This window comes from Saccharothrix sp. NRRL B-16348, from assembly GCF_001280085.1.
Classification (GTDB): domain Bacteria; phylum Actinomycetota; class Actinomycetes; order Mycobacteriales; family Pseudonocardiaceae; genus Actinosynnema.
The window spans coordinates 1-46262 of the sequence record NZ_LGED01000234.1; the positions used below are offsets into that span (position 1 = coordinate 1).

24 protein-coding genes and 5 pseudogenes are annotated in these 46262 nt (G+C 68.3%); 7 read left to right on the plus strand and 22 right to left on the minus strand.

Annotated elements, in window-relative coordinates; all coding sequences use genetic code 11:
* Positions 1-247: 247 nt before the first annotated feature.
* The 4 genes and pseudogenes from ADK67_RS36655 to ADK67_RS52925 all read left to right on the plus strand — a co-directional run bounded on the left by ADK67_RS36655 (position 248) and on the right by ADK67_RS52925 (position 2811).
* Positions 248-1234: an NAD-dependent epimerase/dehydratase family protein gene (locus tag ADK67_RS36655; RefSeq protein WP_053721165.1), complete on the plus strand. Its 987-nt coding sequence runs from the start codon at positions 248-250 to the stop codon at positions 1232-1234.
* 82 nt (positions 1235-1316) lie between these two features.
* A pseudogene (locus tag ADK67_RS55485) lies at positions 1317-1469 on the plus strand (transposase family protein); the annotation flags it as partial.
* Between the two features lie 203 nt (positions 1470-1672).
* Positions 1673-2494 (plus strand): transposase, encoded by an 822-nt coding sequence (locus tag ADK67_RS49745; protein ID WP_269436120.1) that lies wholly within the window; start codon positions 1673-1675, stop codon positions 2492-2494.
* 8 nt (positions 2495-2502) lie between these two features.
* Entirely contained in the window at positions 2503-2811 is a 309-nt protein-coding gene (locus ADK67_RS52925) for a transposase (protein WP_231648535.1), read from the plus strand.
* 174 nt (positions 2812-2985) lie between these two features.
* On the opposite strand, the gene ADK67_RS52930 is transcribed toward ADK67_RS52925, so the two are convergent.
* The 8 genes from ADK67_RS52930 to ADK67_RS36700 all read right to left on the minus strand — a co-directional run bounded on the left by ADK67_RS52930 (position 2986) and on the right by ADK67_RS36700 (position 20642).
* Positions 2986-3486 (minus strand): DUF2637 domain-containing protein, encoded by a 501-nt coding sequence (locus tag ADK67_RS52930; protein ID WP_053721167.1) that lies wholly within the window; start codon positions 3484-3486, stop codon positions 2986-2988.
* Between the two features lie 647 nt (positions 3487-4133).
* Positions 4134-4874, minus strand: coding sequence for a tyrosine-type recombinase/integrase (locus tag ADK67_RS48385; protein WP_082404359.1), 741 nt, complete (start codon positions 4872-4874; stop codon positions 4134-4136).
* A gap of 15 nt (positions 4875-4889) precedes the next feature.
* On the minus strand, positions 4890-5297 hold the full coding sequence (locus ADK67_RS48390; RefSeq protein WP_157621225.1) for an integrase: 408 nt from the start codon (positions 5295-5297) through the stop codon (positions 4890-4892).
* Positions 5284-5895, minus strand: a complete 612-nt coding sequence (locus tag ADK67_RS36680) for a hypothetical protein (protein ID WP_157621228.1) — start codon at positions 5893-5895, stop codon at positions 5284-5286. Before ADK67_RS36680 ends, ADK67_RS48390 begins: the two co-directional genes overlap by 14 nt.
* A gap of 568 nt (positions 5896-6463) precedes the next feature.
* On the minus strand, positions 6464-9727 hold the full coding sequence (locus tag ADK67_RS36685; protein ID WP_053721169.1) for an AAA family ATPase: 3264 nt from the start codon (positions 9725-9727) through the stop codon (positions 6464-6466).
* Positions 9728-9807: 80 nt separating this feature from the next.
* Positions 9808-12432 carry a hypothetical protein gene (locus ADK67_RS36690; RefSeq protein WP_053721170.1) on the minus strand — a complete coding sequence of 875 codons (2625 nt, stop codon included), beginning with the start codon at positions 12430-12432 and terminating at the stop codon, positions 9808-9810.
* A 9-nt stretch (positions 12433-12441) separates the two neighbouring features.
* Positions 12442-14892, minus strand: coding sequence for a hypothetical protein (locus ADK67_RS36695; RefSeq protein ID WP_157621231.1), 2451 nt, complete (start codon positions 14890-14892; stop codon positions 12442-12444).
* Positions 14889-20642: a DEAD/DEAH box helicase gene (locus ADK67_RS36700; RefSeq protein WP_053721172.1), complete on the minus strand. Its 5754-nt coding sequence runs from the start codon at positions 20640-20642 to the stop codon at positions 14889-14891. The genes ADK67_RS36695 and ADK67_RS36700 overlap by 4 nt, the downstream gene beginning before the upstream one ends.
* Before the next feature lie 692 nt (positions 20643-21334).
* Between ADK67_RS36700 and ADK67_RS49760 the strand changes: the two are divergent.
* A pseudogene (locus ADK67_RS49760) lies at positions 21335-21597 on the plus strand (transposase); the annotation flags it as partial.
* A 135-nt stretch (positions 21598-21732) separates the two neighbouring features.
* On the opposite strand, the pseudogene ADK67_RS55490 reads toward ADK67_RS49760, so the two are convergent.
* The 10 genes and pseudogenes from ADK67_RS55490 to ADK67_RS36745 all read right to left on the minus strand — a co-directional run.
* A pseudogene (locus ADK67_RS55490) lies at positions 21733-21890 on the minus strand (IS701 family transposase); the annotation flags it as partial.
* Positions 21891-22376 carry a DUF2399 domain-containing protein gene (locus tag ADK67_RS49765; RefSeq protein ID WP_053721173.1) on the minus strand — a complete coding sequence of 162 codons (486 nt, stop codon included), beginning with the start codon at positions 22374-22376 and terminating at the stop codon, positions 21891-21893.
* Between the two features lie 61 nt (positions 22377-22437).
* Positions 22438-23181: pseudogene (locus ADK67_RS55495) on the minus strand (TIGR02679 domain-containing protein); the annotation flags it as partial.
* A gap of 3 nt (positions 23182-23184) precedes the next feature.
* Positions 23185-26415: an SbcC/MukB-like Walker B domain-containing protein gene (locus tag ADK67_RS36710; protein ID WP_053721174.1), complete on the minus strand. Its 3231-nt coding sequence runs from the start codon at positions 26413-26415 to the stop codon at positions 23185-23187.
* 986 nt (positions 26416-27401) lie between these two features.
* Positions 27402-28637 (minus strand): TIGR02678 family protein, encoded by a 1236-nt coding sequence (locus tag ADK67_RS36715; protein WP_053721175.1) that lies wholly within the window; start codon positions 28635-28637, stop codon positions 27402-27404.
* A complete protein-coding gene (locus ADK67_RS36720) occupies positions 28634-30256 on the minus strand; it encodes a TIGR02677 family protein (RefSeq protein ID WP_157621240.1) in 1623 nt (540 codons plus the stop codon). The genes ADK67_RS36715 and ADK67_RS36720 overlap by 4 nt, the downstream gene beginning before the upstream one ends.
* A gap of 132 nt (positions 30257-30388) precedes the next feature.
* Positions 30389-31096: a hypothetical protein gene (locus tag ADK67_RS36725; protein ID WP_197289793.1), complete on the minus strand. Its 708-nt coding sequence runs from the start codon at positions 31094-31096 to the stop codon at positions 30389-30391.
* A gap of 60 nt (positions 31097-31156) precedes the next feature.
* The gene (locus ADK67_RS36730; RefSeq protein ID WP_063797858.1) at positions 31157-33331 is read right to left on the minus strand and encodes a hypothetical protein; all 2175 of its coding nucleotides are present in this window, start codon (positions 33329-33331) and stop codon (positions 31157-31159) included.
* Positions 33332-33448: 117 nt separating this feature from the next.
* The gene (locus tag ADK67_RS36740; RefSeq protein ID WP_231648533.1) at positions 33449-34321 is read right to left on the minus strand and encodes a hypothetical protein; all 873 of its coding nucleotides are present in this window, start codon (positions 34319-34321) and stop codon (positions 33449-33451) included.
* Positions 34318-35073, minus strand: coding sequence for a Crp/Fnr family transcriptional regulator (locus tag ADK67_RS36745; RefSeq protein WP_082404355.1), 756 nt, complete (start codon positions 35071-35073; stop codon positions 34318-34320). Before ADK67_RS36745 ends, ADK67_RS36740 begins: the two co-directional genes overlap by 4 nt.
* 307 nt (positions 35074-35380) lie before the next feature.
* Here ADK67_RS36745 and ADK67_RS54120 point away from each other — a divergent pair, with 307 nt between their 5' ends.
* Positions 35381-36634, plus strand: coding sequence for an integrase core domain-containing protein (locus tag ADK67_RS54120; RefSeq protein WP_231648534.1), 1254 nt, complete (start codon positions 35381-35383; stop codon positions 36632-36634).
* 243 nt (positions 36635-36877) lie between these two features.
* Here the strand turns inward: ADK67_RS54120 and ADK67_RS36755 are convergent, their stop codons facing one another.
* The 3 genes from ADK67_RS36755 to ADK67_RS36765 form a co-directional block, all read right to left on the minus strand.
* Positions 36878-39175 carry a tetratricopeptide repeat protein gene (locus tag ADK67_RS36755; RefSeq protein WP_053721179.1) on the minus strand — a complete coding sequence of 766 codons (2298 nt, stop codon included), beginning with the start codon at positions 39173-39175 and terminating at the stop codon, positions 36878-36880.
* A gap of 40 nt (positions 39176-39215) precedes the next feature.
* A complete protein-coding gene (locus ADK67_RS36760; protein WP_053721180.1) occupies positions 39216-39404 on the minus strand; it encodes a hypothetical protein in 189 nt (62 codons plus the stop codon).
* Positions 39405-39755: 351 nt separating this feature from the next.
* The gene (locus tag ADK67_RS36765) at positions 39756-43577 is read right to left on the minus strand and encodes a tetratricopeptide repeat protein (RefSeq protein ID WP_053721181.1); all 3822 of its coding nucleotides are present in this window, start codon (positions 43575-43577) and stop codon (positions 39756-39758) included.
* Positions 43578-44730: 1153 nt separating this feature from the next.
* Here ADK67_RS36765 and ADK67_RS51570 point away from each other — a divergent pair.
* Positions 44731-44928 carry a hypothetical protein gene (locus tag ADK67_RS51570; protein ID WP_157621243.1) on the plus strand — a complete coding sequence of 66 codons (198 nt, stop codon included), beginning with the start codon at positions 44731-44733 and terminating at the stop codon, positions 44926-44928.
* Between the two features lie 645 nt (positions 44929-45573).
* On the opposite strand, the pseudogene ADK67_RS36775 reads toward ADK67_RS51570, so the two are convergent.
* A pseudogene (locus ADK67_RS36775) lies at positions 45574-46262 on the minus strand (IS630 family transposase); the annotation flags it as partial.

A 46262-nucleotide genomic window follows, 5' to 3' on the forward strand; every position in this document is an offset into this window, starting at 1 on the left:
GCGCAACGCCCGAGCCCAGCCCAAGACCGGCTTCGCCACCGACTCACCCATCCGCACCTGGACCCATTACCCGGCCAAGGTTGCATGACATAGCACTAGCCCTAGTACTCCAGTGCGACTTCGTGATCGGGTGTTTGGATGCCTCGGCGAGTGGACGTAATTGCCCGAGGTTGAGATTCGATCTGATGACCATCTGCTGTCAGCGGATCCGCCTGGCCGGGCGGTGATCCGGTGCTTGGGTGTCGGTATGGAGATCCTGGTTCTGGGCGGAACGGCATGGGTGGCTCGGGAGCTGTCGCGGCAGGCGATCGAACGCGGCCATCGGGTGACCTGCCTCGCGCGTGGCGAGAGCGGAGAAGTCGCGGACGGGGCGACACTGGTCGCCGCCGACCGGCGCGATCCGTCGGCGTACGAGCCCCTGCTCGACCGGGTATGGGATGCGGTCGTCGAGGTGTCGTGGCAGCCGGGTTTCGTTCGTGGAGCGCTCGACGTGCTGGGCGGCAAGGCCGGGCACTGGGTTTATGTCTCGTCCGGCAACGTCTACGCGTCCCACGCCACGCTGGGGGCGGACGAGTCCGCGGCCCTGCTCGCCCCGACTGACCGGAGCGAGGTCGACCACGAGTTGTACGGCGAGGCGAAGGTCGCCTGCGAGCAGGCGTCGACGGCCGCTGTGGGCGACCGCCTCCTCATCGCACGAGCCGGGCTCATCGGCGGCCCGGGCGATCACAGCGGGCGCTCCGGCTACTGGGTCGCCCGCGCTGCACGCGATCCGCGGGGGCCGATGCTGGTCCCCGACACACCGGCCGTGCCCACCCAGGTGGTCGACGTGCGGGACCTCACCTCCTGGCTGCTCGACTCCGCGGAGACGGGAACCACCGGCACATACAACGCTGTCGGCCCGGTCGTTCCGTTCGAAGAGTGGATCGAGCTGTCCCGTGCCGCCGGCGGGCACACCGGTCCGGTGGTCACCGCCGAATCGGCGTGGCTGCTCGCCAACGGCGTGGCCCAGTACATGGGGTCCGAATCGCTGGCGATGTGGCTGGTCGAGCCGGGCTGGGAAGGGTGGTCGGCCCGGGACGGGTCCTCGGCGCGCGCCGCGGGGCTGCGTCACCGCCCCTGGGCGGAGATGCTGGCCGACACGCTGCGCTGGGAACGCGAGCAGGGGCTGGACCGGGAAAGGCGCGCAGGCCTCAGCGCGCAGCGCGAGCGCGAGTTGCTCGACGCTCTCGGCTGACGGCGCTGGACCGGTCTCGCACCCGAGCGTCTGTACATGCTTGCTGGTGCGCGGCCTCGACCAGGCCGGCTTTGCGGCGGGCGTGCGGATCCACGCCGATGTCACAGCATCCCGCGCTGCATGTCTGGCCTGTGGCACCTCGTCCAGGCGGGTCCACAGTCGCTACGAGCGCTGCTTATCCGACCCCGCGATCGGCGGACAGGAGACGCTGATCTGCTTACGGGTGCGGCGATTCTTCTGTGACAACAACGAATGCACGCGCAAGACGTTCGCCGAGCAAGTCCCTGACCTGACCGTCGCCTACGCTCGCCGGACTCCACTGCTCCGGCGCCTGCTGGAGACGATCGCGCTCGCGTTAGGAGGCCGCCCAGGCGCCCGAATGACCCGCCACCTGGCCATCGGGGTGTCACGCACGACGTTGCCGCACTTGATCCGGACATTGCCGGTGCCCGAACCGGGCACGCTACCGGTGCTCGGGGTCGACGACACTTCGCGTTCCGCAAAGGCCACAATTACGGCAGCATCCTGGTCGACATGCACACCCGCCGACCCGTGGACCTGTTGCCAGACCGGCTATCCGACACCTTCGCCGACTGGCTACGCGCCCACCCCGGCGCCGAGGTGATCTGCCGTGACCGTGGCGGCTCCTACGCCGAAGGAGCCCGACTCGGGGCTCCCGAGGCCATCCAAGTCGCCGACCGGTTTCACCTGCTCTACAACCTGACCCACGCCGTGGACAAAGTGGTGCGCGCCCACCGCAAATGCCTGCGGGATCAGCCCGAACAGGACGCCGTCACACAGCCGGCGCCACCGACCGCCGTCACCGAAGGACGCAGAGCCGACCTGACCCGGCAGCGGTGGGCGGAAGTCCACGCCCTGTACGACCGAGGTGTCGGGGCCACCGCGATCGGCAAGGCACTGAACCTGGACGGCAAGACCGTACGCCGCTACGCCCAGGCCGCGACCGCCTCGGAACTGCTCACCCAAGTCGCCCGGCGAGGCAGCGAACTGGACGCCCACACCGACTACCTCACCCAGCGCTGGCAGGAAGGCTGCACCAACGCCGCCTGGCTGGCCAAGAACTGCGAGCCCGCGGTTACCGCGGCGCCGAACGGACCGTACGTCGGCTACTACAGAGCTGGCGCTCCGGCGCGATCCCGCCGACCGCCACCCCGATCTCGACACCCAAGCCCCGGCAGGTCACCGGGTGGATCATCCGCCCGGCCGCCGAACGCACCGAACAGGAGCAGACCGACCTGACACGGATTCTGGACCGCTGCCAGACACTGCGCAGGATCGACGAGTTGGTCAGCGACTTCGCCGGGATGCTCCGCCAACGCCAAGGAAGGCATCTCGATACCTGGATCGCACATGCGCAGGCCAGCGACATTCAGCAGATGCAAGGGTTCGCGGCCGGCCTGCTCAAGGACTACGACGCGGTGCGCAACGGACTCACCCTCGCCTGGAGCAGCGGCGCGGTCGAAGGTGCAGTCGGACGACTCAAATCGATCAAGAGGCAGATGTACGGCAGAGCCAACTTCGACCTCCTCCGGCGTCGAGTACTGCTGAATTCCTGACCAGTTCCCTGGCGAATCACGGACTTCATGCCAGAGCCACTTTTTCATGTCCGCCAGCAGGCCGCCGGCGGAGCACGCTGGCGGACCGGCTGAGGCAGGGCCGCCAGCGGCCGGTGCCGTGCATCGGGGTGGTGGTGATCGAGTCACCACCACCCCGACGTCGGTGCTGGCGACTCAGCCACGTGCCGCCGACGCGTGCCGCCGACTGGCGCCCCTGTCGTCGCCCGGCCTGTCGCCGGCGGCATCGTCGGTTTCACCAGCCACACCAGTGGTGGTGTCGCTGCTGGCGGTGTGACTCATCGCCAGCAGGGCGAAGCCGGACACCACCATGAGGCCGTCCAGGGCCAGCGGTCCGACGTGGGCGGCGAGGGTGCCGTAGCCCCAGGCGATCAGGACGTCGCGCACGTGGCCGTAGCTGATCACCGCCGCGCCGAGCGCCACGGTGCCGGTGCCGCCGAAACGGGCCAGCGCCCACTGGCGGCCCGGTTTCCACGGCACGCGGCTGAGTACCTCGACGCTGAGCAGCAGCGCGATCGGCCACACCGCCGACCCGACCTGGGAGGCCAGCGACGGAGACCAGCCCTCGGGCATGTGCTCGGCGGGAAGCCAGGTGTGCAGCACGTTGGCCGCCACCGACATCACCGACCCGAACACGAACCCCGTCCACGCCGCCACCAGCGCCCCCAACGCCGGCCGCAGCCCTGGCGACGGATGCCCTGGCGGCGCCTGCTCTGGCGACAGGTGGCCTGGCGTTGTCGGGCCTGGCGACAGCCCGGGGCCTGGCGACGACCGGCGGCCGCTCGCCGGCACCGCTCGTGACACGCCCCGCCGCGCCACCGTTGGGGCCCGCGCCACTGTCCCGGCAGCACCAGCACCGCCGCCACCGCCGGCGCCGCTCGGCATGCCACCACCCGAGGTGTCGCCAGTCGAAGCGCCGGCTGTCGACCCGACCGCCGACGCGTCGTCCGCCGGCGAGTCGCCAGGCCGGCGCTGTGGCGGGGAGGCCTCGCCAGCGACCGCAGCCGGATCGCCGGCGAGGCCGTCCGTCCCACCGCGGCCGAGGCCACCATCAGAATCACGGCCGGTCGCCGCCGGTGTCGGGGCGGGCGTCGGTGACGGCACCCGGAACGGCGGACGACCGTCCGGGGAGTCGTCATCGTCGATCACCGCCAACGCCTGGCGGACCCGATAGTCGGTGGCGCCGGTCTCCCGCACCAGCGTCGGTCGACCGGGCCGCGGCTGCCCGGCCAGGTCCGCACGCCGCAGCAGGTCCCGGACACGATCGACCAGTTCGACCTCGGCACGCTCCGCCGTGGAGGCGCTCATCCCGTCCTCCGCCCACCCGCGGCCGGACCGGGCCCGGAACCACCGGACCCCGGGTCGTCCGGTTCCTGCCCAGGGGTGTGCAACGGGTGGGTCCCCGCAGGCGCGGCCGGAGGCAGCGGTTCCAGCGCCAGCGGATGCGGCTCCCACGTCAACGCCTGCAACGCGGTGGCGACCTCACCCATCGACGCCTTGACGTACACGTGCGTCACACCCTGCCGGTTCGACGACGGCTCGGCATGTCCCGCGAACGCCCGCGCCACAGCGATACCGAAGTTACGCTCCACCCACGTCAACGTGGTGTGCCGCAACCAGTGCGCACTCACCCCCAACGTCCGCACGCTGTCCACCTGCCGACCGATGCGCCCCCACAGCGTCTCGTACCGCTTCTTCGTCAACGGCGACCCGTCGCGATCCCGCAGCACCCGGCTGGACTCCTCCCTCGCGCCGCGCGCGTGCGCATGCGCCTGCAGGGCCCGCATCAACCTCGGCGACACGGGCTGCCACCGCTGGGTGGACGCCTTCTCCCGCAACAGCACCAGACACTGCTGCGGATCCAGATCGCCCAGCCGCAACGCCAACGCCCCACCGGTGCGCGCCGCGGTCTCCAGGTGGAACCGCAGCAGCAACGCGTCCAACGCCCGGTCGTCACCGCTTCCGGTCGCCGCCCGCCGGATCTCCTCATACAGCTCCGGGCTCAACGCATGCCGCCGCGACCGGCCCTTGACCGGTCTGGGCACCCGCTTCACCGGGTTCTACCGATCCGACAGAAGTCCCTCCGCCACCGCGAACCGGTAGACCGCGCCCAACGCGTAGTAGGTGTGCAGCGCCGAACCCAACCCGCCGTTGCTCGACCGCCGCACCACCGCGGTCTCCCTGGCCCGCTCGAACAACCGCGACACCTCCTCCGGCGTCGGCTCGTCCAGCCGCCGCGGCCCCCACTCCCGCACCAACCGGTCCCAGTAAGTGCCGTAGACCCGCCGCGACGGCGGCCGCGACACCTCTACCACCCGCGGCACGAAATCCGCGAACGTGGGCACTACACGCGAACCCTCCCTCGCCCGCAGCAGGTCCTGCGGCCGCAGGTTCATCCGCTCCAGCCACTGCAACGCCATCTCCACGTCACGCGGATCGGCCGGCGGACCGTGCTCACCGCCCGTCACGCGAACCTCCCCGAACCGCGCCACGCCGGCCGTCCGCCGACCCCGGCAGCGCGGCACCGCGCCGCGACACCCGATCCTCCGGCGGCCCGCCGGCTAGCCGCCGATCACCCGACGACACGTCGGGTGGCGACTGGCCGGGCGAAGGACGGAAGGATGGTGACCGGTCGGGCGAAGAGCGGGGCGGCGACGGCGCACCGGCGTCGCGCGACCCGAAGCCGGACATCCCGGAGGGAGACCGGTCGGGCACCGCGTACTCGCCGACCGCGTGCATCCGGTCCACCAGGGACCGGGGATCGGGCAGTACGGGATCCAGCCGCTCCAACCCGTGCACCACCAGCGCCGACAGCAACGGCACCGCCACCAGCAGCACCCGCTCGCCCGCGGTGAACCCGCACCACTGCCGCACCGCCGCCGGCACCAGCAGCATCCCGCGCCCGGTCAACCGCGACCCGCCCGAGGCCGAACGCCGCGCCACCAGGGCGTGCCCGTCGGTCACACCCACAGCCACCCGCGTGCCCGACTCCCAGCCCAGCACGCCGAACAGCCACGCGTCGCGCAGCCGCCCGTCGGAGTCGAACGGCGCCACCCCGTAGCGCAACAGGTGACGATCCCGCGTCGCCGGCAACGGACCCGGCTCCGGCGCCGGGGTCCGCCGCCGATCCAGCGACCGCCGCGGCCGCAGGCCCGCAGACGAGGACGACACAGGGGAAGGCGACGCGGGGGAGGACGGCGGCGTCTGCCCGGGGAAGGGCGCGAGACCGGGCGGGATGAGAGGGGAACGGGTGAACGTGACGTCCGGGATGATCGGTTCACTCACAGTGACCACCACCCGTGGCCACACCCGGGAGAACAGACGAAACCCTGTGACGCGTGTCGCATCGCAGGGCCGTCTGGTACTTCGTATTCGTACGGGAGATTTCCCGCTCTACAGTGTCCGAGAGGTTTGCCCGAACACGCATCTGTGGGGAATCTCCCACTCCCTTAGAGGGGGAGTGGCTCATAAGTCCAGCTTAGCAGCGGCTTCGGACTCCTGTGAAGAAGTGGGAAATTCCCACTCAGACTTTCGTCTAGTGAAATTACCTTTCCGAGAACCGACCACAGAAGTAACCGCCAGTCGCGTCAGATGGCACTTGCTGTACTCGTCAAACCTTCCTGATTCGGTTTGCTCATTCGGTTGTGCCGAGAACCCTGAAGCACCTGGTGGCCAAGGGGGAGAGCAGTAGATCTCCCTCAGTGGTGGAGGACAACGGCCCGAACCAGCCAGCCACCCGCCTGAATACCTCTACCTCGGACGGTCCGCGTCCCGTCAGCTCCGAGAGATCCTTCGGCGCGCACGCCCCGTCGTACTCGACGAGGACGTCGATCAGTTGCTTCGCTTCGTCCCACCCGTCGAGCCCGGCGCCCGTCTGCCCCAGAAAGCTCCTGCACCACGAGGGATCCGACTGCGCCTCGCGAAGTCCATCCAGTGCGGTGACCACCGCACGGTCCGGGTTTTCCCCCCTCGCCATGACCTCGGAAGCGATCAGCTCCACCAGCAGCGGCCAGCCGTCGGTGAGTCCGAGCACTTGGTCGACGTACTCGTCGTCCGCGAGCCGCTCCAGAACCCCGTCACCACGCCAGTGGAGAGGCAAGGTGTAGGGGTCGTACCGCTGCAGCGACATGACGTGGTTCTCCGCCTCCGGTGAGGTCGCCAGTTCGCGCAGCCATGCCAGGTTGGGCAGACCCGCGACGAGCACTGCTGCGCGGGACGCGCCACGCGCTTGGGGGATTCCGATCCCCGCCTGACCACCTACCGCGTACTCGTACGCGCGCAGACACGTGTCCACCGCGGCGTGCGGGCGCAGGTCTCCGATGACCAGCGAGCGGTGGTTACCGTCGGAGCCGGTTTCGAGCTTCGTCTTGAACTCCTTCAGGGTCTTCATGTCGATGAGATCCACGTTGACGAGCTGGGACTGGAGCTCGTGAAGCGTCGGCACCACCTGGTCGACCCAGGTCGCCTCACTGCCGACCACCACCTTGGCGATGTTGCCCTTGCGGAGGAGCTGAGCGAGCTGGGCGTTGACCAGCGGGCGGCGGCGGTCGCCGGTCGCACGCACGGGCCGGTGCAGTTCCCTGGCCTGCCGCACGGGCAGCGCGGACCTCGGCAGCAGTTCTAGGCTCTGCGCCAGTTCATCCCTGGTGCCCAAAGCGCGCAGGACGGTCTCGTTGCGTATTCCCCTGCGATCGTGGTCGGCACTCGCGTCCGCGAGGATGCCCAGCCCCGCCAGTTCGTCGAGCAGTTGGCGGAAGGCGTCGAAATCGGTCTTCTCGAAACCACGTGGCCACGCCTCACGGCACCTGGTGAACAGCTGGGGATCGGGCATCCGCGCTTCCTGCCCGTGCTCGTAGGCGTGCAGCGCGAGTACGTTCGTGATTACCTTCGTCCGCCCGTCCAGGTCCAGGGTCAGCTTCAGCGCCCTGCGCAGTTCGCGCCGAGTTTCCGGGTCCGAGAGCACGTCGACGACCTGGGACGTGGTGATCCGCCATGGTGGGGGTGCGAGAGCAACCCGCGAGTTGCCCCGCGCCGCAAACTGGCGGTTGAGCAGTTTCTCCGCGACCAGTTGGATCAGGTAGGGCTGGTAGCTGCAGTGGAGCAGGATCTGCTGCGCGTCGTCCACGTCCAGCCGGTAGCCGAGCGCGGCGAGGGGTTCGGTGACCAGGTCGTAGGCGGGCTGCGATTCCAGCGGCCCGATCCTCAGGTGGCCGGTGGGGCTGAGCGGGCTGTTGCCCACCGAGTAGTGCTGGACGGAGTGGAGGCCGGCGAAGACGACCTGGCAGCGGGAACTCGTTCTGGTCTTCAGGTCGAGCAGCCTGCTCACGTTGGAGAACTTCGGCGCGTCCCCGTCGACGAACCCCTCGGCTTCGTCGAGCAGGATCAGCAGCCGTCTGTTCGACCTATCGTCCAACCAGCGCTGGATCGAGCGGGGAACCGCGTCCTTCAGGCTTCCCTTCTGGGAGCCAAAGGTCTTGCCGATGCCCTTGCCGGTCAGGCGCTGAGCGAGTTCGGCCCACACGAGGTCTGGGTTCTCGTCGATTCCCGGCAAGCGGTCGACCTCGAACCACACCACCACGAGGGTCTTCCCGTCTGCTTCGCTCTCGACCTCGTGCATGAGTGCGCTCTTGCCCATGCCGCGCCCGCCGTAGATGATCGAAGGAGCCTTACCCGGTTGGAGCAACCGCCCCTTCTCCTGTTCCCTGCCGTAGAACATCTCGGCGGGGACGTCCGCCGTCTTCTCCGACCTGAACGGCTGCGTCGCGCTGAACGGCAAGCTCAGCCTGACGAACGCGTCGTACTTCTCCCGGCGGGTCGCGATCCAGGTGAGCAGCGCGTCGTCGAGCAGCACAGCGGCCCGGCGGGACGGGTCCCACCACAGGGCCGCCAGCTCAAGCCTGTTCTCAGCAGAGAGAGTTCCGAGATAGCAGACGATGAGGGGCAGCGAGGACTGGTCCGCTTCGCGCCACTCGTCCAGTTCTTTCGTGGTCGGTTCGTTCCACACCACCAGGAGCCGGTATCGACCTCTCGCGATCGACCCGAGCGCCGGGACCGGGGAATCACCCGTGATCGACGCCTCGACTTCGAGGTAGCGCCGCCCTCGGGCCCACACCTTGAAAGAGGTGGTGCTCGTCAGATGGTCGACGTTGACCGCCCGGATGTCCAGGCCCACGAGTCGGAGTGCGGGCAGGAGGGTGTCGGGTACCCGGCTTGACTGCCACCCGCCTGTGAATAGCGCACGCAACCGGACCCAACCCTGAAGACCATTCGCGACTTCATCTCGAACGGCCTCCGAAAGCGGCTCGACGGGCAGCGCGGGGTGCGCCGAGCCGTTGCGCACGGCTGAGATCAGCTCGTCGTCGATGCCTCCCGCGAGCACGTCGACACCTGCGGGGTAGAACGCCTCGAAGTCGTTCTCCTCTCGCTTGTGGAAGAAGTAGTCCCCGCTTTCCAGGTGCGCGAGGTCGTCATCGGCGAGGTCTGTCCTTCCCCGGGTGATCCGGTTCCGGATCTGGGAGGCTTTCTCCCCCGGGCACCGGTCGGCGAGGTCGTCCAACCTGTCGTGCAAGCGCTGTGCCTCTGCCTGCCGCAGCCGGACGATCCGGCTTTCGACCGCGTTGAGCGACTTGGACGCCGTTCGCACGTCGCCGTCAGCCTCGTCCAGCACGCTCAACGCGCTGTCCACCAGACCGACCAGCTGGGCTTCGGTCACCGCGTCGAGCGACATCGGGACCTGGACGGCGGCGTTCGTTGTGGCGAAACCGCCGATGCCCGCCCTGAGCAGCTGGCGCCGCGTTTCCCTCAGGTCCGCCTTGAGCCGGGTGACGCGCTCCGCCCGGATCTTCGCGAGTCTGGTACGCGTCGCACCGCGCTGTGGCTCTTGGACGACGGCGACCAAGGCGGCTCCGGTCGCGAAGTCGTCCGCATCGGCTTTCGCCAGAGCGGTGGCTATCAGGTCGCAGCCGGTGTCAGGGACGTTCAGGAGTTCAGTGGCCCGTTCCAGGGAGGTGCGTCCAGGGGGAGGATCCGTCCAGTGGCGCTGTCCCAAGAGGCACCGGACAGCGAGAGGAGCGGGAAGTCCAGCACCGGGAATGGAAGCCGCTCGACCTCCGACGTGGCCACGTTCCCGCCGATGAGGTCGGCAAGTCGGGTGAGTGCGGCTCGCGCGGCACGTGCGGCAGCCGCGACCAGTGGTTCCGGGTCACCCTCGTGCCCCGCGATCAGATCGGCCACGGCCACGACCCCGGTGAGCAGGGTCGCCTTGAGCTCACCGAGCTGGAGTTCGTCGTGGTTGTTCGCGCTTGAGACGCTGTGTCGTTCGCAGGCTTCGACCCACCGCTCCACGGCAGTGACGTCCTCGCGCAAGGTCGACAGCATCTCCTGCCGGACCGCGCCTGAGATCACCTTTCCCGCAGGCTGTCGGTGGGCCTTGGCGTCGGTGTCGATGAGCCGTTCGAGGGCGGACGTCTCGTTCAGCTTCCCCAGCACCGCCTTGACGGCTTGGACGTGTGCACGACGGTCGTCCGCCGCGGCGAGCAGGGCGTCGCCGAGAGTGCGCGGTTCTTCAGTCGGGAGAGCGGCCGGCGCTCGCAGGCGCGCCAGGACGCCGGCGCCTCGGGCAAGACGCATCTGCCGCTGGACACCCGCGCGTTCGCGGGCGTGCGCGGAGGCGGTCGGGACGTCATCATCTGCTCCCGCCGACGCCAGTGCGGCCACTCCTCTGCCCACGAGCATTCCCCTGCGGACCGATTCGCCTGCGGCACGGGCGAGCGAGCCGGTGTGTTCATCCATGTGGTCGGCCAGGTCGACGAGGAGGTTCCCCGCGCTGAAGTTCCCCGTCATCACAGCGGCGGTGAGCGCGGCCCCGGTGGTCAGTGACCTCGCCGCGTTCCCCTCGACGAGCAGGGTGGCCTTCGCAGTCCTCATGAACTCGTCGAGTTCCGGTTCGTGGACATCTCCGGGACCGGTCACCGAGAAGGCCAGCGCAGCCAGTCCTGCGGCTTCGGCCAAGGCCGGGTCGTGCGGCTGGAGGAGGTGGTGCGCCAGGGCGAACTGCCCGTGGTCGAACCAGGCCACCGCTTTCGCGACGATGTCGGGATCGAGGCGATCGGCGGAGGTGGTTCCAGGACGCTCGTGACCCTGAGGTTCCGCCACAGGGGATGGAACGGGGGATCGCGTGGACCTCACCGCACGGCCTTTGACTGCCTTGGCAGGGAGCGTGGTGCTCGGTGCTGAAGGTTCCTCCAGCGCTGGCGACCGGAGTTCCGGTGACGATTCTGGTAGAGCGGGAGCGACAACCGCGTCCTGCACGCTTGGCGTGTCCTCGGCGGGGGTCGGTGCTGCCGCGCCCGCCGCAGCGTGCGCGTCCGCTTCAGGAGGGATGACCACCCGGCCCCGCACAGCGGCGGTCAGCAAAGGCAGGATCTCGTTGGGGGCTGTTTCCCTGAGCCGCTCGTAGCGGACCTCGACCTCCGAGTCGTCGCCGTCATCCCCTGCGGCGTCGAGCGCGAGGCGCACGACCGCGGTGAGCAGGTCAGCATCGGCGCGGTCTTGCTCTGTGGCGGGTGGCCAACGGTCGAGGACACCGTTGACCAGACTCAGCACGACCTCCAACGCCTTGGCCGCACCACCGGGAACCTCCGCGCCCAGCAGTCTGCGGATCACGGTCACCTCGTCCGAGGAACGGGCTATCCGCCGCACGGCCGCGTCGATGGAGTCGAGCGCGGGCTCGACCTCGTGGGCGGACCGTTCCTCCAGCGCGGACGCCACATCGAGCAGCTTGTGCCTGACGGCTGTGAGCTCGGCCAAGTCGGACTCGGTGGGAGCCAGTCCGCGTTCCAGCCCGCTGAGGACGCTGCGGCAGGTCACCACAGCCCGTTCCACGGCCCGGTGAGCGGCCTCCGCGAGTTGGGCTGCTGCGCCCTCCGCTTCCTCGGCACCGCCTGCCACGGCTGCCCAGAACTCCCGGATCGCCGCGCGCGAGATGTCGTTGACGAGCAAGAGGTTGAGCGCGGCTGCGTCGTACTCCTCCAACCAGGTCAACGAGATGGCGAGGAACGGGGACTTCGGTTTCGGGCATAGGGCGACAGCGATGGCGCGGACCGACGAGGTCGTCGCGTCCTTCCCCAGCCACTCGGTTCCCTTGCTCGCCGACTCGATCAGTACGTCCCGCACGGGTCGGGTGAGGTCATGGGCCACTCGTCTCGCGAGTTCCTTCGACGTGTTCAGCCCACTCCGGAGTTTCACGGCGAAGTGGGCCTGCTGCAGGAGAGTTGGTCTGCGCTTGCTGTCGCCGGGAAGTCCGAGGCTCTTGAACAGGCGGCGCTGCTCGGCGATCGGCAGGTCCACCAGCAGCGCCTTCCAGGTGTCGTCGTCCACCTCGTGGAGCAGCCGGTCACACTGGTCCAGCACGTCTGGCATCACCGCTTCCGCGAGTGCGCGCACCGCACGGACGATGGACTCATCGGAGGCTGTGAAATCCACATCGACGCCTCTGAGCTGGATCGCCTTGATGAGGCGGTCGCTCCGCCCTTCACTTGACAAGGTGGAACTCCTCACGCGATGCCCGTGCACCGCACTCGACAGGTCGTTGCTGGCGAACACCGGTCAGGATCAGCCGACTTTGGACGCTCTTCCACGGTGCTTGCGCTTGCCGGAGGACTCCCTCACGAAGGTGATCCGAGGGGACAAAGTCGCGGGGTCCAGTCCCATCTTCCGCGCGTAGAGGACCGCGAGTTCCCGCTGCTGTGGCTGCTGCCCCATCGGTACCGAGCGCAGGTGACCACGGCGCAGGAAATCCTCTCCGGACGACGAGACACCGCTGTCGGCTCTTGGCGCCCGGCTCGGACGATCGGCAGGTGTGGGGTGCAGACCGAGCACGAGTGCGAGGTCGCTCGACGCGGGTTTCTCGCGAGCGCAGGACTCCGCCTTCCACTCCGCGTCCGCCTGGTCCGTCTTCCTCGGTGTCAACCAGTCACCCTGGACATCGTGCTGGTGCAGCAGCACACCCCAGTTCAGGCGCACTGCCCCCTGGTCGGTGATGAACTCTTCCAACGCGTCGCACACGTCCAGCGGGGACAGCGATTCTGAACCGTCCACGCGCTTCTCCGACAACACCTTCTCCACGAATGTCGTCAGAGGGACGAAGAGTTCCGGCTTGCCGGGGCCGACGCGTAGACCGAACGTGCGGAAGAGCTGTCGCACCAAGGACTTGGTGAGCACGCCCTCCCCGGTTTCATCGTCGGTCGGGTCGATCAGGTGGCGCAGCAGCACAGCCGAGTCGAACAAGTAGTCGATGGGGATGCCCTCGACGTCCACCGGCTCGTCCAAAGCCGTGCTGGTCACCCTTACCTGGAAGCTGTCCGTGCACCAAGAAGCTGTCAGGCGAATGCCGGAGAACATGCCGTCGGGCCAAGAGACGCCATGGAGCTTGGCACCGTCCAAGCGCGTTCGCTGACGTCGCTGCTTCGGGTCGAGTTCCGTCCCGGGATGGCTGACATCCAGTTGAAGGTTGGCGTCAACGGGCAGTTCGGAACGCATGGCTTCCGCGACCTTCGGCGTGAGCGGCAGGGTACCGGCCTCCAGGTGCCTGGGACCGAGGACGAACTTCCAGCACAGCGTCGTGTCGTCCACGTGGTGATCGCGCACCGCGGCCCCGTCAGCGTATTCGTGCTCCTCTTCGATCTGTTCCGCAGCAGGGACTTCCTCGGGCGTGCTGTCGTCAACGATCAGGACTTCTGGCTGCTGCGATTCGCTTTCCACCGGACTTCCACCGCGAGCGGGCTCGTCGGCGGATACCGGTACGCCCTCTTCGACGCGCTCGTCCTCGATGTGGCCGGTGGTTCCCAGCCATCCGAGTGCCAGCGGCAGGTCGACCTCCTCCAGCAGTTCCTCCGCAACGGATTCCGCGACAGCCCCACGCCAGACCCCACCGCCCTGCCAGGCGTCGTCCAAACGGACGTGGACAGCGGTGCCGCCGATGGTCATAGCACCTCCGTGCTTGCGCGTCAGGTATTCGACGAGGTGTAGCTGGGCGCAGACCAGGGTGGTCGAGTAGCGCGGTCCGCGCAGTGCGTCGGCGGGCAAGTGCGGATCCGCCGGATCAGGGACGTCGGCGCGAAGAGCAGGACCGATGGCGAGGTAAGCAGGTCGGGCAATCGGAAGGCCGAACCGGCGTTTATGGGCAGGCAGGCAAGCGCGTGCGATGGCGCGGGAGAAGCGCTCTACATCGGCAGGGTCGACACCGCGGGTGTCCTCCTCGCCAGCCAACCAGCGCTCGTAGACCTCCGGGTGCAGGTACATCTCGCGCCAGCGGCGCATACAGGTCGCGTCCAGCAAAGCCGTCAGCACGTCGAAAACGGAGTGCAGGGTCTTCGCCAGTTCTTGCGCGTCGTCGACCGGACCCAGTTCGCGCAACGCCTCGCGCACTTCTGCTGTCCGCTGCCGAAGGAGGTGGGAGACGTAGAGCCTCGTGTCGTCCAGTTCGGCTTGCTCGTCGTTGGTGTATGAGACGCGCACGACGAGGTGACCTTCGTCGGTCAGCGTCTTTCCGAGGAGTCTGCGCAGCTTGCTGGGTTCTCCTGTCCCGAGAGCCGTGGCGTCGACCACCAGTCGTTCGGTCAGCACCACACCGCCCTCTCCGTCGCTCCGCGAAGTGGACAGCGCAGGGTTCTCTGCGCCGGCGGGAGCTCCGGACAGCCACGGGGGACAAGTACCGCCCATACTCAGCGCTGGGTGCTCACCGTGCCGGAACACGACCTCGCACAGCTGCGGCTTACCGCCGGTCGCCAGGCGGGCCAAGGAACCGGCTGGCAGTGGGTCGACCACCGCGTTCACCGTGACAACAGGGAGCGTCTCCAGATCGAGCAGTTCGGGGCTGTACTGCCCGCTGTCGAGGTCGTACCCGAAGGCCAAGGCGTTGAAGGCGAGCGGGACGCTCAGCGGGAGGCGTCGCGATCTTGCCAGTTCGCGCAGGAAGAGGACGGTCTCCGGGAACGAGTCGAGATCGCTGGTGAGGAGGTCCAGCGGAAGCACTCCGGTGCGCGGTACCGACGTGGTCGTCATGCTCTTCCCCTCCTGCTCTGCCCACCACGAGCACCTCGGGTGGAATTGGTAGTCGTCCTGGCCAACTGCTGCTCGCGCACGGCGGTCCCCGCTGCCACCAACCTGTCGATCGCCAGGTCCACTTCGCGTCCGGTTACGTCGGGGTGTGCGCCGAACTGAGGTACCTCTCGGAGCCAGCGCGGTAGCGGTCGGTAGGTGGAGAGGCGTGCCACCCACTCGCGGTCCTTACCCGTGAGCACCGATGTGATCCGGCGCGCGGTCAGCCCTCTGAACGCCGCGGCCAACAGCCTCGCCACACTCGCGTCCAACCGCGCCGCCCTCGTCGCGCTGTCGACCGGAGCGGGACGGGTGCTCCCATGGACCAACGCGTTCAGCGGCGTTCCCTCCACGGTGCCGGGCCCGCCTTCGGCGCCCGCGCACACCGAGCAGCGGACCCGGTCAGTCGCGCAGCACCCATCGGGCACCTCGACGTTGAAGTACTGGGCCAGGCGAACGTTCAGGCACGTGCGCTCCCGTCCGAAGAACCGGTGCAGGTGGTCGGCTTCGGCTCGTGCTCGCGCGATCTTCCCCTGCACCCTGGCCGCATACGCGACGGGCAGCACCGGTTCGGCCTCGTTCACCAGGGTGCGCTCCGCCAATCGGACCGCGATGAGCATCCTGTCGTTGGGGCGCTGCGAGACGTCCAGAGCTGCGCTGTCGTGCAAGTCGCACAACACCAACCACAACTCCGCAAGCCCCGGAACCGCCTCGGCGATCCCGTTGTGGGCGCAGGCGTGATCAGCCAGGAGATAGCCGCGTAGCGCCTCCAGAGGAGCGACTGCCTGGGACACGTCGCTCTCGCGCAGGGGCATGCGCATGACCGCGTTCACGACGGCTTGTGCCAACCCTTCCTCCGGAAGTCTGGTCCCCGGCCGCACCGAGACGATCGCGGGGACGTCACCTCCGTCGAGGACCACTCCCAGGTCCGCGAGAGCGGCGACCGCTCGGGTGATGCCAACCGTCCACTCCTGGACCAAACGGGTTTCCCGAGCTTGAGCGGGGGAGAGCACGCCTCCGTCGACGTCCTGCTCCAGCAGGTGCCGCACCACCGACCGCACGTCCAGGCGTCCCGTCCTCGCGATGCGCAGCACGGTGATGCCGAAACGCCTCAACAGCGCGGGGTCGAGGTCGAGCTGGGCCATCCACTCGGCGGTCCCCAAAGTTCGACTGGTGGCGTATGCCAGGGCGTGCGTGGTCACCTCCAGCTGGTCCGGTTCCTTCCCCGCCACGTCGCGACCACCACGTCCGAGTTGCTGGTAGAGCGCGGCGAGGTCGGTGGGCGGGCTGGCGCAGAACACGGTGCGCACGTCGTCCCGGTCGACGCCGAGCCCAAAGGCGGACGTGGCCACGACGACCATCCGCGCGGCGCCGTCCTGGACCCTGCCCGCCTCCTTGAACTCGAGGCTGACCGCCGCTTTGTCGATCTCGGCGAGCCTGCCGTGGAACTTGCGCAGCAGAACGGGGCGACCGTCCAGATGGTCGCGAAGGTGTGCGTGGAGCCAATCGGTCTGCCGGACGGTCAGGCAGTACACGATGGTATGGCCGCTCTCCGCGTCGACGATCTGCTCGGCGAGCGCCGCCATCGATCGACGGGAGCCGTTCCTGATCGCGCGACGACCCAATGTCAGTTCCGGGCGGATCGGGTTCGCCCGCACAACCACGAGGTCCGAGGGAGAACCGACGGCCGCGCTGTCGGCACCGGGAACCAGACCGATCAAGACCTCCTCGCGCAGCGTGTTCTCGATGGTCGGCGTGGCGGTGGCGGTGAGGGCCTGGAGAACGAGTTCTCCGGGCCCTGCCATGGCGCGCAGCTCACGCAGGAGGGCACCCGCCCGCCGGAAGCTGGGCCTGAAGTCCTCGCCCCACTGCACATAGGTGTGTGCCTCGTCGATGGCGACCCGGCGGAGGGCGCCTGAGCTGACCCCTCGTTGGAGCGCCTGCCTGAATCTGGCTTGCGCGAGCCGTTCGGGACTCACGTAGACGATCTTGATTCCGTGTCGGGTGTCGCCGCTGAGCGCTTCCACCACCTCGGTGCGGCCGGTCCGGCTGACCGACTCGGGGAGGCTCGCCACCAGCGCGCGGACCGCACCGCCGATGGTGTGGTTGAGACCGAGCGCCTGGTCGTGCATCAGGCTGATCAGTGGGCTGACCACGACTGTGACGCCGGGGAGCACGAGGGCGGGCAGTTGGTAGCAGTAGCTCTTGCCGTACCCGGTCGGCAGGAGGGCGAGGCTGTCACGACCGCCGGCGACGGCCTTGATGACATCGCGCTGCTGTTCTTTGAGCGTGCGCGGCTCACCAGCGAGCAAGCTCGCCACCTGCTCGCAGCGGCGGACGACCTCGGCTTCGAGAGTGCCCGCGAGCCGGTGCGCGGAGACTTCCTCTTCGGTCAGCTCCAAGGCGCGGATCGCGAGCGTGGCGGGCAGGAGCGTGTGCTTGTCCAGGGCACGGGTGGTGGTCAGCTCCGCGACCCGGTTCCGGGGGAGGACACCTGCCTCGGCCAGGAACGGCCAGATCCGCGCCCATGCCTGTCGCATCGTGACCACGTTGCCACCGGCGGGTTCCCCGGTGTCGGGGTCGGGCAGGAGCAACCCTTCGTCCAGGCTGCCGAGGAAGACCTGTCGGTAGAGCCTGCGCAGTGGCAGGTCCCCGGCCAGTTTGCGGTCGCTGATGACCACGACCCCTCGCCCGAGGTGGTTGCGGATCAGCCGTCCGACCGCCTGGCGCAGGTCGAGCGCGGCCAGCGGCAGGTAGTAGGTCGCGTTCGCGTGCTGGTCCGGATCGTCGAGCCCTTGCTCCTCTGCGGCCCTGCGCACCGATTCGCGCCGGGCGGCGATCACGGGGTCGGTGAAGACGGAGAACGGCAGCTTGTTGATCCACACCAAGTTGTTGCGCCCCGGCTCGCTCACGTCGACGCCGGTCCACAGACCGCGGGTTCCGACCAGCACGCCTCCGTGGTGTGGCTCGTCGCCGGTGAACTCGGCGACGGCGCGCGCTGTGCCGAGCACGACCTGGTTGTGCACGGGCACCAGACGACTGTCCTCGGCGTGCAGCAGGCCCAGCTCGTCCGCAATTCCACCTGCGGCGTTGCGGCTCGTTGTCAGCACCATCGCGCCGTGCATCCACGGTCCAGCGCTTCCCAGGCGTTCTTCTTCCCCGTCGTCCGCGAGCCTGGTCACCTCCCTGGTGAAGCCCGCTATCTGGTGCGCGACCGTGCGCATGGCCTGTCGCGGTTGCTCCGCCCAGGAGGGGAAGTCGGACAACGCCACCAGACGGGCCTGGGTTCGGTAGTCGAAGGGACCGGCCAGTTCCAGGACGTCCGCGTCGGGCAGTCCGAGTCGAGCGCGGGTGTAGGCCCACCGGTCCGCTCCCGGTGTCGCGACCGTCAGGGTTGCCGAGAGCAGCGCCGTCCGCTTGAACGACGACAGGAAGCTCTGCCATGTCGGGTCGTTCGGCAGCTCGATCGGACTTGCGGCGACGCGGACCCGGTAGTAGGCGAGGCCGCGACGATCGAGCTGGCCGGTCTCCGCCGCGAAGACGACGCGGTCCGGAACCACCGGGGACGCCTCGACCCCAGGCAGACCGACGATGGTCAGCTGCACCGCGTCGACCTCGTCGGTCGCGCTGTCCTCGGCTTCGTCCAAGTCCGCGTCCGGGGCGTCGGAGCCACCGGGAGAATCCTGCGGTTCCCGGTGGTGGCCGAGGTCGGCGGGGAGCAGCCCGAGCAACGTGTCTTGGAGCTGTTCTGCGTTACCGCGCAGTGAGGACAACCGCTGGAGGGCGGCGGAGATCCTCTGGAGGTCGAAGACATCGACGACGGTCCTGGCCACGTCGACCAGGTCACGGAGGCGGGCGAGCACCCGTCCGGATTGCCCGACGAACTCACCCATGATCCGCCCCACGACACGTGCGTCGCGCGCCGCCTTCTCACCGGTGTGGGGACTGGCCAGGGTGAGCGTGCGACTGCCGATCTGCGACTGCCCGGCTCGGGTGTCCATGATCCGGGACAGGGTCCGGCGCAGCCGCCCTTCTCCCCACCACTGGAACAGCTCCGCCAGTGCGGTTTCGGTCGGTGCGGTGAGCTGGGGCTGGTGCAGGTCGACGAGGAGGTGCTTGAGGGAGGCGAGTACGTCGTCGACGTCGTCGGCGGTCAGTTCGGCGGACAGTGCGTCCGTCGCGGCGTTCTCCAGCGCGTGCGCCTCGTCCGCGATGAGCGGCGTGGCGTCGGCGCGTGATGACAGCTCCTCCCAGTGCGTCAGCAGGAGTGCATGGTTGGCGATGACGAGCCGGTGCGCGGACAGGGCTTCCCACACCTCGTCGGTGTGCGCGGCGAGTGGTGTGCTCTTCGGGTCGCGCCACTCGCCGTGAGCGGACTGGCTGAGGCTGGCAGCCCACACTGGCAGTGATGAACCGCAGTAGGCCTGGAAGAACGTCGGGAGGTCGACGGGATCGGTGCTGTGCGCAGCCCAGCGGTAGGTCTTGCTGCGTTCCGGGTGGACGAGGCGGAGAAGGACGAAGACGAGCAGCTCACGGAAGCGGGTGAACTCGGCGAAGCGAACAGGTTGCCCGGCGCCTTCCGCATCGGTACTGGTGGCGTCGGCGAGGGTGTGGACCAGTCCGCGCAGGCTCAGCCGGTTGCTCGAGCCCTTGACCACGTCGGTGGTCTCCAGGAGACCTCCGATCTTCTTCGCCAGCTTGGCCAGCTCGTTCGCGAGCTGGCTCTGCAACTGCTTGGTGTGGGTGGAGATGATTGCGCGGTGCTCCGGATCGGTCGCGAGCCAGTTGAGGGCCGCGGCCAACGCCGAGAGGCTCTTGCCCGTGCCGGTGGGTGCTTCCACGAGAACCGGACGGCCCGCATGCGCGGCATCCGTGATGGCCTGGGCGACCTGTTCCTGCGCAGGGCGGGGTTCCATCCGGCGCTCGTGCAGCACTTGGGCCAATGCCGAAGGGGTGATGCCGTGCTGGTGGTCGATCAGGCCGGCGGGCACCACGAGTGGCCTCCGCACAGCTCCACGTCGGGGGTGTTGTTCTGCGAGCAGGATGTTCAGCAGCTCACTGATCTCGGCCACACCGGGGCGCCCGCCGGTCCTCGGTGGGGCGGGGAGGAGCGCGAAGACGAGTCGCCACGCCGGGCTGTCCTTGCCGATCAGCAGAAGCAGGTCCAGCAATCGTGGATCGAGTTCCACGACCTTACGAGCGCAGGCAGCCAGGAGGTCGGCGAGCAGAGCGGCGTCGTCCAGCGCGTCGTGGGCCACGCCGCGGCGTTCGATCCCGATCGCGTCGGCGAGCTGGGCCAACTGGTGGCTGCGCGCAGTGGGCCACAGGCAGTTCGCCAAGTACAGGCCATCCACGCGTGCCGCGTCGAGCGGCTTGAGGTTCGTCGACGCGAACGCCTCGTCCAGAACAGGAAAGTCGAGCTGTTCGCCGTTGTAGGCGACCAGGACGTCAGCGCCTTCCGCCCACTGCGCAAATTGGGATAGCGCGTTTTCGGCTGGGATCGCCTCGACGGCGTGCCGCGCCCGGCGGCGGGGTGGCACCTCGTGGCCGTCGGACAACTCCAAGAACCTCTCGAAACTACGACCTTCTGCCACCCAGTCGACATCGTCGCCGGTCTTCACCGCGCCGATCTGCCAGATCTGTCGTGTCAGTGCTCCGCCGTCATCGATCTTGGCGCGGACAGAGGTCTCCAGATCGACCACGACAACGCGCACAGCGGCGTTCTTGTGCCCACGAGACGACTGCGCCTGATGCTCGGGCTCAGCGCTCGTGTTTACGGTCGAGGCCGAGATAGAGGGCTGCGGCTCGTGTGCGGCTCCAGGGGCTCTCAGCAGGGTGAAGCTGCCATCTGGCTCCACGAGCAGCTCACCAGCTTCGCTCGCTCGGCGCAGCATGGCCCGGGCCGCCTTGGGGACCGAGGGAACGTGCGCCTTGGCGAGAACGCCGCAAACGTCTTCCAGCCTTCCTCGCACCAGCCCCGCCTTGCGAAGCAGTCCCGTCAAGCGCGTCACCAAGTGGGTTCAGCCAGCCCTTCGTTCAGATTTGCAGGGGGTAACTGGTAAGTGACTCAAATGAACAGAGCGGCCATGAAAGAACGCATGAATCGTGACCGCGCAACTCACAACCGCGCCTGCCTTCCTCAAAGCACCGTCACTCGGTAGAGGTGGGTACACCTACGGTGGAACCGGGGTGTGTGCGAATGATCGTGAACCCTGTGCTGGTCGTTACCTTCAGTCGAAAGTGGTCAGTAAAAACCACCCGAATGGCCCATTTGGGCCTCAGGTTTGACGCGATTGCGCTAAGATCGTGTCTCGCGTGGCGTTGAGCGACATGTCCTGATCTGGGTCGTGGTTGGTCGGTTGTCGTTGCGGTGGTGCCCGACGAACTGTGCGCCTGAGCTGAGGCGTTGATCCCGAAGTTGAGGGCGCGTCCGCAGGATGGTGGTCCGGTGCTGGTGAACGACCGGACGGTGGTCGCCGCGATCGTCTACGTGCTGCCCAGCGGGTGTGGGTGGCGGGAGTTGCCGCCGTCATTGGGGCGAGCGTGCCGACCGCACACCGCCAGCTCACCGAACGGACCATGGCAGCGTCGTGACGACGGCTGCACCAGGCCGTGCTGGATGAGCTCGCCACCGATGGCGAGATCGACTGGCAGCGAGCGGACCTGGACGCCCAGCAGAGCTTTGTTAAGTGCTGTTGACCTGCGGTTGGGTGGTTGTGGGCCGTACAGGTTCGCGGCAGGTGCGACAGACGCCGGTCCAGGCCGCGAGTAAGTGCTGGAGTTCGCGCAGGGCGGCGTGGAGGATCAGACCTGCGCAAGGCTTGGGGTGCGACGCAGCCGGGTGCAGATGGCTTGCGCGACGGAGGCGAGGGTGACGTGGCGGTGCCAGCCCAGCCAGGGACATCCGTCGAAGTGGTCCAGGCCGAGGCCGTCTTGAGTTCGCGGTAGTGGTGTAAGCACCGTCACCGGTTCAAGTCGTCGAGCAGCAGTGCCAAGACCGCCTCTTCGTGCACCGCGACCTGGTGCTCGCGCATCGCCTCGGCCAGTCCGGGGCTCCACGGTGTGTCTGGTACCGGGCCGCCGAGCGGAAGACGAGCCGAAACGACCGCGTCGAGGTAGTCGCCGGCCGAGTAGCGCCATGGCCGCACGCCCCGGTCGAACAGGCGCTTGGCCATGCGAATACCTGCGACGTCGAAGTCGCCGTGGTACCTCACGGTGACGCCATCGGCGATGAGCCGGTCCAGCGCATACAGCGCCACGGTGGCGGGGTTGCCCGAGGTGCACAACAACGGCGTCGACGTGCCCGCCCGTGCTGCCGCCTGGAGGACCTGGGGGTTCTCGCAGGCGAACACGTCCTGCCCGGCGACCGCCCACGGGCGTTCCGCAGCGGCGCGCCACTCCTGCACCGTCACGTGGGTGACCAGACCGAGGTCGGCACGGGCACGCATTACCACCGACCACGGGTCGTCGCCCGGTGGGCGCACCGCCCACGTCAAACAGGGTGCCCGACACCGCGTCGGGGCTGACTCCCACCGCACTCCACAGGTCCCGGCGCGCGGCGGCGGTCGTAGGGAAGGGCGTCCCGGTCGCAGCGGCGAGCGCGCGGAGGACCACGGCGGCGGTCACCTGCCCGTTGTCCAGCGCGTGGGCGTCCCCGCACACGGCGCCGGCCAGTTCGGCGAGTTCGAAGGCCGACTCGACGGGAACCGCGTCCGCCACGGCGCCCGGCGTGCGGGTCACCAGCGGCACGATCCGGGCCAGTGTCCGCAACACCGCCGTCGCATGCCGGATCACGGTTTCGGCTTCGTCGCCCGCACGGATGAGCAGTCCTGTGCGGCGTAGTCCGTCCCGCCACGTGGGTACCCATGGCGCGGCGTCCAGTCCGGATTCGGCTACGACGCGCTCCCAGAACGCCCACAGGTCGACCTTCGTCACCTCACGCGCCCTGCTCGCCGCTTTCCGGTCCACGAGCGGGCTGCCGGTCAGTTCCGCGACCACGGTGATCAGCCCGTGGCCGATCGCCGAAGCCCTGAGCGCGGCATCCAGCTCGGCCAACCGGACCCTGCCCCGCCCTTGGGACACGGTGCGTCCGAGCAGCCCGGACAGGGTTTCGGCCGCCTGGTAGTCCAGGTCCACGACGATGACTCCGGTCGACGAGAGCCCGTTGCCCTCCAGGCGTTTTCGTACCAAGCGCCACAACGGCTCCAGACCGGCCAGGTAGTCGCGGGCCGGTGCCGGGATGTAATCGGCCACAGCTCAGCCCGTCGATCGCAGGTAGTGCCGGTTGCGGCCGTCCCAGTGCACGTGGGTGGCGGCTGCCGCGGTTCCCTCGGCTCGGCGGATCTCGTAGACGTCGACACTGGGAACCTGCGGGTAGGCACCCCACAGCGCGTGGCCGGTCATGCAGAAGTCGACGTCCATGCGTACGAGCAGGCCCATCAACTCGGCGATGGTCCGGTCGTCGACCTTGGCGAACGCGTCGTCGAGCAGGATCAGGCGCAGCGCGCTGCCCGTGTCGGGCAGGCCGGACAGGTACGCGTCTGCGGCGGCGAAGAGCGCGACGTAGGAGACGAAGCGGGTCTCGCCCTGGGAGAGCTTCGCCCGTCGGCTGATCTTGCGGACCTGCCCGGGTTCCGGGCCGGTGATCGACACCTCCACGCTGTGCCACTGCCGGTAGTCCAGTGCCGTGCGCAAGTGTTCGCCGTACCCAGCATCGGCGTCCTTCTCGAACCGCTCGTCGACGCGGTCCTTGAGGAGCCGGATGAGCTCGTCAGTGTGTTCCGCCGGGCGCACGGCGGCGCTGGCCGCGACCAGTTCGCGGATGCGCGCGATGGGACTGTCCTTGGGCTCGACCAGTTCCCAGCGCGGCCGCACGCCGATCCCGTGGCTGGTCCTGATGTTCGTGAGGCTGGTGTTCATCGCGCGCACCAGATCCTCTGCCTGGATCAGCCTGCGCCGGAGTTCCTCACCCACACCGCCGATGACGAAGTCGGTGAACACGCGGTGCTCGCGGTCGGTCAGCGCCGCTGCGGCGCCCGCGGCTTGCTCGCGCAGCCGCGCCGCGGCGACGGCCACGTGCTGTCGGCCCATCGCGTCGGTGAGGTCCACCAACCACATGCCTTCGTCGATGGTCTGGGTGAGGTCGAAGGTGTTGGCCAGATTGCCGCCGACCGCCCGCAGTGAACGCATCAGGCCGTTCTCGTCGATCGCCTGCCCCTTGCGGTCCAGCACTTGCTGCACGGTGGTGACGAGCCGCTCCACACCCGGACCCGTCGGTGCACCGGACGACGTGCACAGCGTGAGCAGATCCGCCGCCGCGGTCCCCGCAGCTGCATCCGCGATGCCGGGGAGGGCCACCTGCGCCGTGAGCCGCGCCAGGGCCTCACGGGTGTGTACAACGGCGTTGTCGGCTCGGGCTTTCGTGGACGTCACCGACTCTTCCGCCTTGTCGGCTTCCTTGTCCAACCGACGTTCTTTCTCTGACAGGGTGGCGACCGACGCGCGTACCCGTCGGTATTCGACTTCGGCTGCCTCCAACCGTTCGGTGACCTCGTCGGCTTCGGCTCCCAGCGAGTCGCGGAGGGTGGTGAACTTCCCGTGTTCGCCGTGCCACTCGGACCACGACTTGTGCGCGGCTGACTCGGCGTCCCGACGTAGGGCCGTGGCGTTGCCGACGGCCTTCAACGCACCCTGGTGCTCGTGGCAGCGTCGCCGGACCGAGTCGAGCCGATCGGCGAGACGGTCGCAGGTGTGCTTGGCCTGGTTCGCGCCCGCCTTGACCTCGTCGAGCTGCGCCCGGCCGGCCGGAAGCCCCAGGCGGGCGCAGCTTTCCTCGTGACCACGGCGATCAGCCGCCAACTGCTCCTGCTTGAGACGGGCGGCCTGGTGCGCCGCAGCCGCCGCGGCCTGCGACCTGCCGGCCTCCGCCGCTGCGGAACGCGCGACACTTCGCGTCCGGAGCAGGTCGTTCGTCCGTGGCGCGGTGCGTACGTGCCGGTCCAGGTCTTGGGTGACCTGGCTCAACCGCTTCCGCTCGTCGTCGCGTTCACCTGTCCGGCGGGTCAGTTCGTCGAGTTCCGCGGCGATGGCTTCGAGCCGCTCGGCCCGGGCCCGGGCGCGGGCGACGGCTCCGATGAAGCGCGGGTGGTCGACCCGGTGCTTGCCGCGCAGCGGGCCCGCGGCCCAGCTCCCGTCCACGTCGACCCACACGTGGTGCCCGGGACCGAACCCGATCCTGGAGAGGACCGAGGTGACGGCCTGCTCGGGCAGCAGACCGGCCGGGTCGGGCAGGAGCACGTCCCTGAGGGAACGGGGAGCGACTGCGGCCTCAGCGGTCAGCAGGATCTCGCCGTTGTCGGCTCGCACCGAACTGTCACCACTGACCGAGGCGGACAGCATCCCGGCTGACATCAGCGCGGCCTCGACGCCGGCTCGTTCGTGGTCGGCCAGCTCTGCGGAGAACTCGACCAGCCGCCACAGGGGCACCGCGCCGACGGGCGTGCCGCGCACCCATGGTGCGACGGGTGGCTCCGGGTCGCGTTGTGCGCGCAGCTCCGACTGCTCCAACCGCAGCTTGCGCGCGGCCTCGTCGTCCGCGCGTTGTTCCTGCTTCAGCTCGGCGAGCTGGTCGGCGACGGCGGCACGCGCGCGTACTGCGGCGTCGGTCGCAACGTGGCCCAGGGGAGCGAGGTCGTCGTCCGTGCGCTCGCCCACCATGGCGTCCGCGTCGACCAGGAGCGGCCCCACCGCGGTCTCCCGCCAGGAAACGTCACCGAAGAGCTTCCGGCTCTGCTCGCCGGAGGTCCACGTCCTCCACTCGGCGGCCAACGTCCTCGCGGTTCCGTCGCGTTCGTCCGCCGCGTCCTGAGCACGCTCGGCGTCCCCGATCGCACGGCTGCCGAGGTCCTCCGCGTGTTCCACCGCCTGCGTGACTTCTCGCGTGCGGGCGTCGAGCGCGGCGGCGTCCCGCTCGCGCCGGGCGGCCTCACCGGCCCGCCGATCTGCGGACCGACCGGTGTCGCGAACCACCCGCACCACCTCGTCCAGCTCGTCCGGGGTGACCACGAGCCGTTGGGGCGACGGCCGCTCGACCTCGTCCACCGCGCCGTCCAGCGAAACCCGGACCGTCTCGCTGCCGCCGGGTGGCGATTCGACGGACGCGTGGATCGCTGCCGGTAACGCCGTGGCCTGCAGCCGTGACGTGGCCAGTGCTTCGCGGACTCGGGACAACTCCGCATCGGCCCGTTCGACCTCGGCGCGAACGCCTTCGGCCGCGGTGTCAGCTGAGCGCACGGCCGCCGCCTCGTCCTCGCGACGACCGTGTGCCATCGCCGGGGTTGCGGAGGCGGTGCCGGCCAGAGCTTCGACGCTCTTGCCGAGTGTCCGGATGTCGAGCCCGGCTCGGTACGCGGGCAGTTCCTTGATGCCTTCGATGACGGATCGCAGCGTTCCCTCGCGCTCGCTGGCTGTGGCGAGTTCACCGCGCACGATCGTGTGCTGGTCGACGAGTCCGACGTGCGTGCGGACGGCGGTGTCGTGATCCCTCGCGAGTCGAGTCGAGTCGCTTCGGACGCCGCCTCGCGCGTCTTCTCCGCCGTGGCGAACAACGCGCCCGCCGTGTACCTCCGGTAGACGTCCAGGAAGGCGTCGATCTGCTCGACCGCCGACAGCAGGCGCCGTTGCTCCTCCCTGGAGTCAGCCAAGGCGTCCAGGCGCTCGCCCGCTTCGCGCAACGTCACCTCCGACAACGGGGGCAGGGCGTCGGACAGGATCTTGGGCAGGTTGCCCTCGTCGATGCGGTTGCCCATGTCCGGCGCGCGCAGGGTGTGCAGGAGCTGGATGAGACCCGCGTACCGCTCCTTGCCACTCGTTCCCGTCAGGCCGAAGACGTGGGACGCGATCCGCTCACGATGGGTGTCGGGCTTGTCGGTGATCCGGTCCGCGCCGATCTCCTGCGCCAGGTGTTCACGGGACAGCGGCTGTCGCCGCTCGTCCATCAGGTGCAGGTCGACGCCGACCCGCAGCGGCGTGGTGAAGTACCACGCCTTGGCCTCGCTGGTGCTGGTGGAGAAGCGCACGAGCGCTCCGACAGTCAGGTGCTCCTCCGCTCCACCCGTGTCGCGGCTCAACTCCAGCCAGAGGTAGCCGAGGCGGTTGGTCTGCCCCTGCGCCCCGTGGCGCATCAGGTCCTCCAGACGGACCTTGCCCGAGCCCGTGGCGTCCATCTTGCGGCGATCGGCGTCCAGCAGGAGGGGCAGCAGCATCTCAAGCGCGCGGCTCTTCCCGGAACCGTTGGTGCCGCGCAGGATCATCCGCCCGCCGGCGAACCGGAAGACCGTGTCGTAGTAGTGCCAGACGTTGACGATGCCCGCTCGCGCCATCCGCCAGCGATTCGGGTGGTGCTTGGGCTGCGCGGGGGCCAAGGTCTCCGCACCGGGCGATTCGGTCACGTGATCTCCATCAACTCGGGCGGTTCAACCGAACAAGGTCGGCGGCGGCTGGTCGCCGATCCTGCGCATCGCGCGCGTGCGCGCGGGGGCGCGGTGGGGCTCCGGTCGGTACCGGGCGGAGGCGGGGTGCAGGACCAGCCCGTCCTCGTCGGCGACCACGATGCTCACCGATTCCAGCAACAGCACCGCTTCCTGCATGAGCGATGACGGCTTCTCGACGTAGCTCTTCGCGAAGGCGCTGCCGTACTGCTCGATGATGAGGTCGATGTTCGCTTCGACGGCGCTCCACGGGACGCGGACACCGGGCACCGTACGACCCGCGACGGTCGCGGTGTCTCCCGCCGCCGGTCTGGACTCGTCGTTGAGGGCGTTCACGAAGAGGAGGGCCGCGTGCGCGACGGTCCCGGAGCCCGGGAACGCGACGTCGCTGACCGCCTCCTCGGGGTCGTAGGCGAGGACGCCCTCGGACCGCGCCTCGAGGACCAGACCGAACGACTCGTCGAGCACCCGGGCCACCTCTCGCCGCTCGCGGGACAGCACGTCCCGCTCGGCTTCCGTGAGATCCTCACGGCGTACCAGCGGGTTCTCCACCAGCTTGCGCCGGAGGCTGCGGCGCGGTTGTTCCGGCTCCAGCGGGTCGGCCTGCGCGCCGTCGAGCAGGGCGACCGGCGAGTCGAACCCGGACAGCGCCCTGGACAGGAGGTGGGGGAGCAGGGGGCGGTGGATGTCGAGCAGAGCTTCCTCTTGCCGTGTCTCCCATCCCGCCACGGAACCATCGGTCTCCGTGAGCACGCCCCAGTCGACCAGTACGTCTACGGCCCGCACGAGATCGCGCGACGCACCGAGGTCGTCGCCCAGCGTTATCTCCGCCGTCACAGCGTCCGCGCGGACCTGCTCGACCAGAACGCTCATGAGCACCTGGTCGCTGATGTGCGGTGCCAGCAGGCTCGCGCACACCAGTGCAAGGTAGGAGTACGTGCGGGCGGTGAACCGCCTGTCGTTGCGCGTGAACGCGGGCCGTGGAACGGTGTCGGCACTCAGCGGCGCCTTGAGCAGGCGCGCGAAGGTCGACTCGACGACGAGTTGGTACCCGAGCACGGTGGTGAACATGCGCTTGAGCTGCGGTGAGTGCTTGCGCACCAGCGCCAGCTGCTCTGGGTGGCGCGCGGCGGTAAGCACCGGCTGCATCAGCAGCGCCCTCGCGGCGAGCCTGCGTTCGTGCGCCTTGTGCTCCTCGGTGCCGGCGGACTCCGGGCTCATGCGGTTCTCCCGGTTCGGTCCGTGAGGTAGGTGGTGTACCTCCGCGCGACCAAGCGGAGTTCGTGCACCACCAGGTCCCCGTCCTCGGAGTGGACCAGGGTCCGGGCGCCGGTCGCGGGCTCGGCGATGACCTCCAGGTCCAGGTCGGTGTCGGCCTCGAAGGCGACGCCGGTGTGGTCCTGGTTCTTGGCGAGCAGCCCTCCCAGCAGCGCGAGGAGCAGTTCCCTGGCCGCGGGGCTGACCTTGACGCCGTCCAGCGCGCCAGCGGCGACCAGTTCGTCGGCGGCGACCCGTCGAGCCCTCGCCTCGACCTCCGCATCATGCAGGAGCCGCTCCTGGTCCAGTCGGGGATCGGGCACCGACGAGGTCCGTCCGCGCGCCGCGCGGTCACCACGATCACGCAGGCTGACCGGCACGTCGATGGGGGTGGCGTCCCACCACGAGGTGTTCACCCCGTCCCGGACGCCTTGCTCTTCCGGGCCGAAGAACAGGTGGCGGGCCGGGTAGGAACCGAACGTCGCCGCGTAGAGCCGGTGGGCGGTGTCGTCGTCCACCTTGGCGAACCAGGACGCCAACGTGAGCAGGTCAGCTCGCCTGCTGACCCCCGTGCCCGCCGCCGCGAGCATCCGCCTGGCGTTGGTCAACAGCTGGCGCAGCGCTTGGTCCGCCGCCGCCCGCAGTGTGTCCGGCCCCGAATGCCCGTCCGTCTCGTGGTACCAGGCGTGCAGGCGTTCCCAGTCCTCACGGTGGCGACCGGGCAACCGGTCGGCCGGCGTGCCGTCGGGCATGATCAGTGTCGGCAGGCTGTCCAGCACCTCCACGACCCGGTCGAACAGCGGACGAAGTCGGTCGCAGCGAGTGGCGATCACCGGGGCGTGGCGCGACACGTCAGCCGTGATCAGGTCGACGTAGTCGAGCAGCAACTCCTTGAAGTGCCGGTACTCCTCACCGGCCAGGTCGTAGCGGGAGAGCACCGCGTTGAGGTAGGCGTAGAAGTCGCGGACGCTTTCGTTGAACAATCGCTGGTTGTTGAAGACCGTGGTCACGTCGCCGGCCAGCGCCTCTGCATCCGGGTCCGGCTCGCCGATGCGCTTGATGATGCGGTCGAGGACGAGGACGGTGGCGCCGAGCAGCTCGCGTGCCACCTCCTGCGCCCCGTCACCGGCCGCGAGGACCGCCTCGGCGTCCCGGTGCACCCTGCCGCCCAGCTTCGAAGCCTGAAAGCGGCTGCGCGACCTGAGGAAGTCCCGGACCGTGGGCACGCGGGCGTCGCGCACGCCGCGAACGAGGTTGCCCCAACCTTCGAGCTTCTCGCAACGGTCGGTCACCTCGTCCACGGACAGCACGACCCCGCGCTCGGCGAGCTGCTGCGCCACCTCCGCCGCAGACAGGTCGGCCAGCAGGGGACCGGCGAAGATGTTCATGATCGATCGGTACTCGAACGCCGAAGACGTGGTCAGGTAGACGAACAACTTCCCCCGACCTGCGGGTTCCCCCGAATCGCCACCGTCAACTCGCATCGTGTGGGTGCCCTCCTCGAAAGGGACATCGCTTCGCGCGCAGCTCGTGTAACACAACACCGCAGCGGGGCCGCCCACCCGGAGACGCCAACTTGCCATCCCGCTTCAGCGGATTCGCGGTGAGCCCTTTCCGAGCTCAAGGTCCTGGGCAGGTAATGTGCTCACCGGGCCGAAAGCGGCACCCGTGACGTGGCGAATGGTGAGGCAGCGCGCAGCACGAGCGTCGGCCGATCAGAGTTCCTCGTTGTCCTCCTGCCAGTGCTTGAGCCTGATTACGAGGTCTTCGCGGCTGTACTCGGCGAAGAAGCGCTCCAGGTATCTCGCCAGGCTGGTCCGCACGGCCGGATCATGTGCGGCCAGCATGTCGTCGACAAGCCGCCCCGGAGAGTCGGGAGTGTCCTTGGGCGCGAGTACCTCCCGCGCCTTGTCGAAGGCGCGCGCGACATCCTCCAGCCGCTCCGGTTCGGCCTGGTGGTCGAGGAACCACCAGGCCGTCGCGCGAAGCGGGTCGAGAAGCCGTGAGCGCATCTGCTCAGCCTGCTGCGCTCGTCGCTCGTCCTGCCAGGAGGCGGCGAACCAGCGTCGGTCCGCCTCCTCACGGGCCGCCACCGCCGCGACGAGTTCAGCGTCGACGTCGACCGACGTGCAATGGCCACGGGCGAGCACGCCGGTGCCAGGTACGTGATGCCACCCGTTCAGCGCCGTGCTCAACGCGCCCCGCAACCTGTCCGCAGCGGTCAACGCGTACTGACCGCTCAGCCTCTCCGCACGGCGGGCGACACCCTCGTTCGCGATGTCCAGCAACGCGGGTGGGGGTGGGTCCTCCGGGCACTTGGCCTCCACGACGAGGGTGACATGGAAGGGCAGAGGCTTGTCGGCGCTGGGCAGTGACATGGTCACCTCGCCCGACGTGACCATGTCGTCGCCCTTGTCCGGCACCCACTCTTCTCTTTTCTCCGACGCACGCCGCCACAAATCCCGCATGCCCACGAGCATCCTTTATTCAGGTACCAAGATGTCGATCTCGTCCAGCCGACCGAACAACCGGTCGGCGATGGCGACCCACACGTCGTTCCCCGTCTCGCGCCCGTGTCGCAACGCTCTCCAGCCCGCGTGGTGAACCCGGCCGATGGACTTCAGTTCGCCGTCGGTGGCCAAGATGAGGGGTTCCACCATGCGGCCCCACTGCTCGAACGGCGCCTCGGCGGCCGTGCGCAGCCAGTCCCCGATCGCCGGGTACAAGCTCTCCACGGGCATCACATCGAGGGCCTGCCGCCAGAAGTCGACCAGGACGTCGAGGTCCCCGTCTTCCTCGTCCTGCGCCAGCACAACGGCGGTGCTCTCAACCAGGAGACGTAGTCTGGCCGGTCCGGCGTGGTCGGACCACTCCGCCACATGCCGCAGGAAACTGGCGGTGCCAAGGCCGGCGCCGATCAGCAGCGTGGCTTTCCGGGTGGCTTCCCACACGCGGGGGTTCTCCGAATCCGCCAGGTACTTGAGCCTGGTGAGCGCGATGCGGGGGAAGGACTCACCGATACCGGCGCACACCTGGGCCGTCAGCAACTGCAGGTCCGGCTTGGCCGCCTTCGACCAGTCGAGGAGCCTTTGCCGGACCCTCGTGCCCGCCGCCGGGTCCATCGCCGTGGTCGTCAGCAGCCGTACGGCGATCGACCGACGGTAGCGGGCCTTCCAGTGATCGGACACCTCGTCGCCGTCGGGCTCCGCGCCCGGCGTGGCCTTGGCCCAGCTCTCCGCCAGCTTCAGCACCGCATCCACGCCGCCGCAACCGGCGAGTTCGGCACACCGGTCCGCGAAGCGCTCCAACTCGTCGCGTGTCAGGTCGAAGTTGCGGCGGGGCAGCGCGCTGATCCACTTCAGCAGCGTGTCCTGGAGGCCCCGGTGCTCTTGCCAAAAGTGCCGGAACACCTCCGCTCCCGAACCGGGTGGTTGGAATCGACGGGTTTCGAAGTCGAACGACTTGTATTCCAGGGCGGACAACCTGGCATAGGGACTGGGGGTCAGCAGTGGCGGAGTCTTCTTGGGCTTGGTCCCGTTACAATCCAGCAGAAGGTCGGCGGCGTACACGATGTGCCACGGCGCGGCACCCTCCAGCAGGGCCGCGGCCAACAGCAGGGCGAGCCACTCCTCAGCACTGTCCGTCTGCTTGGCTCGGATGATCTCCCGCAAGGGCGGTCCACCCTGCTCCTGCCGATCGCGCAACACCTCCCGCAGGGCGTGCCTTGGTTCTTCCCCCTCGCGGACCCTGTCGGACACCGCGTCCGTGACGTCCTTGACCGCCGGCGGCCACAAGTCACGCAAGTAGTCGGCGAGTTCCGGGACGCCTGAGATCAGTTCGGCGGCGTCATCACCGAGATGCCGGGTGAACACCTCAACGGGCTCCGGGCGTTCCAACCGGTGCATCCGACCGTGCAGGAACTCGCCAAACTCGCGCGCACGGTCGATCGCGAAGATGAGGATGAGGTAGCTGCGGTGGGACACGAATTGCTTGCCGAGCTCCACCAGGCCAAGGCGTACCGCTTGGAGTTCGTCATGTGGCGTACTGCGAAGGTCCACGACAACCACGGCAGGTTCGTCCTCGACCAGCAGGTCGTCATCACTCAGCCGATCGATGAGTTCCTCACGGACGACCAGTTCAGGACGGGACTTCTGCAGTTCGTACCCCAGTCGCAAACCCGCGACGAACTGGCCGCCCCTGCGCTCGTTCGCCGTCAGGAGCAGCACCTGCTCACGACGCAGGATGCCGAACGCCGACTCGGCACCTTCCGGTGCGCTGAGAAGACCCGGTGGCGGCACGAACCGGCTGGCCAGGTGTTCGAGAGCAGCGTGGTCCTGAAGGCCGCGTCCGCTGCGCTTTCTGGGTCGTGCTTCCACCAGTTCGGCGAACTGGTCGCCGAAGATGACGTTCCTGATCGTTACTACGGGCTTGACGACGTCCCGCAACGCGGTGTCGTTGCTGTTCCCCTCGACCTCGACCACAGGACGGTGTGCAACATCGTCTGCGACCGGACGGGGTCCATCGCGGACAGCCTCGGGCGGTTCGGGTACTACTGCGACCGGTTCCGGCCAGAAGCGGTCGGCCTCTGGCACCGGTGGACGCGAAGGAGGATCGAGGACGTTGAACTCATCGACATCGTACTGGTCCACCACCGTCACCGCGCTTCCTGATCGATGCCGCCACCGATGCGGCGACCGCTGGACGGGCCGAAGTTGGCATCGTGCCCGGCGCGGAATCTGCCCGAGAACTCCTGTTTGCCCGACGACTGGTCCACGTTACCCCCCGGCTGTAGTGTTGTTATTCCCCGTCACCTCGATGTTCTTGGTGATATCTCGTGCCGAGTTTTGATGGATCCCGCCACGTACATCACGCGCTTGGACCACGTCAGACGCAGGTCCACTCACGTGATTGGAGACGCGGTTCTCGACTCCTTCTGATCGCGCCTCCACACGATCCTCGTCAACTGGGGGTTTCTCCGGCTGACGGCCCAGCAAGCCGTGCCGGAGTAGATCGCCGGAGGGCGCGGGCACGCGCAGGTATCCCCTTCCCGAGTACTCCTTGGCCGTCACGTCCAGCGGCGCCTCGACGAACTCGCTCGGTCGACGGGCCGTGGCCCCCGCCTCGACCACGTCTTCCATGACGGAGCGGGACAGCACCGAGGCGACAAAGGTGGCCTCGGGGTCGGAATTGTCCAGCAGCGCCCGGACGGCGGCCGCATCGACCATGCGGTTCGCATCGACCATGACGCGGCCCGAAGGTGAGTCCGCCAGCAGGCTGTCGAACGACGCCACCGGGCCCAGATGCAGGCTGGTGCGCACGCGGAGTTCGACGCCGACCGCTCGGAACTGTCCGGATTGACGCCGCAACTCGCCCTGCAGGGCGTCGAAGAACCGGTCTACGACCAGACCGACCAGGTCCCGGGCGAATCCGACGACGTAACCGTCACCGCGGAACGCCCTGAACTGGTGTTGCTCCCACAACGAGGCGAGGTCTGTACGCTCCGTGACCTTCCGAAGGATCTCGGGCAGCCTCTCTACGATGATCCGCTGCTGGGCGTTGTTGTGCTTGCTGAAGTGCCGGACATCAACCACCAGCATGCCGACGTACTCGTCGGCCGAACTGGGGCTCCCCGCGAGTTCCGAACTCACTGATCTTCCTCCATGCCCATACCCGCCTGACGGGAGGACAGCCTGCCCCTCGCAGCCGTTCTGTTCTGTCCATAACTGGACACACCGGTGCCTATTAGCGCTGGGACGTTCACGACCTCCAGACCGCCCCGAATGGTCCGCACGAGGCCAGCGGCCTTCCACTCCCTGAGCACTGGGGTTACCGCAGAGCGCACCAGGCCGAGCGCAGCGGCCAGTTCGTCCTGAGACATCGCAACGGTGGTGGGTGACGGGTGGTCCGGGCCCGCCGCATCGATGATCGTCGTGATCAGCGAAATGAGCCGCGAGGCAGTGGTGCGGTGGGCGAGCTGCCACGCGTGAGGCGCACTCTCACGCAGCTTCCCCATGATGTAGCCGTCCAACTGGGGCCCAAGTCTGAGACCTCGCACGAGCTCGACGAACCTCCGCTTGGGCAGTCTGCACGTCATGCCCCGTTCGATTGCCTGGACAGTGGCCGCATGGGGCAGCCCGTCCTGGGCGGATAGCTCACCAACCACATCGCCGGGGCCGCGGATGGCCAGCACGATCTCTGCGCCATCCGGCTCCGCGTACACCACCTTCAACCGACCGAACAGCGACAGCAGCACCCATCCGCCGTTTTCCCCCTGGCGCAGCAATCTGTCCTTCGCGCCGTGGTGCACCGAGGTGCCGTGCCGCACAAGTTCAGCCCAGGCGCTATCCGGTACGAGGGCACGAAAGCCGCGTGGTCGGCGGAGCTGGCGCGACTCGGTCACCAGCCTCTTTGTAGTGGTTCGTCGAGCCCAACGCCGAGTGCCGCGCCTCAATGTCACTCGAACAGCAGCATCAGCTGCGTCGGGAAGCCGGTTCAGACATGAGTGAGCCTCGTTTTGGTCGCCGGGGCTCAAGGTGACGACATGATGGCGGCTATGGAGGTTGTAGAAGTACGAGGCGAGAGGCGGCACAGTTTGAGTCGAGCCTCCCACCACGGGTAAGTCTCAGCCCCTGCTGACCGCAGTTGCGAGAACAACCCAGCCGGACCCTGTACCTGCCGATAACCTCATCCATGCAGGTAGAGAGCGTATGAAGCTCAAGATCTCGAAGCGCTCACGGGCGGGGTTGCCATCCGCCGTAACGTCGACCAGCGCGGCACGACGACCGGCTGTGCTGCTTCGACTGGCCTACCTGGGCGTGGCCAACGCCTTCGTGTTGCTGCGCCTGCTGCCCATGAGCGACTGGGACAAGGACGTGGAGATCTCGGCGCTGCGGCACCAGATCACCGTCCTGGAACGCCAACTGGGCGGGGACCGTCCGTGGTTCTTTCCCGGCGACCGGGCGTTCCTCGCGGCACTGCTGCACCGACTTCCCGTCGACACGCTTCGCCAGCTCCGACTGCTGGTCCGTCCGGAGACGGTGCTGCGGTGGCACCGAGACCTCATCGCACGCCGCCACGCAGCCAGATCCCGTCCCAAGCGTCCCGGCCGACCACGAACCATCCGCTCGATCCGGCTACTGGTGCTGCGCCTGGCACGCGAGAACTCCGCCTGGGGGTACCGACGCATCCACGGCGAACTCCTCGTGCTCGGCATCAAGGTCGCAGCCTCCACGGTGTGGCAAATCCTCAAGGACGCCGGAATCGACCCGGCTGCCAAGCGCACCTCGACGACCTGGTCGGCCTTCCTTCGCTCCCAGGCCGACGCGCTACTGGCCTGCGACTTCTTCGAGACATCCACCCTGATCGGCACCCGCCAGTACGTACTCGCGGTCATCGAACACGCCAGCCGCCGGATCCGCATCCTGGGCGCCACCACCCACCTGACCGCCGCCTGGGTCACCCAAGCCGCCAGGAACCTCGCCATGGACCTCGAAGACGCGGGCAGCTCTATGCGGTACCTGATCCGCGACCGGGACGGGAAGTACCCAGCGCTGTTCGACGCCGTCCTCGCCGACGCGGGGATCCAGGTCGTCTTCACCGGTGTCCGGATACCGCGGATGAACGCGATCATGGAGCGCTGGATCCGCAGTTGCCGCCGTGAACTCCTCGACCGAACGCTGATCTGGAACCAACGGCACCTGCTCCACGCCCTGCGCGAGTACGAGCACTTCTACAACACCCACCGGCCTCACCAAGGCATCGCCAAACGCCCGACCACTACATGCGCTACCACAGTCAGTCACCGATCAAGCAGCCGTAACCCGACTCGACATCCGTCGACGGCAGCGGCTTGGCGGCATCCTCAACGAGTATCACCACGCCGCCTGACCTGCACGGACGATATTTTCGGCAAGCACAGGGTTGTCCCTGCCACGGTGCGAACAAGGAATCCGTCCGGATAGCAGGGGGCGTCCCGGACCGTGCAGCGGAGCCGGTCGAGCACACGCCACCCCTAGGGCGCCGCGGCTCCCGCTCCGCTGCCACGCAATGGCCGCGTGCGCCGCCTGCAGCCAGCCCATCACCCCGGCAACCTGCAACCTCGCAGGCACCGCCTCATGAAGTCCCATCCAAGACCCTGGCCCCGCGCGCCGCCGCACTGCCGTGTCCGACCCGCAACCGAGCTACCTTGCCGGCAACGTTCGGGGTCAGGTCGCTTCAGGCAGGTCGAAGGCGACGGCGGTCTTGCCGCCGGGCTCGATCCCGTACCTGCGCAGTCGAGCGGCTTCCGCGCCGCGGCCGGTCGCGTCGAGCAAGTCGATCAGTTGAGGCATCCCGTCCGGCTCGGCGATGCCCATCATCGTGGAGGTATCGGTGGTTGCTTCGACCAGCCAGCGCAGCAGCAGTTCAGCCTCGTCGTGCCTCCCGAGGAGCACGAGCGCCTCGGCGAGCCGTCCGGTGGCCGACCAGTTCCCCTTGTCGTGCTGTGCGCGCAGTGGCGGCTCGGCGTCGGCGACGCGGCCGAGTGCACGGCACTTGTCGAGGATCAGCCGCTCGGCCATGAGGTCCTCGGCGGCGCTGCGCTGGAACCACGTGATCGCCTCGTCGAGATCGCCGTGCCGCACGAGGAACTCGCCGAGGTGCCACATCAACGGGGTGGCGCCCGCCTCGGCGTGCCGCCGCAGCAGTTCCTCCGCACCGTTCCGGTCGCCTCGCCGCTGCAACGCGGCGGCCAGTTTCGACACGGCGAGCGGATCGCCGGTCTCGCCGTGCGCCCGGATCCAGTGGAACGCCTCCTCGGTTTCCCCTTGCGCGGTCAGCAGTTGCGCCAGGCGCCACATGGCGCCCAGGTTCCCGGCCTCCGCTTGGGAGGTCAGCACTTGTTTGGCCTCATCCGTGCGGTAGGCGTCCTGCAGCGCGTCCGCCAGCCGCAGAACCGGTTCGGACTCTCCCGCTTCGGCCGCGCGACGTGCCCAGAGCAGGGCCTCTTCGACGTGCGTGGCCATCAGCCTGTCCGCAAGCACCATCATCGCTCCGCGGTCGCCGGCCACGGAGCGATCTCGCAGGTCGTCTTCGTCCTCCGCAAGGTCGTGCCAGAGCCAGAGAGAATCCAGGCGCAGCGGCGGGTCGAGGCCGTCCGCACGGGCGTGCCACGCGGCAGACTCGGTTGTCGCGCCTCGACGTTCGTGCAGCCACCCCAGCAGTCGCATCGCCCTCGCCGTCCCCGAGACCGCGGCACGGCCGTCCGACGCCACGCGCAGGGCACGATCGGCCAGCCGTGCGGCTAACGAGTAGAGGCCCCGCTGCTGTGCCTGCTCGGCCAGGGCCACGAGGTGGTCGACGTCGGTCGTGTGCTCGACCAACGCGTCCCACAGCCCGGCCGGGCAGCGTTCACGTTCTCGGTCCCGCGTCCCCTGCTGGCAAAGGTAGTCGTGCAGCTTGTACAGCGGTGCGCGGTCGGTCCCAGTGCGGTGTCGGATCAGCGGTCCCGGCGCGCCTTTGCACGGGCGGGTTGCGTAGTCCAACGTGCGTTCCAGCCAGTCTTCGCCCAACTGGTCGACCTCGACGTCGTTGAGGTACGCCAGGGCGCCTTGTGACAGGAGCTGCGCCGACAGGGCTTCTGGATACCCGAGGCGCCAGGCGTCCACCGCCGTCCGCAACACGGCCTCAGCCGCGCGTGGCGCCGTGCGCCACCGGTCGAGCAGTTCCGGCGCGCCTGCCAGGGACTGGGTGACCTGCCGGCCCGCGGCGTGCTGCCTGGCCCACGCCAACCGCGGGTCGGCCTTCGCGGCCTGCGCGAGGGCTGGCAGATCCACGTCCTCGAACATGTCGGGCACGCGAATGACATGTCCCGCAAGCAACGCGGTCGTCTGCGAGCCGGGTTCCCGCGTGAGGTCGTTGTGGTGCTCGCGCCACAGCGTGCCCAGCACCAGCACCGGCGCCCGACGAGGATCACTCAGCAGGGCGCGCAGCATCCCGACCACCCGCTCACCCCGATCCCCGCTCGCGCCCAGGTACTCCTGGGTCTCGTTCAGCCACACGACCGTGCGCGGCCCCACCCGGTCCAGACCGGCCAGCGCCGCTTGCGCACGGGTGGGCGACTGCGGGTGCCACAAACGCCACCCGCCCGCCGCGCGCAGCGGCGCCAACGCCTCCCAGCAGGCGCGGGTCTTGCCCGCCGCCGAACCCGCCGTGAGCACGGCAATCGCGCTCCGGCCTCCTACGGCCTGCTCGACCACCTCGCGGAGCTGCTCGTCGTGGGCACGCGGCACGTAGACCGGCAACCCGGGCAACTGCCCCTCGTCGAGCGTGATCGACCGGTGCACCTCCACCGCGTACGGGTCCACCACCTGCTCCAGCGGCACCCCCACCGGACCGCTCGGCGGGACCGCGGTCAGGTACACGTCGCCCGCGGCTTGCACCACCACCGAACCACCGGAAGCCGCGGCGTTCTGCGTGATGCCGGGAGTGGCCAGGTCCTCGTGATCGTCCTTACGCCCGCGCATCGCGCCATCCTCCCAGCGGGAACCAGACCCGCTCCACCCGTCAAGGACGGTGGCAGCGGGGACCTTGCCAGTACTCCCGGTGTGGCATCACGCGCTCGCGCCCGCGACGGCCGCTGCGGACGACCAACGCGACCACGCCGCCATCCAGTACGACGAGCCGACGAATGAAGGCCAACGCCAAACCCGGCCATTGCAGGTTCACCTCGGCGATGCCGAGGGCGGTGATCATGCGGTGCTCCGAATGGTGTGGAAAACGTCTCCCAGCGAGGCGTGGTGGGCGCGGAGGCATGTCAGGCGCAGGCCGTCGCGGCGGGCTCAGGTGAGGTTTGACCACGGGAGTATCCCATGGTCAAACCTCACCTGGCATGACGACGCGCCCACTACGCCGGACGACGAGAGGAGAACGTCCTGTCATGCCGCACCCGTCGGGCAGGGGGACCAACGTCTTCCGCTACTGCCGATTCCAGGACGTGAGGCCACGGTGTCGGCCGACCTGCCGTGCTCGCTGGATCGGCGCCGCTGGCGGCTCACGAGGACCATTGGGCATCGTTTTTCAGATGGAGTGGCGGAACCGGTGGCATCAGGAAACGTCGGGCTTGGTCGCGGCGTCGACTTCCGCTATGACGACTGCGAGCGCCTCGGGCACCATCTTGACCAGTTCCCGGATTGACAGGTGCCAGTGGGCGATCCTCAAGGCTCTGGCGGTCGCGCGTGCGCGCCGGTGCGGTTCCTGGCTTGCGGTCAGAGTCAGGAAGGCCAGCGCTTGTTGTTCTGGGGTGGTGGAGGGGTCGATGGATTCGGCGATGGCGTTGGCGCGGTCGAGGTCGCTGGCCCTGACTGCTGCCTCGGCCACCGACACCAGCACGCTCGCCCGTGTGTAGGGGTTGTCGATGGAGTCGGCGGCCGCCTCGGCGCGAGTGATCAAGGAGCGTCCTCGATCGTGATGACCGGTGTCGACTGCGGCTTCGGCCACCGACGCCAGGGCGCGTGCCTCGTGGGCGCCGATGATGGAGTCGGCGATTCCCTCGGCACGTGCGATGTACGAGCCGGCTCGGCGGGAATCACCGGTCTTGGCAACGACTTTGGCCAGCAACGCCAGGGTGCGGACAGCCCGCTCATGCTCGAACGGGTCGACGCGGATGTGGTCGATGCGAATGGAGTCGGCGACGGTCTCGGCACGCTCGACCAGATCGCCGGCCCGCTTGGAAGTACCGTCCCGGGCTACGAAGTCACTCATCGCCACCAGCACCTTCGCCTGCTCCTCGTGGGTGCAGCGAACAGAGTCGGCGATGCGTGTGGCGCGCCTGAGGTTGCCGGACTTGGCCGCGGCTTCGGCTCGGCCGAGTTCGACCGCGTTGGCCGCCGAGTCGATGGAGGATCCGAGTGACCTCGCCCGCTGGAAGTCGTTTCTCTCGGCGCGGCGGGCCATGGTCGCGGCACGTCCGAGCAGTTCTCGGGCTTGATCGAAACTGCCGGCTCTGGCTGTGGCATCACCTGTTCTCATCAGCGCCCACGCCTGCACGTAGGGGTCGGCGATGAACTTGATGACGGCGTCAGCGCGGGTGGGGTCACCGGCCACGGCTGCGACCTCGGCGGCGGAAGCCAGCGCGCCACTCCGGTCCTCGGCACCGCTGATGGAGCGCGCGATGGCCTCGGCACGTGCGACTAACAAGCGTGCCCCATCGAGGTCGCCGGCTTCGACCGCGGCTTCAGTCACCGACCTCAGTCCGGACAGGAGTTCCCGCTGGCCCATCAGGTCGGGGGTCCGGGAAACGGTCTCGGCGCGCAGGATCAAGGCGCGCGCTCGCTCGACATCGCCGGCCCTGGCTACGACTTCAGCCACGGACGCGAGTGCCCATGCCTGCTGCGCGAGCACCACGATCGAACGGATGATGGCGTCCGCCCGGTCAAGATCGCCGATCCTGGCGGCCGTTTCGGCTACCGCCACCAGTACCCGCGCCTGTTGATCGGCCATGAGGCTCGAACGGGTATCGATGGCGCGCGCGTTGGCTTCGGCCCGGTCGATCAGCCTGCCCGCCAAGTCTCGATCACGGGCCTTGCCTGCGGCTTCTGCCACGGAACACAGACCCCACGCCTGCTGCTCCAACCCGTCAATAGAGTCGGCGATGTCGTGGGCGCGGGCGATCAACGTGGCCACTCCGGCGATGTCACCGGCCTCGGCGACGATTCCTGCCGCCGACGCCAGTGCTCTTGTCCGCCAGTAGGGAGCCGTGATGGAGTTGGCGGTGATCTCGGTGCGCTGAACGTCGCCGGTCCTGGCCACTGCTTCGGTCACCGACATCAGGGCTTTGTCCCTGTCTTCGTACTCAGCCGTGATGGCGCGTGCCAGAGCCTCGGCGCGATCTATCCCACTGACCTCGGCTGTCGCTTCGACCAGCAACACCAGGGCACTCGACGCAGAATTGACGTCGGTGATCGAGCGGGCGACGGCCTCCGCCTGGTCGATCAGCGTGGCGGCCCGCTCGGGTTGACCAGCCTTGGCGGCAACTGCTGCTACTGCCCCCAGTGTCAACGCCTTCGACCTCAAGTCGTCGATCAAGGCGCCGATGGCCTGGGCGTCGTCGATCAAGGTGGTGGTTCGCTCGGGTGCACCGGCTTGGACAGCGGCTTCGGCCACCCACACCAAAGCTTTTGCCCGTACCCACGGTGTGCAGATGGACCGCGCGATGGTCTCGGCGCGATCGAGGTGGCCTGTCCGGGCAGTCGCCTTGGTGACCGATGGCAGGACCTCCGCCTGCCGTTCCCAGCCATGCCGGTCGAGGTGGGAACGAGCGGAGGCCTCGGCCCGGTCAATATCCCCCAACAGCGCCCATACCGGAGGAAGGTTGAGAGGGGTGTTGTGGTTCTGGGCGGCCAGGCGATCGCGGTGGATGGCAAGCCTGACCATCGCGACCAGGTCGGGATTGTCCTGAGCGACGATCACATCCTGCGCGGTGGTGATCTCGGTCAACGCGGCGGTGTCGGCGCCGAAGAGGTCACGCATACGTCCCTGGCGGGCGAGATCGGTCGCGCACTCGGCCATGCGCGGCAGGTCACCGACGTCCTCCAGCATCCGGAAGAAGCTCCGGAACAGGTACTCCGGTGTCTGCGACGGCCATCCCAGTCGGCGGTATTCCTCAGCCCCGGCGAATATCCGGCGACGATGGTCGTCCAGTTCCTCGCTCATCAGGGTTCGGGCCAGTCTTCGCAGGTCCGCATGCGCCAGATCGTATTCGCTGTCGCTGTCGGGCGTTGTCGCGCCGTCCGTGCCCAAGCGGTGCAGCACCCGACCGCTCACCGTTGCAAGGCGCCGCTTGATTTTCCGCTCGCTCTTGTGTGTCAGTGCAGCCAGGCACCGGATGCTCAGACCGGTTCCGGCGGCCACGATCAGCCCCAGCAGCCGACGCGAAAGTGCGGTGTCGTCGAGCATGTCGGTGAGGTCTTGCTCCGCTCTTTGCTGGATGACCGCGGCATGATCGGAAGGCACCAGCTCCCGGGCGACGCCGGGGTCCCGGAGCGGGTGGCACTTGGGCACGTCGACAGGCGGGTCAGGGCGCCCCGAGGCGATCACGCGCATTCCGTCCGGTGGTCGTTCGGGGAGTAGCGAGGCGATGCTGGGTCTACGTCTGGGCCGGCTCCTGTTGGCGAAGTAGTCCTCATCGAGCCCGTCTACCACGAGGACAAGACGCCGATCTTCCTCACCGCACTTCCGCGCGGCACTGTGCAGCATTGAATCAAGGTCGGCACGCGACGGGTGCGGTGGCGGAGCCTCGCCCAGGACGACACCGAGCTGCTGGGTCACGACGCGGAGAAAGTCCTGGTAGTCGTCCTGGGCGCCGGCTCTGACGAAGAAGGCGATCAACGTCACCTCCTCTGGATCGGGCGGTGCCAGTACGAACGCCGCTAGTAGCGCGGTCTTCCCCGCCCATGCGGTGCCGCGCCAGTAGGAGTACGACTCACCGGATGGTCGAAGGCAGAAATCTCTGAGCTCGGCCAGCTCGGCGTCGCGACCCTTGAGCACGGGCGCCGCGAACCTACTGACCGTGTGGGTGTAGTCGAGCACATGCTGCGGGGCCGGGCGGATGACCGGGTCATCGCTGGCCTCGGCCTCGCGCATGCCGACCGGCGGTGTCGGCGGCTTGTTCACCGACATGTCGCTTGCCCTGACCCGGTTCCGCGCGTCCACCCACGGTTGAAGGTCGCTCTCGCCGCACGCCTGCACGAACGACCGCACAGTGGACGGCCTGGGGAAGCTCTGCCCTGTGGCCATCCTCTGCAACGTCGACGTCGAGCTGCCGCACCGCTCAGCCAACACGTGGTAGCTCAGGCCGGATCCGTGGTACAGCTGCCACATCGCTGCATTCCACACATCCCTGGTGTGGATCCGGTGGGGATCGATCATCCCTCTGCTACCTCCACTGCCTGCTACCGAAACCGTCACCCTGCCGTGCCTTCGGTTTCATGACAAGACCCATTGACCGCGACATGCGGTTTCGTACGGTTACGCCAACGCTGCTGCGACCGAACACCAATTGGATGCACGATGCTGGTGCCTGACACGCAGAAAGGAGCACCGGTGACGAGCACCGCCACGGCCACGGAGCGGCCGAAACGTGGTTGCGCGTGGTGACCGCAACCGGGATCTTGGCCGTGATCGGCGGCGCAACCCTGGTCCTGACCGCCGCGGCACGCGTCCCTACCGCTCTCGCCGAGTTCCTCCGAGCCTGCGTACTCGTGGTTACCGCAGCCCGCGAACTCCGTGCCGCCTTCACCAAGGACAAAGAGCAGCCCGGTGCCCACGACTCGAGCCCGTAGTAGGTCATGGTGCAGCGTTCGGGCATGGGCAACCGCTGGAGACGATCACACGTCACCGCATCCGCGAGTCTGGTCGACGAAGCGCGAACGCAATCTCATGCCGCGTAGCGGGCGTTCGACCTTGCGGCCGGCGGCGACCTTTGCTGACGGGCGCTCACCGGCGCGGCTGGTGCGTCGGCCGAGGGCCTGCCATGCCGTCCTGGGAAGCCGCCTTGGGATGATCTTGCTTCCTTTGGTGGTGTGGAGGGCGGGTGTTGTGCTGTTGTCCGGTCGGGACGTGCTCACGGACTGGATGGGCCTGCGGGCGGAAGACCGGACCGGGGTCCAGTGCGACCAGGGGCCGGCTCCCACGGGTGGCCTGCGGTTCGCGTTCTACGGTCGGACCTCGACCACCGAGCACCAGGATCCGGTGACCTCGCGGGCGTGGCAGTTGGAGGTGGCCCAGGAGTTGGTCGCCGGGCACGGCACCATCACGGCCACGTTCTTCGACGCCGGGCGGTCGCGGCGTGACCGGTGGCGAGACCGGCCGCAGGCTGCGGAGCTGTTGGCCGCGGTGCGGGATCCGGATCGCGGGTTCGACGCGATCGTGGTGGGGGAGTACGAGCGCGGTTTCGCCGGTGATCAGTTGGAGCGGCTGCTGGCGTTGTTCCGGCGTCACGGGGTGCGGGTGTGGCTGCTCGAGGCCGGTGGGCCGGTCGACCTGGAGACGCCGGAGCATCGGGCGTTGGTCAGGATGTTGGGTGCGCAGTCGCTCGACGCTCCACTTCCGCGAAGAGCAGCTGATCATCAGGATCGGCCACGCCCTGCACCTGCCCGCAGCGGCGAGCCCGCGTGCGGTCGTCGACAAACTGCGCGCCGACCAGGCCGTGATCATTTGCCATGTCGGACAGAGTCGTCATCGACGAACCGCGCGTACCGGCGGGCCGGTGAAAAGATGAACCCCACGACGCCGGTCCGACAAAATGTCGACCTGCCCCGTGGGGTAACTGTGTGTCCGAGTTTGCTCGTCCACTCTCCCGCGGGAAATCTCCCACTACCTTCGACGGATGGTGGTCCATGGGCAAACTCTACCAGCTAAGACGACTCTAGCAAACGCGTGGGAAATTTCCACTCTAGTTTTCACTCAGCGAAACAGGCGGTCGCCTCAGTGATCACTCTCCGGTGATGTCTCGATGAGCCTACGACCTGTGCCCAGGCGGTGCACGAAAGCCGTTCGAACCCTGGCCGATCATAGTGGTGGATGTACTCGGCTTTCAAGACCGCTGAATCAGCAATCGCTATCTGGTCCAAAGTTCGCATCTCCGACGTGGCCGTAGGTAAACTCGATTTTCCATCTTCTCCACGTACGTTTCGGTCTGCTCGAACATCTCCCTTCGCGTCGGCGATGAGGTGTTGGAGCGCCTTGCTTCCGGCCATTTCCAGTGGTGAGATGTCCTCCGTGCTGTGCAGCAGCGTCGTCACGCACAGTTCGAGGTACACCAATGCACGGCGTAACACACGAGCCCGGCCCAAGACCGGTTTCGCCACCGACTCACCCGTCCGCACCTGTATCCATTACCCGGCCAAAGTTGCGTAACGCAGCACTAGTGTCCTGCGCCAGGAATTCGATCAAGATATGAGGCGATGCGGTCGAGGATCTCGTCCGCGTCCTTGGTCCAGACGAAGGGCTTGGGGTCTTCGTTCCAGGTCTTGATCCAGTCGCGGATGTCGTTCTCCAGGGCGCGCAGTGACTTGTGGGCGGCGCGGCGTAGTCGTTTGTCGGTGAGCAGGCCGAACCACCGCTCGACCTGGTTGAGCCAGGAGGAGTAGGTGGGCGTGAAGTGCATGTGGAAGCGCGGGCGGGCTTCCAGCCACTTCCGGACGGTGGGGTGTTTGTGGGTGCCGTAGTTGTCGCAGATCAGGTGCACCTCGAGGTCGGCGGGCACCTCCTTGTCCAGCTTGGCCAGGAACTTCTTGAACTCCACGGCCCGGTGGCGGCGGTGGATCGAGCCGATGACCTCGCCGGTGGCCACGTCCAAGGCGGCGAACAGGGTGGTGATGCCGTGCCGGATGTAGTCGTGGGTGCGGCGTTCGGGCAGGCCGGGCATCATCGGCAGTGTCGGCGCGGACCGGTCCAGGGCCTGGATCTGCGACTTCTCGTCCACGCACAGCACCAGCGCCTTTCCGGTGGGTTCAGATAGAGCCCGACCACGTCGCGGACCTTGTCCACGAACTGCGGATCGTTGGACAGCTTGAACGTGTCGACCTGGTGCGGCTTGAGGTTGAACGCCTT

Excerpts from the sequence above, each read along its gene's own strand:
- ADK67_RS36655 (WP_053721165.1), top strand. The coding sequence starts at position 248 with ATGGAGATCCTGGTTCTGGGCGGAACGGCATGGGTGGCTCGGGAGCTG.
- ADK67_RS36695 (WP_157621231.1), bottom strand. The coding sequence starts at position 14,892 with ATGACGACCACGTCGGTACCGCGCACCGGAGTGCTTCCGCTGGACCTC.
- ADK67_RS49765 (WP_053721173.1), bottom strand. The coding sequence starts at position 22,376 with ATGCGTGCCCGTGCCGACCTCGGTCTGGTCACCCACGTGACGGTGCAG.
- ADK67_RS36715 (WP_053721175.1), bottom strand. The coding sequence starts at position 28,637 with ATGAGCCCGGAGTCCGCCGGCACCGAGGAGCACAAGGCGCACGAACGC.
- ADK67_RS36720 (WP_157621240.1), bottom strand. The coding sequence starts at position 30,256 with ATGGCAAGTTGGCGTCTCCGGGTGGGCGGCCCCGCTGCGGTGTTGTGT.
- ADK67_RS54120 (WP_231648534.1), top strand. The coding sequence starts at position 35,381 with ATGAAGCTCAAGATCTCGAAGCGCTCACGGGCGGGGTTGCCATCCGCC.
- ADK67_RS36755 (WP_053721179.1), bottom strand. The coding sequence starts at position 39,175 with ATGCGCGGGCGTAAGGACGATCACGAGGACCTGGCCACTCCCGGCATC.
- ADK67_RS36760 (WP_053721180.1), bottom strand. The coding sequence starts at position 39,404 with ATGATCACCGCCCTCGGCATCGCCGAGGTGAACCTGCAATGGCCGGGT.
- ADK67_RS36765 (WP_053721181.1), bottom strand. The coding sequence starts at position 43,577 with ATGATCGATCCCCACCGGATCCACACCAGGGATGTGTGGAATGCAGCG.